Genomic DNA, 55,234 nt, shown 5'->3' on the forward strand with positions numbered 1-55,234 from the left:
GGTGATCCCCACGACGAGGTCACCGACGCCGCGGCCGACGTCACGGCGCGATGGTCGACGGACGGCCGCGTCCAGGGCTCGGCGCGCTGGACTCCCGGCCAGACACCCCGTACCGGACACACGCTGGTGAAGGCCGGCCTGGAAGCCGGCTCCCGGGTGACGGTCTGCCGGGACGACCGGGGTCGGCTCACGCGCGCACGGCCGGCCGGTCCCGCCGAGGGGCACGTCGAGGCCGCCCTCTTCGGCTCCGCCGCCGCCCTCGCCGTCGTGGCCCCGGTGCCCGGAGCGGGTGCCGTCGCACGAGCGCGGATCGACCGGCGTCGCATGGCCCGGTGGGACCGGGAGTGGCCGCGGTGGGGCCCGACGACCGGCTGAACCGCGCGGGCCCGTCCGCACGAACCGGTCAGCTGTACGGTTGCCGTGTCCGGACGGCCACGTCGTTCTCCGGCCTACAGGACCAGCTCCTGCCGCACTTCCTCGGCCCGCAACCGTCATCAGTGGGCGGCGCGACCGCCGTTCCCCTGCGACCGGGCCGTCCCGCACGCCGGACGTGCGCGTGCGGAGCCCCACGCCAACCAGCCGGTCGGCCTCGCGGGACACGGCGAGCAAGGCGGCCCGTGCGGAGCCCTCGGTCGTGCGGCGTCGGGTCCGCAAGGTCGCACGGAACGGCCAACATCGCCTCCTCCTGCGCTTCCGCGGCTTGCCGATCCGGGCCGTGGGCGGGGCTCCCTGGTGAACAGTGGACGGGCCCGGTCTGACGCACCGGCCGGCGCCAGGCTCGTACCGCCTCCGGGGACAACCCGCGCAGCAGGGGCTTCTTGACCGCCAGCGCGCGACTGCCGTGTCCGCCGGCCTCTCCCCCACGCCCGGGGCGACGCGGCCGAGGGCCCCGGCGAACGCCTGATTGTCTGGCTTCCGCGTGACACGGTCACCGGACAGTGGGCGTGCCCCGCCACCCGGAGGTCACCGAGTCGACCAGGACACGTGCGCCGAGACGGCGGGGGCACAAGGGGCGGACATGTCCGAGTGGGGGGCCGCGGCCACGCGCCGGGGCAGACCGCCTCCCCTCACCCCCTGATCACCCCGGTGGCGGCCCTCCCTCCGACCTGGCCACATGGTGACGTGCGACGGCCAGCGCCGCTTCCACCTCATCGGTGCCGGTGGACACGCACAGCATGTAGGCGATGTCTTCCATCCGCTGCCGCGCCTGCCCGCTGTCGGACTCCTGGGCGTGCAGTGCTGCCAGAGCGTCGTACTGCTCGATGAGATCCCGCAGTACCGCCGGGTGGGCCATCAGCATCGAAAGCCCCTTTCCGCGCCGGATCCGCGCAGCCGTCCTGCACTTCCCCCTGCCGCCTCATTGTCCCTCCGGCTGCCGTCGGCCGCTCCCCACTGCCCCTGCGGCCTGCGTCGAGCCCACGCCTTTCAGGGGCCTCCCGTGCTCCGAGCGGAGCTGCGGGCGATGTCACGCGGGCCCGGCGGCGGCTCAGACCGACCGGGTCTCTCCGCTCCGGTCGAGGTAGGCCTCCATGACCCGGCCGTCCAGCGCTTCCAGGACCCGCTGGTGAAGGTCCCACCTGATCGGCGTCGTCGGGTGTCAGGTCGGGCGACATCGCGCCGACGACCCGGTCTGCCGCTCGGCGCACCTCGGTGGCGTGCTGCTGGTCCTGGACGACGGCCGCCAGGTCCCTGAGCATGCGCAGCAACGCGCCGAGGACCGTGGGCTCGCCGGCGGCGTAGCTCCGTAGCTGCCCGCAGGCCAGGTCGAGGTAGTAGCGCATGTCCCGGTCCGGGACGAGGGCGCGCGCCACGCCGTGTTCGTCATCGTGCACGGTGGGTCCGAGACGGCGTGCGGAGAGCTTCACCAGCAAGTCGGCCATGTGCCCGACGGATGTGATGGCGGTGACCGGGTCGTTGATCGCCGGTGACATCACTTTGACGGCGATGTCCTCCAGCTGCCGGAATCCGAAGGCCACGTCCTGTTCCAGCGTCCGCTCGTAGCCGATGGTCAGGGCGGCGTTGACGGCCGTCCCGGGGTCGGCGTCCTGCGGACGGCTCTCCTCGGCAGCACCGGAACGCCGCCACCAGGCGGCGATGGGTGTACCTGCGGCGATCAGGTCGCCGCAGCGCACGTCGAGCCTGAGGACGACATCGTGGGTGACCGCGCAGTCGACCAGCGCTCTGACCTCGATCAGCCGCAGGAAGCCGCTGCGCTGCGCGCACACCGTGACGCCGTCGTCACCTACCTGTTCGACCTGGCCAGAGCCGCCCAGCCCGGCCCCGCCACCCGGCACCGGCGAAAGGCCGCCGCGATCCCACCCCACGTCCAGTGGCTGCTCGACTCCATGACCCTCTCCGCGGCGTACGTGAACAACGGCCGCCTGGACGTCGTCGCCACCGATGCCCTCGCCCGCGCCCTGGTCGCCCCGATGTTCAGCAGCCACACCGTCGACGAGCACGGCCGGCCAAACTTCGCCCGCCACTACTTCCTCGACGACGCCTCCCGCGACTTCGTCGACGACTGGGACGGCGCCGCGAACACCACGGCTGCCCTGCTGCGCGCGGAGGCCGGCCGCTACCCGTGGGACAAGGCGCTACGCGAACTCGTCGGCGAACTGTCCACGGTCAGTGCCGGATTCCGCACCCGTTGGGCCGCCCACCAGGTGCGCATCCACCACGGCGGCGTCAAACGTCTCCACCAGCCCGACGCCGGCCCCACTCGAGCTGACCTACCAGCCGCTGGGCCTGCCGATGTCCGCCCGCGAGGCGCACTTCCCTGACCATCTACACCGCCGAACCGGGCACCCTCGACGAAGACCGGCTCAAACTGCTCGCCAGCTGGGCGGCCACCTCCACCGGCAACCAACCACCTGTCGTCCGCACCGGGCGGCAGCACCCGAACGCCGACACCCACGGCCCACCTCGGTGACGCCACCCCACGGTCCGGCGCGCCGTGGGGGTGCGGGAGCGGCCACGATGTCCCCGACGGCGCTCCGAGTCGCTGATCATTCGGGCCGTGATCACGCTCGTGACCACACGGATCACCCGTCGACAGTCCCGCCGCAGCGGACACCCGGCTTCCCCCACGGGATCGGTCGGGACTGACGTACACCCGGACCACTGCCGGCCTGGTCTCACTCGACGTCGATGGCTTCCGGCCTTCGGGAGGGAGGCCAGGGGACGGCTACGAGGGCGACGGGGCAGGACGAGTGGCGTAGTGCGGCGTGGTGAGTGGGTCTGAGTTCGCGGTGGACCGTGCCGTGCCGGTGTCGGACTCCGAGCACGAGGAGCTCGGCGTGTCGCGCGACCTGGGGCAGCACATGGTGCGCGGGGCCGTCGACGACTTGTCTGTGCACGACGACGCCGCTCTCGAGGGCTGCCCCGGCCGGGACCGCCGCGCTGAGGAGAGCGTCGGCCGTCGGTGAGCTGCCGGGACCAGGTGGCTCGTGCCGCGTTCCCTGCCGGCTCCGGGCGTGAACCGCGACCAGGTCGCAACCACGTGCCTGTGCTTCGTGGAGCGCGAAGGCGACATGGGCGGCGCCGGGGTCGGTTCCTTCCCCGACACCGAGGACGACCTCCCGGTCTCCTGATGGGCGCCCTGGGGCCCAGTCGCCGACGACCACGGTCGGGCACCACGCGCGTTCCGCCACACAAGGCCCGACGGAACCGATGGACAGGTGGCGCGCGAGTGCACCGCGGCCGCGGTGGCCGACGACCAGCGCGAAGGCGTCTCCTCCCGCGTGGACCAGGACGTCGACGGGTTCCCCGGGCAGCAGTTCGGCATGGACCCTCAGCTCGGGGCGGCGCCGGCGGGCCCGGGCTTCGGCGTCGGTGACGATCTCCTCCAGTGCGGCGGCTTCGGCTCGGCCTTCGGGGAGATCGTCGGCGGGGGTGGCGCCTTCGAAGCGTTCCCATACGGACGCGTGCACGATACGAAGGGGCCTGCCGTGCAGGGCGGCCTCGTCGGCGGCCCAGTCGAGCGCCCTCATGCTGGAGCGGGAGCCGTCCACGCCCACGGTCACTGGTTCGTCCACCGGCCACGCTCCCCTCGTCACCAGTGAAACGAGGGTCTGCGGTGCCCGCAAGCCGCACGGCCCCCAAGGCGTCCGGATGGCTCGCGGTCAGCGCGGCGGTTCGCCGCGGCGGACGGAGCCCGGGGCACGCGCAGCGTGGTGGTCGGCCCGTGCGGAGGAGATGAGCTGCCAGGGCACGCTGACCACCATGACACCGGGGGTGAAGCGCAGGCGTGCCTTGATCCGGAGGGCGGACTGGTTGTGCAGCAGATTCTCCCACCAGCGGCCGACGACGTACTCGGGGATGTAGACGCCGACCATGTCGCGGGGGCCTTCACGGCTGAGGGAGCGTACGTAGTCGACGACGGGCCTGGTGACCTCACGGTAGGGAGAGTCCAGGACCTTGAGGGGGACATCGATGCCCAGTTGCTGCCATTGGTCCTCCAGCGCCAGTGCCTCGTCGTGGTCGACGGCGACGGTCAGTGCCTCGAGCCGGTCGGGCTTGAAAGCGCGGGCATAGGCCAGGGCACGCAGTGTCGGCTTGTGGACGTTGGAGACCAGCACGAGCGCGAGGACTCGGGAGGGGGAGGTGAGGTCGGCGTGCGGATCGGTGCTGGTCAGCTCCGCGGTGGTGCGGTCGTAGTGCCTCCGGATTCCGCGCATCAGCAGCCACAGCACCCCCGCGGCGAGCACGGCCAGCCAGGCACCTTCGAGGAACTTCGTGAACAGGACCACCACCAGGACCATGCCGGTGGTCACCGCACCGACCGCGTTGATGCCCCTGGCGATGTGCCGGCGACGGCGCAGCGCGGGGCTGCTCGCCGTGGCAAGGGCCCGGTTCCAGTGCCGGACCATGCCGGTCTGGGAGAGCGTGAAGGAGGTGAAGACGCCCAGGATGTACAGGTGGATCAGGGCTGTGACGCTGGCTTTGAACCCCCACAGCAGCAGGCCGGCGGTGACGGCCAGCGCCACAATGCCGTTGGAGAAGGCGAGCCTGTCGCCGCGGCTGTGCAACTGGCGCGGCAGGTAGCGGCGCTGCGCGAGGACCGACGAGAGCAGCGGGAAACCGTTGAACGCGGTGTTCGCGGCGAGGACCAGGACCAACGCGGTCACGGCCTGCACGTAGTAGAAGCCGACACTTCTCTCCCCGCCGAAGACCGCGGCGGCGATCTGCGCGATGACCGTGCGCTGCTGGTAGGAGGAACAGTTCGCGGCCAGTCCGGTGAGCCGGCACGAGTCGTCGGCGATGTGAACCTTTGAGACGATCGCGAGGGCGGTGACACCGACGAACATGGTGACCGCGATGAGTCCCATCACGGCCAAGGTGGTCGCCGCGTTGCGCGACTTCGGCCTGCGGAAGGCGGGAACGCCATTCGAGATCGCCTCCACGCCGGTCAACGCGGTGCAGCCGTTGGAGAACGCGCGCAGGACCAGCAGCACCAGCGCCGCACCTGCCAGGTGCGCGTCGCCCTGCTGCGGCCGGATGCCGTACGAGGCGCTCTCGGCGACCGGCGCGTCCCCGGCCAGGTACCGGAAGACACCGGTCGCGATCATGATCAGCACACCGATGACGAAGAGGTAGGTCGGGGCGGCGAAGGCCCGCCCGGACTCGCGCACGCCCCGCAGGTTCACCACCGCGAGCAGCGCGACGAAGCCCAGGGCCATCGGCACCCGTTGCGCGTGCAACTGGGGGACGGCGGAGATGATGTTGTCCACGCCGGAAGCCACCGACACCGCCACGGTCATCACGTAGTCGACCAGCAGGGCAGCCCCGACCACCAGGCCGGCGTTCTCGCCGAGGTTTTCGGACACGACCTCGTACGAGCCTCCGCCGCTCGGGTAGGCGCGCACGACCTGCTGGTACGACAGCACCACCACCGCCATCAGCGCGACGACCGCCGCCGCGATCATCGGCGTGAAATGCACGTACGTCAGCCCACCCAGCGTGAGCACCAGCAGGATCTCCTGCGTCGCGTAGGCAACCGACGACAGGGGGTCCGAGGCGAAGATCGGCAGGGCCAGACGCTTGGGGAGCAACGCCTCCCCCAGCTCACTGCTGCGCAGAGCACGGCCGACCATGAGCCGCTTCGCCACCTCGGAGATTCTGATCACAGTAGCGAAGGTAGAGGGGCAGCCCGCCGATCAGAAGGACATCGCGCCGACGCACGGCACCTTGTCCGCGGCCTTTGTCAGCGGTTGCCTTCGCGGTTCGTCAGGTGAGGATCGAGATGCCGTCTCCGAGGAGCTTCAGCCCGATCACGAAGAGCAGGACGGCCATGACGGCGATGTTGTGCTGGGCTGCCCAGTCCTTCCAATCGGCGAGCGTCGTCTTCGCACGTTCTCCCCCGAGCAGGAAGACCCCCAGCGGGACGAGGAGGCCGAGGGTGGCGATCAGGACGAAGATCGCCAGGGACGCGACCTGCTGTCCGACCGGCAGTCCGGCTGAGCCGATGGTGGCGCCGGCGGCGATGGTCAGCGGGGCGTTCTTGGCGTTGAGTGCGGACAGGGCCAGTCCGAGTCCGAGGATCTTGAGCGGCGTCAGGTGGTCGATCGCGGCCATCCATTTCGGCAGCTGGGCCTGCGCGGGGTCCTTCGGGCGCCGGTGCCACAGCCGGGCGCCGAAGAGGACGAGGAACACGCCCAGCGCGAGCTTGAGAGCTCCCACCCACGTGGCCGGGTGACTGTGGGAGGAGGCACCCGCGGGGGAGGCGATCGCGAGCATCACCGCGCCCAGTGCCGACAGCCCCAGAACCCAACCGACGGTGAACAGCGTCCCGTTGAGACGTCCCCGGGGCGTGGCGAGTATGAGGATGAGGGCGATGATCGGCAGCGGGCTGATCGCGACGGCTGCCGCGAGACCCAGTACATCACCGAGAACTTTGCCCATGCTTGCCTCCGGGGGCCTTCAGGGCTGGGAGCGAGTTGAGTAAGGCCTGGGGAGAGCGGCCCGGTCCGACTGCTCGGCGAGCCGGGGGGCGGCTACGTGCCCTGGGTCGGCGGACGGCCCCCGGACCGTGGGCCGTCCGCCGACCCGGAGCGGTTGCTCGACTCCTCGGCGGTCAGTGTCCGTCCCGAAGCCTTGCCGGACGGTGTTCGAGGCTTGCCTGTCAGCTCTGCTCGACAGGCAGATGGATGGGGCCGCGCAGGATGGGGCTGGGCCGGTAGGGCGGTGGGTCGGCGACCAGCCTGGGCCGGTCCAGGCGGCGCGCCAGCTGGTTCAGGGCGATCTGGGTCTCCAGCCGGGCGAGCGGGCCGCCGAAGCACAGGTGGATGCCGCTGCCGAATCCCAGGTGCTGGTTGTCCTTCCGATCGGGGTCGAAGCGTTCCGGTTCGGCGAAGTGGTCCGGGTCCCGGCTGCCCGAGGCGAGCATGAGCATGATCTGGGAGCCCTTGGGGATGACGGTGTCGGCCACGGTGATGTCGCTGTACGCCGCACGCCAGGGAATGATGTGAACCGGGGGCTCGTAGCGCAGCAGTTCCTCGACCAGCGGCACGATCAGGTCCGGTTCCTCGCGCAGTCGTTGCAACGTCTCCGGGTGGCGCAGCAACGTCAGCATGCCGTTGGTGATGAGGTTGACGGTGGTCTCGTGGCCGGCGACGAGCAGTAGGTTCGCGGTGCTGATGATCTCCTCGTCGGTCATCCGCCCGTCGGGCCCGTCGTCGTTGGCCAGCCGTGCCAGCAGGTCGTCGCCCGGCCGACCGTGGCGTTGCTCCAGCAGTCCGCGGAGGTAGTCGCGCAGGTCCTGGGTGGCCTGCCTGCCGTGGGTCAGTTTCTCCTCGGGGTCGGTCCTGGGGTTGTAGTTGATCGAGTCGATGATGGCGTTCACCCAGCCGTGGAACCGTGGTTCGTCCTCGCGCGGCACGCCGAGCAGGTGGCAGATCACGGTGACGGGGAACGGGTAGGCGAAGTCGTCGACGATGTCGATGCGCTCTTTGTCCTCGAACTCGTCGATCAGACCGTTGACGGTGGCGGTGAGATCGCCTTCCATGCCGATCACGAGACCTGGGGTGTGCGGGGGGCCGAAGTGGCGCATGGCCAGACGCCGCAGGCGGTCGTGCTCGGGCGGGTCGAGGTTGAGGAACGCCGGCGTGGCACGTTCCGCGACTCCGGGCATCGGCCGGGACAGGTTGCGGACGTCGGAGCTCAGGTGCGGGTTGTGCAGGATGTCCGTGAGTTCACGGTAGGTGCTGATGACGTAGCTGCCGTCCTCCTGCAAGGCCACCGGCGTCCTGCGCAACTCGGCGTAGAGCGGATACGGATCGGCCCGGGAGGAGTAGTCGAGGATCCGGGGCAAGATGTCGGGTGTCTCGGTGATGGTCATCTTGCTCGCCTCCTACCGGTGGTGCTGCTGAACGGCTGTGACGCGCCGCTCACTCGGATCATGGCCGGTGACGACCACCGTGGCGCCCTGGCTGAGCAGGACGGGGCCGGGGAAGTCGACGGGCACCGGCTTCGCGTCGGCGGGCCGATCAGGTGTGGGGCAGGGGGGCGGGAACGGTGCGGCCGTCTCGATCAACTTCCGGTAGTGGTCGAGCCACTTCGCGTTGTTGAAGCTGACCGCCGCGGTGACGCGCCCCCGGTAGCCGTATGCGGCGACGAAGCGGCGCTCGGGTACCGATCCCTGGGCGACGACGACCTCGTCGGCGAAGGTCGGCACGCCGACGGTCTTGATGTTGACGCCGAACTGGATCGACCAGAAGGTCGGGATGGACAGGTGCGGCCAGCGGTCAGCCTGTGTGCTGACCATGTTGTGCGCCGCGACCTCGGCCTGCTCCACGGCGTTGGCCCAGTGTTCCAGCGAGATGAGCCGGTACTCGTAGATCGGGTTCGGGCAGCGTGCCACGTCTCCGGCGACGAAGATGTCGTCGGTGACCAGGCCGTTGAGGTCGAGGGCGCGGCAGCCCGTGTCGCAGGCGATTCCCCACGGCCCCGCGGCCAGTCCGGAGCCGTGCAGCCAGTCGGTGTTGCGAATGCCCCCCAGCGCCACCACCGCCACGTCGGCGTCGATCGTACTGCCGTCGTCGAAGTGGGCGCGGCGGAAACGCCCCTGCGCGTCGCCCTCCAGCCGGGTGACCTTGACACCGCAGCGCAGGTCGACGCCGTGGGCGCGCTGCATGTCCGCCGCGACCTCACCGATCATGGCGCCGAGCGCCCCGACCAGCGGGGTCGGCGCGAGTTCGGCGACGGTCACCGGGATGTCCCGCTCGCGGCAGATGGAGGCGATCTCGGAGCCGGTGAAGCCCGCGCCGATGACCAGTACGCGAGAGGGCCCCGCGGCGAGGGCCCGCCGCAGGCCGTCCGCGTGCTCACGCGTACGTACGACGAAGACTCCGTCCAGCCGCGCCTCGCTCTCGACGAACCAGGGGCGCGCCCGCACTCCGGTGCAGATCAGCACTCGGTCGAAGGGAACCTCGCGGCCGTCGGCGAGGTGCACCTGGTTGGTCGCCAGGTTCAGCCCGTCGGCGGGCACACCGAGCAGCCACTCCGCGTCGATGTCGCGACGTCGGGGCAGCGTGGTGCCGTCGGCCGGCACCCACCCGGTCAGCACCTGCTTGGACAGCGGGGGCCGGTCGTAGGGCTCCCCCAGTTCGTCACCGATCATGGTCAACGATCCGGTGAAGCCCTCGTTGCGCAGAGCCTCCGCGGCCCTGAGGCCCGCAAGCGACGCCCCGACGATCACGGCGCGGCCCTCACGCTTGAACCCCTTCACGGTGTCGGCGCTGGTCATGACCGCGACGTCCCCACCGGAGCGCCCTGCCCCTCCACCTGGTCGACCAGGATCGCCTGAAGCGGGCAGGCCGCCGCGGCGCGCAGCACCCGCTCACGCTGGGCATCGTCGGGATTCGGGTCGTACATCAGCGCTTCTTCGCCGTGCATCCGGAACGCGTCCGGAGCGAGGAACGCGCACTGCGCATACCCCTGACACCGAGAAAGATCAACAACAAGTTTCATCCCGAACTCCCTTGCAGGGGCGCAGAGCTGCGGACCCTGGAGCGGCGCTTGCGCGGCGCCCGGGGCGCCGAGGCACACCTTCGAAGAAGGGAATCGGCTGCTGCCCACCCAGCGCATGCGAAGGGGTGTGCCACGCACGTCAAAGGTCTCCGCAGGAAAAAAATTGATCCGCCGTGCGTCTGTGAACACCGCCCGGAGAACCTGACCTCGCCTTCAGAAGCCTATCCCGCACGCATGCCGCCCGCACCCGAGGACAGGTCCCGCGCACGGGGCTGTCCGGTGCCGTCCCTGGAGCGGTGTGGGTCGGCCGTGTGCGCCGGCCGGGCCGGGCGCCACTCTGAAGGCAGACGGCCGAGATCGGTCGGCCCAACGGCATCAGGACGGTGAGCCTGCCGCGCATCTCCTACAAGGCGCGTCGCGAACCGCAGGACGGCAGTGGAGGTGTATCAGTGTTCACCGTCATCTCGGAAGGCGCATCGGGCCGCGGTGATGGGCAGTCGATGGGTCGGCTCGTGACGGGGGTCCGGTTCCGGCCGGTCGGCCGGCAGCGCGGGACACGTCGAACTGCTCCGGGACCAGGTCTGATGCGACCGCACCGACTCCCGTCCTGAGGAGGCCTGGATGGATCTGATCCACTTCCGTATGGTCATGCCGACCGCGCTCACCCAGCCGGCCGTCGACCTGCTCTCCTCGCACGATCGAGTCCTCAACCTCGTCGTCGTGAAGGCGGTCCAGGTGCCGGGCGGTGACGCGGTGGAATGCGACGTGCTGCGCGGCGCCGCGAACGCCGTCCTGGGAGGCCTGCGTGAGCTGGGCGTCGACCGTGCCGGGGCGATCGCCATCGACGACGTCGACATGATGTTCTCGCGAAGCGCCGAACGGATCGAGGCGGCCCGGCCCAGCGCGCTCGTCCACGCTCCCCTGTGGGACGCTGTCGAGGCGCACATCCGAAAGGGCGGAACCTATCCGCCGTCCTTCTACCTGTTCCTGACCGTCGCGGGCCTCATCGGTTCGGTCGGCATCATGACCAATTCGCAGATCCTCATCGTGGCGGCCATGGTGGTCGGCCCGGAGTACAACGCGATCACCAGTATCGCCCTCGGTCTGGACCGCCACCACGGCCGCCGGGTGCGGGAGGGAGCGCGGGCGCTCACGGTCGGCTTCCTGTCGGCCATGGTGGTCACGCTGGCCTTCGCCGCGCTGGTGCGGGGTGCCGGCCTTCAGTCCACCGCCTTCGAACTGGGTCTGCGGCCCGTCTCCCACCTCATCGACACGCCGGACTTCTTCTCCGTCGCCGTCGCCGTCCTCGCGGGTGTCGTCGGCATCGTCTCGCTCACCGAGGCCCGCGGCAGCGCCCTGCTCGGGGTCTTCATCTCCGTGACCACCATCCCCGCCGCCTCGGACATCGCCGTCTCCCTCGCCTTCGCCGACTGGCACCAGGCATGGGGGTCGCTGATCCAGCTGCTGCTCAACGTGGTGGTGCTGGTACTCATCGGCGTCCTCACTCTGCGTCTTCAGCGCCGTCTGTGGCGCCGCGCGGCTCGTCGCGCCGCCGCGCAGACGCAGGCCTGATCCGGGACGCGTCCGCCCGCGAGAGGCGGGGTCCCGGGCGGTCGCGTCGCGTCCGGCCCGACGGCGATCCTGTTACCGGCCGACTTCCGCGGGTGGGATTCGGTGGGTGGGGCGGCCAGCGCGCAGGGATCACCCGGGTGGCCGATAGTGGGCGTAGGGGTTCTGCCGAGACTTCTGGAGCAGCCATGGACCGCTACCCTCCCATCGCCGAACACGGCCTGGTGGGCGACCTGAAGGCCGCCGCGCCGGTCTCGTCGCGGGGTGTCGTGGACCGGTACGCCGCTCCGCGGTTCCACTCCCCCGGCGTCTTCGCGGCCCTGCTCGGCCACGAGGGCGGCGGTCACCTGCGGCCGGCCCCGCAACGCCGCGGGATGACGCGCAAGCAGCTCCGCTACCCGACACCGCGACCCCGATGACCCGGTTCATGTCGCCGGACGGGGTGGGCGAGGGGGTCGGCCTCATGTCGCCGGAGCCGACCGGCACCGCCAACGGCCGCCCCGCTCCGCGGGCCCTGGGCGCCCAGCAGGGACACCGATCATGACCACCCACTCCCCTTGGGCCGAACGGCCACGGCTCACCGAGGACGAGTTCGGGGCGCTGTACCGGCGTCTTGGCTCGCGTGCCGCTTGGGCCTCGGGCCCCCGGGGTGCCCTGGAAGCCCTGACTCCTGCCCGGGTGGCGGCCGCCGCCCGGGAGGTACGGACCGGGCGGACGGTGACGCTCGCCGCGCCGGTGGAAACACTGCCCGGCCCGGACAATCCCGAGCCCGCACGACACCGGATGGGTGAGCGGCCGGACGAACACGCCGACGGCGGGCTCCAGTTCGCCACAGACAGTTTCGCGATGAACGTGCACGGAGATGTGGACAGCCACATAGACGCCCTGTGCCATGTGGTCTACGACGGCACATTGCACGGCGGGAAGAGCGCGAGAAGCGTCAGGAAGGACGGGGCGACCGCGCTCTCCATCGAGACGGCGCACGACGGGATCGTGGGCCGGGGCGTGCTGCTGGACATCCCACGGCTGCGCGGAGTGCCCTGGCTGGAACCCGGTGATCACGTCAGCGCCGACGACCTCGCCGCGGCCGAGGACGCCCAGCGTCTGCGGGTGGCGGAGGGCGATCTCCTGTTCGTACGCGTCGGTCACCGTCGGCGCCGCGCCGAGCTGGGGCCGTGGCATGCGGCACGGGAGCGGGCCGGGCTGCACCCGTCCGCGCTGGAGCTCCTCGCCGACCGGCGGATCGCCGTGCTCGGTGGTGACGGGAACAACGACACAGCCCCCAGCTGCACCGAGGGCGTCGACTTCCCCGTGCATGTGCTGGCGATCCACGCCATGGGTCTCCACCTGCTCGACTACCTCCAGTTCGAGGATCTGGCACCGGTCTGCGAGGCGGTGGGACGCTGGTCGTTCCTGTGCGTGATCGCCCCGCTGAGGCTGCCGGAGGCCACCGGCTCGCCGGTCAACCCGATCGCGGTCCTGTGACTTCCGCGCTCCCGGCCGTGGTCGTCACGGGGGCCGCGGGCGTTTCGCCGCCGCCCAGGCAGGCGCTACGGCGAGAACAGTCGACGACTCTCAGAACGGAGCCCTTCTCATGGCCGCCGAGCAGCACTACGACGTCATCGTCATCGGTACGGGAGCGGGCGGCGGTACGCTCGCCCACCGGCTGGCACCCACGGGCAAACGGATCCTGATCCTGGAGCGCGGCGGGTACCTGCCCCGGGAACGGGACAACTGGGACTCCACCGCCGTCTTCGTCACGGGCAAGTACCGTGCCCCGGAGTTCTGGTTCGACAAGCACGGCAACCGCTTCCCCCCGGAGGTCAATTACTACGTCGGGGGCAACACCAAGTTCTACGGTGCCGCGCTGTTCCGGCTGCGGCCCGAGGACTTCGGCGAACTGCGCCACCACGACGGTGTCTCTCCGGCGTGGCCGATCCGCTACGAGGACCTCGAGCCCTACTACACCGAGGCGGAGCACCTCTACCTGGTGCACGGCCGGCACGGCGAGGACCCGACCGAAGGGCCGGCCGGCGCGCAGTACGCCTACCCGCCGGTCGAACACGAGGCGCGCATCCAGCAGCTCAGCGACGACCTGGAGAAGACGGGCCTGCACCCCTTCCACCTGCCGATCGGCGTCAACCTCGCCCAGGACGAGAACGGCCGGGCCACTCACGACAGCGTCTGCATCCGCTGCGACCGGGTCGACGGCTTCCCCTGCCTGGTCGGCGCCAAGTCGGACGCGCAGGTGATCTGCGTCGACCCGGCGCTCCGACATGACAACGTCACGATGGTCACCGACGCTCAGGTGCGGCGGCTGGAGACCGACCCGACCGGACGCACCGTCACCGGAGTGGTCACCGAGTTCCCGGACGGAGCGACCGAAGCGTTCAGCGCGGACATCGTGGTGGTTGCCGCCGGGGCGGTCAACTCCGCTGTACTGCTGCTTCGTTCGGCCACCGACAAGCACCCCGACGGCCTGGCCAACAGCTCGGACGTGGTAGGACGCCATTACATGCGTCACAACAACCTGGCGCTGATGGCCGTCTCGAAGGAACCCAACCCCACGAAGTTCCAGAAGACCTTGGCGCTGAACGACTGGTACCTGGGTGCGGACGACTGGGAGTTCCCGCTCGGCGGCATCCAGATGCTCGGCAAGTCGGACGCCGACCAGATACACGGTGAGGCGCCACGCTGGGCCGGCGCGGTCACTCCCGAGATGCCCTTCGAGGTCCTGGCGCACCACGCCGTCGACTTCTGGCTGTGCGGCGAGGACCTTCCGCTGCCCGGGAGCCGTGTGACTCTCGACGAGGACGACGCCATCCACCTGACTCTCGACGAGAAGAACAACACCGCCGGACTGAAGCGCCTCCAGCACAAGCTGCGGGGCATGCTGGGACAGTTGGGCATGCACGAGCACCACCTGCTGGACCACAGCATCTACCTGCACAAGGGCATGCCGATCGGTGCCACCGCGCACCAGGCCGGCACCGTGCGCTTCGGCGACGACCCCCGCAGTTCTGCCCTCGACGTCAACTGCAAGGCGCACGACCTGGACAACCTCTACGTCGTGGACACGTCCTTCTTCCCGAGCATCGGCGCGGTGAACCCGTCCCTGACCGCCATCGCCAACGCCCTGCGCGTCGGCGACCACATCGCCGCCCGGCTGAGCTGACGCGTCAGGACGTCGGCGTCCGCCCCCTGCACACGCCGGGGGCCAGCTTCACGGTCACCCTGCCCGCTGGATGACCGGGTTCTGTCCCTCCGTCCGGCGTTCCCCCATGTGGGCGTAGACCATCAGCCCGAACAGGACGGCGAGGAGGACGGCGGACGAGCCGGCGGTACCCAGATCCAGGCCGCCCTTGGCGACGGGCTTGGTGAGGAAGTCACCCGCGGTGGCGCCCAGCGGCCGGGTCAGGACGAAGGCGATCCAGAACAGCAGCACGTTCGGCACCACGGGCACCTTCATGAGCACCACCAGCACGGCCAGCACTCCGGTCACGAGGAGCGCGCCGCCCAGGTAGCCGAGGCCGGAGCTGTCGGAGAGGAAGTCACCCATCGAGGTGCCGAGGGTGTTCGACACGAGGATCGCCGCCCAGAACAGAGCCTCTCCCCGGAAGGTGACGATGTCACGGATCTCGAACGTCATCCCGCTCAGCTTCCAGGCGAGGAAGATCGCCAGCAGGAGCGAGATCAGGATCGCCGCTCCCTGCGGATAGCCGAGGCCCACGCCCTGCGGACCCCAGCCCAGCTTGGTCGCGCCGTTCGAGAGGTACTTGGCGCTGGCGTCGCGGTTCATGAAGTCGGACATGGTCGTGCCGGCCATGGAGGTCGACAGGATCACGGTCCAGTAGAAGAACGGGTTGTACCGGCTGGAGCGCAGCTGGACGACCAACGTGACCACGAAGACCAGGAACAGCGCGATCGTCGTCAGGAAGTAGCCCAGCTTCAGGGTCTGCGCGAAGAGGTCGCCCGCCGTCTCACCCAGGGTCGTCGCGGCGATCTTCATGATCCAGAACGCCAGGGTGACCTCGGGCAGCTTCTTCATCACCGACTTGGTCGTCGTAGACGTGGCCGCCACGTCGAGGTCGCTGAGGACCTCTGGATTCTCCATCCGATGTCTCCTGTCCGGTCGAACGACAGGGCACCCGCCGTGTGACGGGTCGAGCGCCCTGTTGGACGCGCCGGCCGCCGACGCGGCCGTGATCTTCGACCGTGGCACAGGGTGCCTGAACGCATCCTGAACGTGACCGTGTCGCAGGTCGGGCCGCGTGTCGGGCGGCAGGCTGGGACTCCCGATCGTGCTCACGCTGGTCCGCGGTGTCCTCACCTTCACTCCATGGGCCAGCGCCGGGTGCGTAGTACCCCGGTACCACCTGTCCGGCGCTGTTCAGCCCCCTGGTACCACCGGATCGCGCAGGTCGCGGACTTAGCGTGGGGCAGGAGGCGTCGGCGTTGTGGGCGCCGGAGTCCGAGAGGGAGAACGTCGATGATCGAGGCACAGCAGCTCACCAAGAGGTACGGGGAGAAGACAGCCGTCGACGGTCTGGACTTCACCGTGAAGCCGGGTACGGTGACCGGATTCCTGGGCCCCAATGGTGCGGGCAAGTCCACGACGATGCGCATGATCGTCGGGCTGGACGCGCCGACCGGGGGGTCCGTCACGGTGAACGGCCGGCGTTACGCCCGTCACGAGGCGCCGCTCCAGGAGGTGGGGGCGCTGCTGGAGGCGAAGTCGATCCACCCGGGCCGTTCGGCGCACAACCATCTGCGTGCGCTCGCGCTCACCCATGGCATTCCGCGGCACCGGGTCGACGAGGTCGTCGAGCTCGCCGGTCTGACCAGCGTCGCCAAGAAGCGGGCCGGTGCCTTCTCGCTCGGTATGGGCCAGCGGCTCGGCATCGCGGCCGCCCTGCTCGGCGACCCGCAGACGGTGATGCTGGATGAGCCCGTCAACGGCCTGGACCCGGAGGGCGTCCTGTGGATCCGCAACCTGCTCACCTCGCTGGCGGCCGAGGGGCGCACGGTGTTCGTCTCCTCGCACCTGATGAGCGAGGTGGCGCTGGTGGCGAATCATCTGATCATCGTCGGGCGGGGCCGGCTGCTGGCCGACACGACCGTACAGGACCTGGTCCGCGAGGCCGGTGGTGACACCGTAAGGGTCGCGACGGACGACCCGGCGCGGCTGCGGGACGCGCTGGCCGGGCCGGGCGTGGAGATCACCGGCCGGATCGGCTCGGAGGAGCTACAGGTGACCGGGGTCTCCGCCCGCGAGATCGGCCTGAAGGCCGCCGAGCACGCCATCCCCCTGTTCGAGCTGACCACCAAGGCGGTGTCGCTGGAGGAAGCGTTCATGGAACTGACCCGGGACGCCGTGGAGTACCACGGTTCCACGACCGGCATCGAGACCTCCGGGAGCGCGGCATGAGCACCCTCACGGCAACCCCCGAAACCCCCCGGACCGACCCGGTCGCTCCCTCCCGCCCGGTCTACCGGGTGACCGGACGGCGCGTGCTGTCCTCGGAGTGGGCGAAGCTCTGGTCCCTGCGCTCGACCTGGATCACCCTCGGTCTGGGCCTGCTGTTCCTCGTCGCCTTCGGCGTCATCGCCGCCGGCCACTACAAGTCCGACCTCGGCTCCGGCCGGCACCTGGACCGTGACTTCGCCTCCGCCACGTCCGTCAGCCTGTCCCTCTTCGGCACGAACTTCGCCCAGCTCGCCCTCGGTGTGCTCGGCGTACTGGTCACGGCGGGCGAGTACTCCACCGGCATGATCCGCTCCACTCTGGCCGCGGTGCCGCGCCGGCTGCCCGTGCTCTGGTCCAAGGCGGCGGTGTACGGCGCGGTCGCTCTGGTCGTCGGGACCGTCGGCGCGTTCGTCGCCTTCCTGGTCGGCAGCCGGATCGTCTCGGGTACGCCCGCCGCCATGGGCCTCGGCCACGCCGGCGTCGTCCGCAGTCTGCTGGGCGCCGGGCTCTACCTCAGCCTGGTCGGCGTGATCGGCACGGCCCTGGGCGCGCTGCTGCGGTCCGTGGCCGGCGGCATCTCCGTCCTCGTCGCCGCGCTCATGCTCGTACCCGGGCTGGTCTCCCTGCTGCCCAGCTCCTGGCAGGGCGAGATCGACCTCTACCTGCCCAGTCACGCGGGTGAGTCGCTGTTCGCCCTCACCCACGACTCCACCGCCCTCTCGCCGGGCGCGGGACTGCTGGTACTGCTCGGCTGGACGGCGCTGGCGCTGGCCGGCGCGGCCTACCGGCTGCTGCGCAGCGACGTCTGAGCGGCGGCGAGCCGCATCATGGTCCGGTGACCACCATGAGCACCGAGGACCTCAGCGGGATGGGACCGCTGGTCGCCCGATTCGGCCGGGCCGGCCAGCGGCTCCGGCGCGCCGATCGAGCCCGTCCCTGGGTCCTCGACACCGCCGTGGTGGCTGTCGTCTTCCTGCTGTTCTGCCTGCCTGACCTGCTGCACGCGCTCGGCGGCGACGGCGACGGCGACGGCCCGCGCCACTTCCGTCTGGTGTTCACCCGTCTGCCCGTGCCGGGCATCCTGGCCCTACAGACCGGGTTGCTGCTGCCGCTGCTGTGGCGGCGTCGCGCGCCCGCCGCCGCCTTCGGCGCCGTCACGGCCGTCTTCGTCCTCCAGTGGTCCCTCGGCGCGGCACTGCGCGCGGACGTCGCCCTCTTCGTCGCCCTGTACAGCCTGGCCCTGCACGGGCGGTTGCGGCAGCTCCCCTGGGCCTGTGCTGCCGCGGCGGCCGCGCTGAGCCTGGTCGCGGTGCGGGTGTCGACGGCGGTGTCGGTCTGGGACGCGCTGTTCTTCCTGCTGAGTACGGTGACCGCGGCGCTCGCGCTCGGTCTGGTGATCCGTATCCGGCGGGCTCAGCTGGCCGGTCTGCGTGACCGTGCCGCGCGGTTGGAGATCGAACGCGACCAGCGTGACAGGCTCGCCGTCGCGGCCGAACGGGCCCGAGTGGCCCGGGAGATGCACGACATCATCGGTCACAACCTGTCCGTCGTCATCACCCTCGCCGACGCGGGAGCCTATGCCGCCGGCGCCGCTCCGGAACGGGGCGAAGAGGCCCTGCGCCTCATCGCGGACACCGGCCGTCAGGCGCTGGGCGAACTGCGCCGGGCGCTCGGCGTACTGCGCGAGGCGGACGGTTCGGCGGCCGGGCCCGAGCTGAGTCCGCAGCCCGGCCTCACGGACATCGACGAACTGTGCGAGGCGGTGCGCACGGCCGGCCTGGAGGTCGTCTACCGTACGGGCGGAGACATCGACGCCCTCGACAGCGGGGTGCAGCTGACGGTCTACCGCATCGTGCAGGAGGCACTGACGAACACCCTGAAACACGCCGGCGCGGGCGCGTGTGCGAACCTGGCGGTCATCGTGGAGGACACGCGGCTGACCGTCACCGTCCAGGACTCCGGTCCGGCCGCCCCGGCCGGCCCTCCCCGCACGGTGAACGAGGAAGGACACGGCCTGGTGGGCATGCGAGAACGAGCGGCGCTCTACGGAGGACACATCAGCGCCGGCCCGACGGGCGCCGGCTGGACGGTACGGGCCGACCTCGACCTCGCTCCGCAGGACGGCGCCCCGTGACCACCGTCCTCGTCGTGGACGACCAGCCGATGCAGCGGTACGGCTTCCGCATGCTCCTCGACTCCGTGCCCGAGACCGAGGTGGTCGGCGAGGCCGCGCACGGAGCCGAAGCGGTGCGCATGGCCGCCGCGCTGCGCCCCGACGTCGTTCTCATGGACGTACGCATGCCCGGCATGGACGGCATCGAGGCCACCCGCCGGATCGCCGCCGCCGGCGATCGCTCCCGGGTCCTCGTCCTGACCACCTTCGACATCGACGAGTACGTGTACGCGGCCCTGCGCGCCGGAGCCAGCGGCTTCCTCCTCAAGGACGCCCGCCCCGAGGAACTCCTGGCCGGAATCCGAGCCGTGGCCGTGGGTGACGCGGTGATCGCTCCCGCCCTCACCCGCCGCCTGCTGCACGAGTTCGCCCGACTCGTGCCGCCCGGGGGCAACGGCTCGGCCGGGGATCCGCGGCTGAGTACCCTGACCGACCGCGAACGCGAGATCCTCGTCGCCATCGGCAAGGGCTGGTCCAACGGTGAGATCGCCACACACTTCGTGCTGTCGGAGTCCACGGTGAAGACCCATGTCGGCCGCGTCCTGTCCAAGATCGGCGCCCGTGACCGCATTCAGGCAGTGATCTTCGCCTACGACCACGGTCTGGCCCGACCTCATGCCGGCTGACCCGCGACACTGGCGACGCGGTCGAGTTCCCTGGGTCGCCGAGCCGGGTGTCGGCCTGTGGCAAGGTTCCAGCGGGTGAAGCCCGCCCAGCCTCCCATGCCGAGGCCGAGTGCCCTCCTAGGCGTCGAACTCGAAGTCACGGGACGCTTTCCTGTACTTGTGCCGGTTGACGAGGAGCAGGGCGGAGCAGACGGCGAGGCAGGCCACCCCCGCATAGAGCAGCGGCGGCGCCCAGAAGGACACTTCTTCGGTGCTGTGCCCGCTGCTCCAGTGGCAGGTGATGGACGGGGGGAAGCCGGCTCCGTCGCGTGCGTTCACGGCACGGGGACAGCGCGGTGTTCGGCGGCTCCCATGGCTGGGCGAGTGCCTGGTTCAGGGGCGCCGATGTCGACGGCGACGGGTTCATCACCCAGCGGGACGTTCGGATGATGAGCGAGCGTTACATCGCCGCCCGCGGCACCGCACCGGACTCCGCGACCGCCCGCCTGCTCACCGAGGGGATGGACGGGTTCTGGACGAACGTGATCGCCCCGATGGATCAGGACGGTGACGGCGAGGTCGACCAAACGGAGTTCCAGCAGATGTTCGACTCGGTCGCCGGCGTTCCCGGCGGGGACTGCGCCGCGGTGTTCGCCGCTCTGGACCGGGACGGTTCGGGTGCGCTGGACCGCGCCGAATTCCACCAGGCGGTCACGGAGTTCTTCTACGGCGAAAACCCGAACGCTCCTGCCAACCACCTCTTCGGCAGGGTCGCCGGCTGACCGCCCCCGATGCGGCGTGAACTCCTCGGGCCAGGCAGACCCTGACGACACTTCTTCAGTCGGTGTTTTCGGTCCAGTTCCCGGCACGGGATGCTCAGATCCTCGAAGCCGCCCAGATCGAGAGACCAAGTCGGCCTCAGTGGGGCGCCGCGACCGCGGTGCCCCAGGCCCTCGCAGCCTCGGCGGCCGGAAACGGCGTCCGCTTGCTCTCGGTGAGCAGACGACGGGCGAATTCACCGAAGACCACGGCAGCTCGGGAATGCCGGTCGATGATCGCGGCGATCTCACGTGGAACGGCATCGGACCGGTGACCGGCGATCCACTCACTCAGGAACGCATCGTGTTCCAGATCGCCGCGCAGACCGTCGGGCAGATGGTGGCGAAGCAAGTGGCTCGCGGTGTGGCAGCGGTCGTAGGCGAGATGGTCGGAGAGGAACTCCGCCTCGGACGTGGACAGTTCGAAGCCGGAGCTCACGGCGAGTCCGAAGTCCGTGAAGTACAGCAGCCGACCGTCGGTCAGGACATTGGCGAAGTGAGCGTCGAAGTGAACGAGTCCGTGCGAGCTCATGAAGGCGGTCCCCCGGGAAAGGGCCTCCTCCACCCACGGGTACGGCGAGCCCTCCCGGCCCTCCGGCGCGGAGGTCCGGTAGTCGTGCAGCCAGTCGCCGAGTGTCTGCGGGACGTGTTCCAGGAAGAGCACCAGGCTCGACGAGGAGCGGCCGATGGCCTCCAGCCGCTCACGCACGGCCGATGAGCCGTCCCAGTGCGCGACCGCCCCGTCGATGCCCCCGAACTCGTCGGCGAACCCTTCGGGAGGGGAGTCGGGCAGGACGCGCCAGTGGTACATCAGGGGAAAGCCCTCGTACTCGCCGGTGAGGACCCAATTCGTGGTCATGACGTGCACGGCCAGCTCTCGCCAGGCACCGAACCCTGTTGAGCCCACCCCGTACTGGTAGAACATGGGCAGTCCGAAGAGGTTCGCCGTCGACCGCGCGTTCTCTGGCCGCAACTCGGTGTCCGTCAGGGGTACCCGCTTCACGAACACCCGCGCGCCGTCGATGTCCAGCTCCGCGGACCTGCCGCCGACGCCGGACCCGAGCGAGGCTCCGGCGGCCACGATCTCGCCGAGCCGACGGTCGCTCAGCAACGAAAGGTGCGTCGCCACGGTCCCATAGGTGGCGAGCCGCGCGGCACACCGCGGGTCCAGGTGGTGCATCGACGACTCCTCGGTGCCCGGAACCGGGGCTTTGATGATCTCGCGCACGCTGCCGAGCCTAGCCGCCCACGCCCGGAGCTGAAGGTCCTCGCCAGTCCCGCGGGCGAGGGGCATCACGGTCAAGAGGTGGTGCAGCGGGCCGCGCATGGCGTCGGGGGCGACGGTTCGGTGGAACGGTCCGGCTCGGGCGACCCCGCACCCGCGAGCCCGTCCCTCATCTGCGGTCGGCCGAACGGCCAATGCCCATCCGTCACACTCTTCGTGGCCGGATCGGTGGCCTTTCGGCGTCAGGGCATGGCCGGGTACGCCTGACTCATGTGGTGGTCCCGCCCGGACTCCCGTCGATCGCCATGGAGGCGCGCAAAGATGGCCCCGGCCGGCATGACCAGCTTCGAGGACGTCTACGCCCTCCCCGACCCCCGCGGGTACTTCGCCGCCCTCGGGCCGTACGCGTACCAGACCCCCGGCCACGCCCAGCCGGTCTTCCGGGCGCTCGCCGCGGAACTCGGGCCGGGGAGGCGCACGGTCCTCGACATCTGCTGCTCCTACGGCATCAACTCCGCCCTGCTCAACCACGACGTCACCCTCGACGAACTGTTCGCGCACTACACCTCCGCGGCGGTGGCCGGACTCACCACCGCCGCGCTCACCGACCTCGACCGTGACTTCTACGCGGCTCGCCGCCGCTCCGACGCCGTACGGGCCATCGGCATCGACGTGTCTCAGCCGGCCCTGGACTACGCGGTGGCCGTCGGACTTCTCGACGACGGGTACTGCTTGAACCTGGAGCGCACCGAGCCGACGGAGCGGCTGCGCGACTCGCTCGCCGGGACGGGCCTGATCACCATCACCGGCGGCACGAGCTTCCTGACCGGGCGCACCTTTGCCCGGCTGTTCACCGCCATCGGCCACCCCGTGCCGGTGGCGGCCTTCGTCCTGCGTACCCACGACTACGGGCCGATCTCCGCCTGTCTGCACTCGTACGGTCTCACCGTGGAACGGGACGCCGACACGCACCGGCAGCGGCGCTTCACCGACCCCCGGGAACAGCAGCGCGCGGTCGCCACCGTCACCGCCCTCGACGAGGACCCGGCGGGGAAGGAGTCAACGGGATACTTCCACACCCGACTGCACCTGGCCCGCTGAAAGCCGTGCCGGGAACGCAGCGGGGACGGGGAGGGCCGAGCCGGACCTGTACCGGGCAAGAGTGTCCCTGGTGCGTTCTCATGAGGCGGGGGAAACCGCCCAGGTCCTGGCCACCTCTCCCCTGAACGAGCGAATACCAGTGTGCCGGTCAGGGTGGTCGTCGGCGGCGACCGGGCGGGGTGAGGACCTCCTCGGGGAGCCCGAAGGCATCGATCAGGTCCTGACATGGATCTCAGGCCGAACAGCATCTCCTCGATCGCCTGGAGCAGGTGCCGGACGTAGTCCGCGGCGAGGGGTCCGCGGCGCTCGGCCGGGCACCCTCACAGCACGATGGAAGAAGCCGGCACCACTGCCGGGGAGCCGCTGCTGGCTCGCCCTGAAACAGTGGCGAGGCATCGCCACCCGCTACGAGAAGACCGCCACCATCTACCTGGCCGGACTCCACATCGCGGGCATCTTCTTCTGGTCCGCCCGATGATCCGAACGAAACTCAACCGACCCCAGCCCACACACCCCGGCCTCGGTACACCGACGATCGCCGATCGCCCCCCGAGCGTTACCTGCTGTTCCGCCCACCCGTCCACTTCTGCTGCGCCGGCCAGGTGAGCGGTCACCGTAACGGCGTAGCCGGGCGGGCCGCCGGGGAGCCGGCCGCGGTACACGAGAGTCATGAGACACCCTCGAATAGCGGCAGGCGCGTGCTCCCTGCTCCTCGCCGCCGCCTGCGCGTTCGCCAATCCCGCGACGGCGCAGGTGGCACCCAGTACCGTGGCCGGCGGCTACGTGGCCCTCGGCGACTCCTACTCCTCCGGCGCCGGAGCCGGCGACTACCTGGCCGCCTCCGGCAAGGAGTGCAAGCGCAGCAGCCGGGCCTTCCCCGTGCTGTGGGCCGAGGCCCACACACCGGCGTCCTTCACGTTCGCCGCCTGCAACGGCGCCGACGCCGACGAGGTGCTGACCGAGCAGCTCGGCCACCTCAGCTCGCACACCGGACTGGTCACGCTCACCGTCGGCGGCAGCGACACGGGCTTCGTCGGTGTCATCGCGGCCTGCTCGCTGGGCGGCGCCAAAGGATGCCTGTCCGCCGTCTCGCGCGCCCGCACCATCATGGACGGGTCCCTCTCCGGCAGCCTCGACCGGCTCTACACGGCCATCCGGAACCGGGCCCCCACCGCCCGTGTCGTGGTGCTCGGCTACCCGCACCTGTATCACCTCCAGGGCGCCTGCGCGCTGGGCCTCCCGGACGGTGAACGGGCTACCCTGAACGACGCCGTGGATCACCTCAACACTGTGATCGTCCGGCGCGCCCGTGCCCACGGATTCACCTTTGCCGACGTCACCGCCGCCTTCGCCGGCCACGAGATCTGTTCGTCCCGGCCCTGGCTGCGCGGCGTCGACGTACTGGCGATCACCGAGTCGTACCATCCGACGGCACCAGGCCAGTCCCTCGGCTACCTCCCGGTGCTCACCCGGCTGTCGTGACCGCCCGGCGACGCGGGCAGGGTGATGACTGCCGCCGACACCGACGCGGTCGATCAGGCCGGGCAGGCGCCGGCGGCCGAGCCCGGCGGTGCAGGCAGGGCCGACGGAGCCGACAGGAGCTGTGAGGGTGGCGGGGCCGGCAGGCGTATCGGGTTCCTCGCCGCCCTGGCGGCGATGGTCATGCTGTGCGAGGGAGCGGCCAACGACTGGAGCATCCTGCGCTTGAAGGACGTCCTCGGCGCGTCCGCCAGCACTGTCGCCTTCGCGTACGGCACCTTCGCGGCGACCATGGCCCGCGGCCGGCTGCTCACCGACCGCCTCGCCGCCCGTTGGGGGCCATGGCGATCCTGAGCCACGGCGCGGCGGTGGCTGCTGCCGGGATCACGATCGCGGCCTGTGCCCGTGGGTGGGAGCCGCGCTCGCCGGCTGGGCGCTGTTCGGGCTCGGCCTGTCCAAGCTGCGTCCCGCAGTTGTTCAGCGCGTCCGGGCGTGCCGGCCGTCCGCCGCAGAAACGGGGGCGTCGCCTCCGGAGGGGTGCACACCAACGCTTCGCGGTCCGGGGGGGTCGAACCCCTGTCCCTGGTGCCCCCGGTGCCCCAAGGGCCAGCTCCGGTAGCTGCGGACCTGCCGTACAGCACCCTCGGCCAGCGATCGCGCGGCGACCAGGCCGATCCCGGCGGCGGTGGGCAGCGGGCCGGCCTGCGCGGCGGCGATCTCGACCCGGTAGGCGGGTGCGTTCCCGGCCACCGGACGGGAGGCGACGGAGAAGACCTCCGCCGTCCTGCCGGTGTCCGTGATGACTGGGGTTCTGTCACATCCGGCCATCGCCATCGCTCATGGCCGCAGCGACCGAGGTGCTGGACGGCAGGGGCTCTCGCGCCTCCTGTGCGGACCGGGCAGCAGGCCCGTGCCGCTGCATCGCCGGTCGGCCGTCGGACCTGTGCCTACCCGGAGCGCGTCGACGTGGACGAGGGCGCTGTCCGGGGCGCGGCGTCCAGGGAGGCGGCTGCGCCGGGGGCCCGGGACGCCCGCAGTCCCCCGACCAACCCCCCGGTCACCACCGCGATCCCCAGCCACACCGAGGGTCCCGGCAGCCCCGTGCCCGTCACCGTGCCGACCGCTGCCGCCGCGAGTGGGGCGATGCCCGTGAGGAGGCCGGCGCGGCCGGTGCCGACGGTGCGTACGGTGGAGTACCAGAGCACGAAGGCCACCGCCGTGACCAGCAGCGCGAGGTAACCGACGGCCGCCCACTGCGCCCCCGTCAACTCCGCCGCCGCCGTGGGGCCTTCGCGTGTCACGCCGAGGACGGCGAACAGCACCGCGCCCAGCCACGACGCGTGCACCGACACCCCCCACGGCGTGTGCCGGCCGAGCACCGGTACCGCCAGCAGCGTGAACGCCGCCTCGCAGCCCAGGGCCAGGGCCGCCCAGGCCACCCCGGCCGCATCCGTACGACCCGTGCCCTCCACCAGGGCGGCGCCCGTCACCACCACGGGCGCCGCCAGCAGCACCTGCCGACTCGGAGCGCGCCGTTCCAGCAGCGGCCCCAGGATCCCGAGAACCACCGGTACCGATGCCACCGCGACGGCGATCACCGCGGGCTCCGCGTGCGCGACCCCTCGCACCACAGCCACGTTGAACAGCACCAGCCCCGTCATCGCGAGCCCCGCCAGCCACAGCCACTCCCGGCCGCGCGGCCGGACCGGGCGGGTACCGGCGAGCCGGGCGAGGAGCAGCAGGATGGCGGTCGCGGCCGCGTAGCGCACGGCTTGGGCGGTGAACAGCGGCGTGTCGACGAGCGTCTGCGACACGCCGACGCTGCTGCCGACCAGCGCCATCCCGATCATGCCGGGGACCAGGGGCGCGAAGGATGCGGAAGGGGTGTTCATGGGTCCACTCTGGCCGCACAATGGACGCCATGGGCAGGTCCAGAACCCCATCGATCGAGGGGTCCAAAACCGCCGCAGCGGACACGGCGGTGAGATCGGCCGGTGCGGCTTCCGGGGGCGGTGGCACGACCGGCGGCTGTCCGTCTCGGCCCGACGCCCCCCTCGGCTCCGACTTCCTCCAGCTCGACATCGCCGACGCGCCCCCGGGTGGGCGGACCGCCTGGCTCGCCGACCGACTGCGGTCGGCCATCGCCGACGGCCGGCTGCCGGTCGGGACGCGGCTCCCCGCCAGCCGCGTGCTCGCCGAGGAACTCCGCGTCACCCGGGGCGTGGTCACCGAGGCCTACCGTCGGCTGTCCGAGTCGGGCCAGATCGCCGGCCGGGGCAGAGGCGGCACGGTGGTCGTCGCCGCCCCGGCGCCCCCGGTGTCTGCCTCAGCACCGCCCGCAGGCTCCTCGGCATCCGGCCGCCCCTCGTCCACATCACCCGGCGCCGCCGAGCATGGGGCCTCCCACCCTCGCATCCCCGCCCCCGCCCCCGGCGCCTTCTTCACCTCCCCGCACCGCGACGGCCTCGTCGACGCCCTGCGCAGCCTGCCCTGCCGGATCGACCTCTCCCCGGGCGTGCCCGACCTCGCCGCCTTCCCCCGGACCGCCTGGCTGCGCGCCGAACGCGCCGTCCTCGCCGCCGTCACCCCCGCCGACTTCGGCTACGGCAGCCCCCAGGGCGCGCCCGCGCTGCGGCGGGCCGTCGTCGGCTGGCTGGCCCGCAACCGCGGTATCCGCGCCGACCCGGACGAGGTCGTGGTGGTCGCCGGTGTGGCGCAGGCCCTGGGGCTGCTCGGGCAACTGCTGCGTGCCGAGGGGGTCGACCGCGTCGCCGTCGAGGACCCCGGCTCGCTCGGCGCACGCCAGCAACTGGAGTACGGCGGCCTCACGACCGTCCCCGTCCCCGTGGACGCCGGCGGTCTGGACGTCCACGCGCTGCGGGCCTGCGGGGCGCCGGCCGTGCTGCTGACCCCGGCGCACCAGTTCCCCAGCGGTGTGGTCCTCGACGGGGAACGCCGGCGCGAGCTGCTGCGCTGGGCGGCCGAGGGCGGCGTCGTGATCGAGGACGACTACGACGCCGAGCACCGCTACGACCGGCCCCCCGTACCGGCACTGCGCTCGCTCCTGCCCGACGGGGTCTGCTACGCGGGCAGCGTCTCCAAGCTGCTCGCACCCGCACTGCGGGTCGGCTGGCTCCTGGTCCCGCCGCGCCTGTGCGACGCCCTGATCACCGCCAAGCGGTACGCCGACCTCGGCAACGGCATCCTCACCCAACTGGTCCTGGCCCGGCTCATGGACTCGGGCGAGCTCGAACGGCACCTGCGCCACGTCCGGCACCGCCACCGCAGGCGCCGGAACGTGATGCTGCGGGCCGTCGAGGCGCACCTGCCCGGTGCCCGCGTCCACGGGGCGGCCGCCGGACTGCACCTCATGGTCACGTTCACCGACGGGCCCGGCAGCCGCGTCCGCGACACCGACCTCGCCGCGGCCACGCTCGCCCGGGGGGTGAAGGCCCACCCCCTGTCCTGGCACCGCCTCACCCCTGGCCCGCCCGGCCTGGTCCTCGGCTACGCGGCGGCCGCCGCCCACGAGATCGAGGAGGGCATCGCCCTCGTCGGGGAGGCGCTGCGGGCCCTGCCCGCTGCCGCTTGACCCCACCCGTCGCCCGGGTCACCCCCGGTGCCTTCGCCCGGCCCGTCCCGGTGATCGGGGTACCGTCGCTCTTGTGATCGTCACCGCGGACAGCACGGTGGCCCGGACCGCGCGCGAGCCGAGCGCCGACGCGGACGAACCGGGGCGGTGACGGCCGTCAGGTCGTCGTCATCCTGGTCCACGTCGTCACCGCGCCGCGCACCAGCCGGCACATCATGCGCGCCTCGGGCCAACGCGACCCGGACCTCGGGCAGCGCGCGGGTCCGTACGGTGACGGAGGTGATGACACCGAGAACGCCCTCCGAGCGGGACGTCAGCCGACGCAGATCGCCTGCCCATCCCGTTCGCGGCGGGGCAGGGGGCGCGCGGACCGAGTGGACGCACCCGCGCGTACCCCGGGTGCCGTTGCGCGCTGCGGGCACCTTCCCGCGATCCGGTACGCGCCGCCGCGTGGCCGGGGGGCCGACGCTTCGGGCTTGGTGCACCTTCGTCCCACGCGGTGACGGACTCCCCGTACATGACGCCGGCCCCATCGGTGCTGAGGCGGTCAGTACAGCTTGTTCACCGCCGTGACGGTCGTGGCCTTGAAGTCCGCCACCTGCGCGTCCTTGAAGGTGCCCATCCTGGCCCAGCGGACGATCGTGACGGTGGCCCCGTCGCGGCCGACCGAGAACAGGGCGATGTCGGAGGAACCCCCGGCGGAGGCGGTGTGGATGCCGTAGACGTCGGCGCCCTCCTCGACGTTCAGGTGACCGTAGGACTTCTGCGTGGCCGTGATGTCGGGGTACTGCCGCATCAGTGTCTTCGCGCAGCCGGCGAGGTCCTTGCGCAGCAGGGCGGCGAAGTCCTTCGACCACTGCTCGCTGCGCCCCTCGACCGTGAGCTGCTGGGCGTTCGTGTCGTAGTCCGTCCCGTACTCACGGTGCGAGGTGATGGACGGCAGCGCCTCACCCACGCACATCGGCAGCGGGTCCGGCTGCCCGGCGGTGACCGGGCCCGCGTACCAGGGCGAGGACGGGTACGGCGGCAGCTCGGCCGGCTCCAGGAACCGGGGGGTGTCGGCGGCCGGCCGGTCGGCCGCGGCGGCCGGGACGACTGCTGCGACGACACCGGCCACGGCCGCCGACGCGGCCACCACGGCCAGGGTGGTACGGGTGCCTCGGGCGCGGATCTTCATGGTCTCCCCCATCGGTGGTGCCCGGTTCCCCGGGCGGATACGCGGGCTTGTGCCCTCGCCCCCGGTACGACCCGTCGGCGGCCGTAAGAGTTGCCCGCGGGCTTGCTACGGATCCGTCCCGAATGTCACGGGTCGGTCCGCCACCGCAGGCACGGCCCTCCTCACCCTGTCGGCCGTACCCGTGCGCGTGTGCGCCACACTGGTGTCCGCCCCCACCCCGCAGGAGCAGCACGATGGCCCGTCCCCGCCGCCTGACACTCGTCCTGGCATTGAGCGGACTGCTGGGTGGATGCGGCACGGCCGCGGACACCCCGTCCCCTCGCGCCACCGAAAGACCCTTCTGGAGCGCCGAGTTCGCGGGAGCGGCCGGCACTCGTCCGTCGGGCGAGTCCTGGAACACCGAGACCGGCAACCGGGAAGCCGAGGGGTGGGGCAACAACGAGCTTCAGTACTACACGGACGATGCGGCCAACTCCGCTCTCGACGGCGCGGGACACCTCCTGATCGCGGCACGGCGCGCCCCCGCCGGAGCGCGACTTCCTTGCTACAGCCGGCAGTTCTGTCCATGGACATCCGCCCGCCTCACCACGGCGGGGAAGGCCGCGCTCCGCCGCGGACGGGCGGAGATCCGCGCGAAGCTGCCCACCGGCACAGGCCTGCTGCCCGCGATATGGATGCTCGGCGACAACGGCGTCCAATGGCCCGGGCAGGGGGAGATCGACATCTGCGAAGTGGTCGGCGGGGAGCCCCGCACGGTGTACGCAACCGCGCACGGACCGACCTACTTCAACGAGAACGGGATCGGCGGCTCCACCACCCTGCCGGGCGACGCGTCGCAGGACTTCCACGTCTACGCCGTCGACAAGCAGCCGCACCGCATCACCTGGTCCGTCGACGGGAAGCCGTACGCCACGCTGACCCCGTCGAAGCTGCCCCGGCCGGACGACTGGGTCTTCGAACAGGACCTGCATCTCCTGCTCGACGTCGCCGTCGGAGGCGACTGGCCCGGCCCTCCCGACCACTCCACGCCCTCCCCCGCGACGATGACCGTGGACTACGTCCGCCTGTACGGCGAGGGCCGCGGCTGACGGTCCGGGGCGCCGCACCCGGCAGCCCCGGAAGATCCCGTGGCGGGTCGGTGCAGGATGCTGACGGCCCGGGCGATCACCAGGAGCGAGGTCCCGGCGTACACCAGCTCGTGGACCAGGATGACCAGCGCCATCAGGTTGCCGACGGCGATGACCGCCACGAGCGTGAGGGACCGCACCCCTCGCCGCCGCTGACAGCGCCTACGTCCGTCACCCGGCGCAGGTCATCTGGCAGCTCCAGCATCTACCCCGAGTACGGCGTCCCCCCGCCACCGCGTCCGGCGGCCGGCTCGGCGGCGGGTCAGGCGGCGGTCGCCGTGAAGCTCTGTGCGGCTGAGCCGTCGCACGTGCGCTGGGTGAGTTGCGCACTGTTCGTGGCGGTGGCCGCCGCGGTCAGGCACTTGCCGCTGTGGCGGACGGTGAAGTGGTAGCGGCCGGCGGCCTCCTTCACGGGGAGCCACTGCTGGTTCCGGCCGCCTGTGTACGACCACAGTTGCAGCGGCGCGTTGTCGGCGCCGGACACGTCGGTCACGTCGATGACCTGTTGCGGGTCGGAGCGTACGCCGATGCGCCGGTATCCGCTGTCGGTCGCGGCGAGCCGGAACTGCTGGGCCTGGGTGCCGTTGCAGGTGTACTGCTGGATCGCGGTGCCGTTGGCGGTGTCGGCGGCGCGGGCGTCGACGCAGGCGCCGTTGCCGACGTTCTTCAGGGAGTACAGGGACGTCTCGGAGAGCGTGTCGTCCGGCGGGGTGGTGCCGCCGACGCCGCCGAGCCATCTCAGCCCGTCCAGCAGGAAGCGGTTCTGCGTCGCGCTGGCGAACGTCGACGACGTGCGGGTGTTGGTGTCGTAGTTCATCGCGTTGTGGGCGAAGTTCGCGTACAGCATCCGGTACTTCGTGTTGGTCCACAGGATCGGGTAGTAGCCGCTGTACTAGGACTGGTCGGGGTCGGTGCCCAGCGGGAAGCTGCTGGGGTCGACCGAGGCGAGGACCTTGATGTCCGGGTTCTGCCGTCACGGACCCGTCACCCCGGCCCGTGTCGCGGTGGTACTTCACCGCGCAGACGGCGTCGGACGGGGTGGCCCGTGATGAACGTCAGCGGATCGGACGGCGCGCTGAGCCGGCCCGAGGCGTCCGAGACCAGCACGTCGGTGGTGTGCGTGCTGCCCGCGGGCAGGTTCCTCGGCGTCGCCGAGGTACCGGCGCTCTCGCCGACCACCCACGTGTGCGCGCCGTCGCGCTCCTGGACCAGGTGACGGGTGGTCCGTACACACCCACCCGGGACAGACGCGCCATGGTGTCGGTGACCCCCGCCCGCGCGGCGGCGGAGGCGACACCGGCGGCGCCGAGGGTGCACAGCAGGGCGAGCGCGGCAGCCGAGGAGGCGGCGGTGCGCACGAGACGACGGGGAGGGGGCGGGAGCGGCCGGATCTGCGCCGTGAGGGCATGGGTGTCCGCCTCAGGGGCCGGCGGCAAGGACGGTGATCCGCGGGAGCCCTCCCACGACGGGAGGGGAATGATGCCCTGTCAACGGGCGGGACTGCCGGGGAGCAGGGTGGGGCGGAGTGGGGTGGGTCCGCTCGGCGCACCGAGAGGCGGCGGCGTGGAGGAGGGCCTCGCCCTCACTCCCCCGGCGCCCGCAGCCGCCGTACGCGCGCCGGGGCGGGGCCGGTCGACTCGCGCGGGACGTAGGTGGTGCGCAGGGTGTGGCGGCGGGGGCGGGCCGTGGAGCCGTCGATGCGGCGGATCAGGATGTCCGCCGCGAGCCGGCCCAGCTCCTGCACCGGCTGGCTGACCACGCTCAGGCGCGGCCGGACGAGGGTGGCCCACTCGGCGTCGTCGAAGCCGATGACCGAGACGTCGTCGGGGACGCGGGCGTCGAGGTCGAGCAGGGCGTCGAGGGTCCCGAGGGTGGCCACGTTGTCGGTGGTGAACAGGGCGGTGGGCCGGTCCTCGGCGCACATCAGCTTCAGGACGGCCGAGCGTGCCCAGGTCCGGTCGTATCGGGTGTGCCGGATCAGTTCGGCCCCGCGCGGGATGCCGGCGGCGCGCAGGGCCTGCCGGTAGCCGGTGAGACGTTCGGTGGTGGTCCAGATGTCCGCGCCCGGCGCGAGGCGCGCGGTGTTCTCGTCGGGGGACGCGGAGGTGATCACCGCGATGCGGGTGTGGCCCGCGTCGGTGAACCGGGCGACCGCGGCCTGGGCGGCGCCGCGGTTGTCCACCACGACCGTGTCCAGGCCGGCGCCGCTGACCACGCGGTCCAGGAGGACCACCGGGACGCCCGAGGCGACGGCCTTGTCGAGGTGTTCGTGGTCGGCCGCCGCGGGCGCCACGACCAGGCCGTCCACGCGCCGTTCGATGAACATCTGCACCGCGGACCTCTCGGTCTCGCCGTTCTCGTCGCTGTTGGCGAGGACGACCTGGAGGCCGGCCTTGGCGGCGACGTCGGTGACGCCGCGCACGGCGCGGGCGAAGTAGGCGTTCTCGATGTCGGCGACGACCACGCCCAGTGTGTGGGTGCGTCCGCTGATCATGCTGCGCGCCACCGCGTTGGTGCTGTAGCCCAGTTCGGCGGCGGCGGCCAGCACCCGTTCCCGGGTGGCCGGGCTCGACGAGCCGTAGCCGCCCAGGACCCGGGCGGCGGTGGCCTGTCCCACGCCGGCGTGCCGGGCGACGTCGGGGATGGTGACGCGTCGCGGCGGACGTGGGGCGTTCGGCATGGGGTCTCTTCGTGAGTGACGGCTCGGCGAGTGCCGAGGAAGGGGCCGGTGAAATCCGACGCCATTCAACCATTGACGGGCGGCGCCTGCGGGTGGGTAAGGTACGAGCCCGTTGGTAACGTTATCAAATTCACCGGCGCGGCACCCGACTGCCTTTCCCGGAGCGCCCCGGCACGCCCGTGCCCACGGCCGTTCCCTGTCCCACGCCCCGAACACCGGAGGTTTCACGGATGGCAACCGACACCCTCTCGCCGCCGCCGGCCGCAGGCCCGGCCATCGCCCTCGTCGACGTGGTCAAGGACTTCGGCGGTGCCCGGGACGCGGCGGCCGTGCGAGGCGTCAGCCTCTCCATCGGTGAGGGCGAGTTCTTCTCCCTCCTCGGCCCCTCCGGCTGCGGCAAGACCACCACGCTGCGGATGATCGCCGGGTTCGAGGAACCGACCCGCGGGCAGATCCTGCTGCACGGCAGCGACATGGTCGGCGTGCCGGCCAACAAGCGCGACATCAACATGGTCTTCCAGTCCTACGCCCTCTTCCCGCACCTGAGCGTCGCCGACAACGTGGCGTTCGGGCTGTCCCGCAAGCGGGTGCCCAAGGACGAGATCCGCGACCGGGTCGAGAAGATGCTCGCCACCGTGGAGCTCGCCGACAAGGCCGACCGCCGACCCCGCCAGCTCTCCGGTGGCCAGCAGCAGCGCGTCGCGCTGGCCCGCGCCCTGGTCAACCGTCCCCGCGCGCTGCTGCTCGACGAGCCGCTCGGCGCCCTGGACCTGAAGCTGCGCCAGTCGATGCAGCTGGAGCTCAAGCGGATCCAGCGCGAGGTCGGCATCACCTTCATCTACGTCACCCACGACCAGGCCGAGGCCCTGACCATGTCCGACCGGATCGCGGTGATGAACGACGGCTTGGTCGAGCAGGTCGCCTCGCCCCAGGAGGTCTACGAACGGCCCGCCACCGCGTTCGTCGCCGGGTTCATCGGCACCTCCAACCTGATCGGCGGGCGGCTGACCCGGGTGGAGGGGGAGACCGGGGTGCTCGACCTCGGTGACGGCCAGCGTGTCACGGTCGCGCTGCGCGGCAGCGCCCGTGGCGCCGGAGCGGCCGTCGAACTGACCGTGCGGCCGGAGAAGGTCACGCTGAGCGCCGGCCCGGTCGGCACGGCCAGCCGGATCCGCGGCATCGTCCGCGAGGTGGTCTACCTCGGCACCTCGACCAGCTACGCCGTGGACACCGCCGTCGGCGCGGAGATGACGGTCTTCCAGCCCAACGACGGCACCGCCACCGTCAACCCGGCCCGTGGCGAGGCCGTGTGGCTCTCCTGGTCCACCGGCCACTCCTACCTGCTCTCCACCGCACCCGCCCCCGCGGCGGCCGCCGCCGATCCGGCGGGCTCCCCGACCTCGCGCTGACGACAGGCGGATTTCCCATGCCCGAGCACTCCACCCCCTCCGCGTCCCGGCCGCGCGCCCTCCCCCCGGGCGGCCTGTCCCGGCGCGGCCTGCTGCGCGCCGCGTTCGGCGCCGCCGCGCTGGCTCCGCTCGCCGCGTGCAGCGTCCCCGGCGCCCGCGTGCACGTCCCCACCGGCGAGGCCGAGATCGCCCAGGCGGTCAGCGGCTTCTGGGCCGGCCGCAAGAGGTCCGGGAAGCTGGACTTCGTCAACTACACGCAGTACATCGACATCGACCCCGCCGACCAGAGCAGGCACCCCACACTCACCGCCTTCACCCGAGAGAGCGGCATCAAGGTCACCTACAGCGAGCTGATCGACGACAGCGCCTCCTGGTTCGGCAAGATCCAGCCCGAGTTCGCCTCCGGCCAGGGCATCGGCTACGACCTGATGGTCGTCGGCGGCGACAGCTACCTCACCAAGTACATCCGGCTGGGCCACCTCGCCCCACTGGACCACAGCAGGCTGCCCCACTTCGCCCGGTACGGCGGGGCGGCGTTCAAGAACTCCTCCTTCGACCCCGGCAACGTGTACACCGTGCCCTGGCAGTCCGGCATGACCGGCATCGGCTACGACCCGGCCCAGGTCGGCCGGAAGATCACCAGCTGGCAGGACCTGCTCGACCCCGAGCTGCGCGGCAGGGTCGGCATGTGGAACGACGCGGTGCAGATGGGCAACGTCGCCCTGCTGGCCGTCGGCGTGGACCCGGAGACCTCCACCCCCGCCGACTGGCGCAAGGCGGCGGCCTGGCTGCGCAGGCAGCGCGACGCCGGCATGGTCCGCTCCTACTCCACGGCGACCTACCAGTCCTCGCTCCAGCGCGGTGACCTGGCCGCCTCGCTCGTGTACTCGGGCGACGTCTTCCAGGCCAACCAGAGCGGATCGAACCTGGAGTTCGTCATCCCCGACGAGGGCGGTCTGCTGTGGACCGACAACCTGTGCATCCCCTCGAGCGCCGCCCACCCCGTCGACGCCCTGACCTACATGGACTACGTCTACCGGCCCGAGGTCGCCGCGAGGATCAGCGAGACCGTGCAGTTCGTGTGCCCCGTCCCCGACGCGCAGCGGGTCGTCGCGCGCGACGCGGCCGCCGCCACCGGCAAGCGGCACACCGTGCTCGACGCGCTGAGCACCAGCCCCCTGGTCTTCCCGACCAAGAGCGACGAAGCGAAGCTGCGCCACCTGCGGGTGCTCGACGAGGAGGAGGAGAAGCAGTGGAACGCACTGTTCGAACCGATCTACCAGGCCTGACCCGGCGGCGCCGCCGTTCCGGGGCCGCGCTCGCCCCCTACTGGATGATCCTGCCGGGCTGGCTGTGGCTGGCCGCCTTCTTCATCACCCCCGTGATCGTGATGGTGTCGCTGTCACTACAGACCGGCGACTTCATCGACGGCTTCCGCCAGACCTGGCACTTCGGCACCTACGCGGACGTGGTGCGGACCTACCACGTGCAGCTGGTGCGTTCCCTGCTCTACGGCGCCGCGGCCACCGTGTGCTGCGCCCTCGTCGGCTACCCGGTCGCCTACTGGATCGCCTTCCGGGCCGGCCGGCACAAGTCGATGTTCCTCTTCCTGCTCCTGCTGCCGTTCTTCGTCTCCTTCGTCATCCGCACCCAGTCCTGGAACGTGGTGCTCGCCGACCACGGCGTCCTGCTCGGGCCGCTGAAGGACATGGGCCTGCTCTCCGAGTCCTTCCACCTGCTGGCCACGCCGTACGCGGTGATCGGAGGGCTGACGTACAACTTCCTGCCGTTCATGGTGCTGCCCGTCTACGTGGCGCTGGAGCGGGTGGACCCCAAGGTGATCGAGGCCTCCACCGACCTGTACGCCTCGCGGACGGCGACCTTCGGGCGCGTCGTGCTGCCGCTTTCACTACCCGGTGTCTTCGCCGGGGTGCTGCTGACCTTCGTGCCCGCCTCCGCCGACTACGTCAACGCCGGCATCCTCGGCGGCCCTTCCACCACGATGATCGGCAACATCATCCAGACCGAGTACTTCACCAACCTCGACTACCCCGGCGCCGCCGCCCTGTCCTTCGTCCTCATGGGCGCGCTGCTGCTGGCCGTGTTCACCTACGCCCGGACCCTGGGCACCGACGAGGTCCTCGAGGCGGCCGCGCGATGACCCCCCAGACCCTCTCCCCCGCCACCGGCCGGTCCCGTCCCGCCCGGCGGGCGCGCCGCCGCCCCTTCCTGTCCCTGTACACGCTGCTGGTGCTGGCCTGGCTGCTGCTGCCGATCGCCGTCATGATCCTGTTCGGTTTCAACGACACCGCCAGCAAGGTCAACTTCACCTGGCAGGGCTTCACCGTCACCTGGTACCGGCACCTGTTCGCCATTCCCAACCTGACCTCGGCCCTGGTCAACAGCCTCACCATCGCCACGGTCGTCGCCGTGGTCGCCACCTTGCTGGGGACCCCGATCGGGCTGGCCCTCGGCCGCTACCGCTTCCGCGGCCGGGGCTCGGTGGACCTGCTGATGTTCGCCGCCATCGCGGCACCGGAGATCGCCCTGGGCGCCGCCCTGCTGTCGCTGTTCATCGTCCTGGGCGTGCCCCGAGGCTACTGGACGGTCGTTCTCGCGCACGTGGCTTTCTGCATCCCCTACGTCGCCATCACCGTGCGGGCGCGGATGACGGGGCACGACCCGACGCTGGAGGAGGCCGCCCGTGACCTGGGGGCGGGCCCGTGGACTGCGTTCCGGCTGGTCACCCTGCCGATGCTGCTGCCCGGTGTGGCCTCCGGCGCCCTGCTGTGCTTCGCCCTGTCGATCGACGACTACGTCATCACCAGCTTCAACGCCGGCCGTACGGTCACCTTCCCGCTGTGGGTGTACAGCGCCAGCCGTACCGGCGTGCCCCCGCAGGTCAACGTCATGGGGACGCTGATCTTCGTCGGCGGCCTGATCATCGCCGGCGCGAACGTCCTGTTCTCGCGGCGCCGCGCGGTCTGACCCACTGCGGTCCCCCGCGCCCCTGGACACCGGCTTTCCGGCACCCGCCGGCCGGTGCGCGACAACCTCCGAAGGAAATATCACCGTGCTCAAGTTCAACGAAGCCGAGTTCGTCGGTCAGACGGAAAGCCTCGTGACGCTGCGCCCCCAGATCGAGAAGCTCGTCGACCGCCTCGTCGACGAGGGCTACGACAACGTCCTCCTCGTGGGCGCCGGCGGCACGTACGCGCAGATGTGGCCCTACGAACACCTCGCCCGGCGTTCCTCACTCCTGCCGGTGCGGGCCGCCGTCGCCGCCGAGCTGGTCGTCTCCGGCGACGCCCGCCTCGGCGAGCGCACCGCCGCCGTGTTCACCTCCGTCTCCGGCACCACCGAGGACAGCCTGCGCGCCATCGACTACTGCAAGTCCCGCGGCGCCCACACCATCGGCTTCACCGGCATCCCCGACTCCCCCGTCGCGCGGAGCGTCGACACCGCGCTGATCTCCGCGCCCAAGGCCTGGCCGTTCGACATCCAGTTGCTGCTGTTCATGGGCCGGCTGCTGTCCCTCCGGGGCGAGTTCGAGGGCTACGAGCGCCTGGCCGACGAACTCGCCGCTCTGCCGCGGGTGCTGGTGGACGTCGCCCGGCAGGCCGAGCCGGTGGCGGCGGCCTTCGCCGAGGCCCACAAGGACGACGACTACCACTTCCTCATCGGCGGCGGGAACCTGTGGGGGTTCACCTACCTGTACTCCATGTGCATCCTCGAGGAGATGCAGTGGCTGCGCACCACCCGGGTGCACAGCGCGGAGTTCTTCCACGGCTCGCTGGAACTGCTGGAGGAGGACACCAGCGTGATCGTCTTCCAGGGGGAGGACGAGACACGGGCCCTGACGGACCGGGCCGAGGCGTTCGCCCGGCGCGTCTCCAAGGACGTCACCGTCTTCGACACCCGCGACTACCCCCTGGAGGGCATCAGCCCGCAGTTCCGCGGACTGCTCGCCCCCCTGGTGCTCGACACCGTGATGGACCGGGTCAGCAAGCACCTGGAGCGGGTCCGCGACCACTCCCTCGACCTGCGCCGCTACTACCGCGTCATGGACTACTGACCCGCCGGACCGTTCCCCCCTCGTCCGTCCGCCCCGCGCGCCGGTGCCCCGGCACCGGCGCGCCCACGGCGGGCGCCGCGTGCTTCCCACGCCGCGTCCGCGCCTCGGGAGACCCTGATGAACGTCCTCGGCTTCGGCGACAACACCATCGACCGCTTCGTGGACCGCGCCACCGACTACCCCGGCGGCAACTGCGTCAACGTCGCCGTCTACGCCCGCCGGCTCGGCCTGGAGGCCGCCTACCTGGGGGTGTTCGGCGACGACGACCTCGGCGTCTTCCTGCGCACGGCCGTGGCGGCACAAGGCGTCGCCGTGGAGCACAGCGTCGTGCGCCACGGCGCGACCTCGGTCTCCACCCTGCACGTACAAGGCGGCGACCGGGTCTTCCTCGGCTACGACCCCGGCGGCGTCCTGGTGCGCGAACCGCTGGTCCTGGACGCCGCTCTGACGGCCTACGCCGCGTCGTTCACGCTCGTGCACTCCAGCGTCTACTCCGCCACCGAGGCCCAACTCCCCCGGCTCGCCGCGGCCGGCCCACTGATCAGCTTCGACTTCTCCGACGAGGACGAGTACCGCACCCCCGACTACCTCGACCGCGTCTGCCCCCACGTCGACCTGGCCCTGCTGTCCTGCTCGCACCTGGACGAGGCGGCCACGGTGGCGCTGCTCACCGAGGTGACCCGGCGGGGCGCGGGCCTGGCGCTGGCCACCCGTGGCCTGGACGGGGCGGTCGTGCACGACGGCCGCGCCACGCTCACCGCGCCGACCCTCGCGGCCGACCCCGGCGCCCTGTCCGACACGATGGGCTGTGGGGACGCCTTCCTCGCCGGGTTCGCCGTGTCGCTCCTGCGCGAGGGATGGTCCCGGCGGACCCGACCGGCCCCCGAAGCCCTGGAACGGGCGCTGCACCAGGGGGCGCAGGCCGCGTACCACCAGTGTTCCGTGGAGTCCGCCTTCGGCTGCGGCCGCCCGACGCCGACGGGACCGGCCGGTGCACCGAGCACGGGCCGAGCCGTGTCGCGCTGACGGGACGGCGCGGGCGGCGGCACGGTCCCGTCGGGCAGGACTGCCGGCCTCGTTGAAGTGGCACAGGACCCGACGCGCCCCGTCGGACGGCTGGGCGTCGGAGCCGGACCAGCCGGCGCCGGTCCCGGCCCGCGCGACGCGGGGCCGCCTCGCCGAGCGGTCCGCCGGCGCCCCGGTCACGGGCCGCCGGTGTTGCCGAGGTTGAAAGCGGCCGTGGTGGTGGCTCCGGCCAGGGTCGGGGCGGCGCCAGCCACGTTGAACATGCGGGTGTTGAGGGCCGGGGCGGTGAAAAAGGCCGAGACGCCGAGAAGGAAGGCCAGGGCGATGGCTAGGACCGCCACCCCGGCCAGCAGGGCGAGGGCGGCCAGGAAGACCGTCGAGGCGGTGATGCCCCACATCATCACGCCGAACAGATGCGCGTCGGCGACCCGGCCGCCGATGGTGGTACCGACGAGCGCGCCCACGCCGAACAGGCCGAGGATCCACGGGACCCACTTCGGGTCCAGTCCGGCCACGTCCGTGAGCAGCGGCGACAGGTAGCTGAAGGCGCAGAAGACGCCGCCGGCACCCAGCGCCGTGATGCCGATGGCGAGCCACACCTGACGGTCGCGGTAGATGCGCAGCTCGCGGCGGAGCGTCGGCCGCTCGGTGGGCAGCGGGATTCGAGGGATCAGCGCCAGGATGCCCACGAGAGCGACAGCGGAGGCCGCGCCGACGCACCAGAATGCGGAACGCCAACCCAGGTGCTCACCGAGGAACGCCCCCGCCGGGACGCCGAGGACGTTGGCGATGGACAGGCCGCCGATCATGACTGCCATTGCGCGGGCCCGGTGGTTGTTGTCCACCATGGCGGGATGGGTACGGCCCAAGGTCGCCGCCGCGGACCGCGGGATCCGGTTCGTCATCGCCGTCGCCCCGGCCGTCAACTGGCTCCGGCAGGGCCGCTACGACCTCCTCACCCAGCTCCGGCGGGACGACACCGACCCCCGGGCGACCGCGCGGGCGCTGCGGCGCAGTGAGAGGACCCTCGCCCTGTTGCGCCGGCACGCGTCGTACGACGAGTACCGCGCCGCGCTCGGGCGCGGCGCCGACATGACCCGCAGACGGTGGCGTTTCGTGACCCGGAACCACCTCGCCGACGCGGTCGCCGATCTGCGCGCCATGCGGGGCACTCCCGTCCTGCTGGTCCTGGCCGGACACGACGTGCATGTGGACGCCGCCGAGACGGAGAACGTCTACCGCGGCGTCCTCCCCTCCGCCACGGTGGAGATCGCGCACTACCCCGGCGCCACACACTCGCTCGTCGACCACGACCTCGAGAGCCGCGAGTCGCTGCTCACGGCCACCGCGACCCTCCTGCCCAGAAGGCTGCACACGGACGGCTTCCTCGCCGACCAAGCCCGTTACGTCAGGCGGTTCGACCGAGCGTCGGCGAGTCCGCTATGAAGCGACCTGCGGACGTCATCGTGGACCACCCGTGCCGGGGTGTGGCAACGGCCTCACCGGTACCCCGGAGGTTCCTGGTGTTCAGGTTCGGGCTGTCAGCCGTGCGAGTGCCGCGTCGTGCCGTGCTTGGACTTCTGCGTCCGGTGTTGCCCTCAGCAGGGCGCCAAGTGCCCTTACCGCGCCGTCCTCGTAGCCGCAGGACTCCGCCTCCCGGGCCGCCAGGTCGAGCTGCTTGATGCCCTCGGCTTGGTCCCCGAGCCCCAGCAGGGCCTCTCCCTTCACCATGAGCAGCAGGACGTGGGGGATGTCGGCGATGTCTGAGCGGTCGTCGAAGGCCAAGGCCTGGGTCGCGGTGGCGAGGGCCTGGTGCCAGTTCCCGGCGTCGGCCTGGTGCCGGGCGAGGTGCTGCATGGCCAGTCGCTCCATGGTCCGGTCGCCGGCCGTGCGCGCCAGCTCCACCGCGCGCTCGCAGCTCTCGGCGGCCGTGTCCAGGCCGCCGAGGGAGGCTTGAGCCATGGCCAGCACGATCAGGGCGTTGGCCTCGGCCATCGCGTCGCCGGCCCGAGCGGCGAGCGCGGAGGCGGCTCCCAGAGGCGGTGACTTTCGACGTCGACAACCTCCCCGACTACGCGGGGAAGGTCTTCGACCACCTGGTCGCCCGACCCGAACTGGTGCGGCTCCTGACCTGGAAGCAACTGGAGCGCCCGGGCGCCACCGACCTGGAGGCCTCGGCCTATCGCGTGAAGACCGAGGCTGTCGCGTCGGCCCAGCGGCAGGCGTTGATCGACGCGAACCTCGAGCCGGCCGACCTCCTGGCTCTCGTACTGGCACTGACTCAGGCGTGGTTCACCGTCGCAGGCGGCATGAATCCGTCCGGCGGAAGCGGCCTGTGGTCGGAAGAGCAGTTGGCCCAGCACCGCGCTGCCGTCGTCCACGCCGTGCGACGGATCACCGCACCGCGCGGGTAGCACCTGGTGGTCTCGCTCCCTGGCACACGGCCCCGTGTCGACCACGGCCCAGGCCGCCGCTGCGACAGCCTGGCCGTCCCTGCGGTCCGCCGGCTCCTTCAAGAGGCGGAGCGGGAAGAGGACGGGATGGGGATGTCCTCGTACGGGGTAGGCGAGCGGGACGACGCGGGGCGGTCCGGCGCGCTGCTCGAGGGAGGGTTCACGTATGCAATTCGACGACGACGCTGCTCTGGACACGTCCGAAGTCGCGGACGGGCGGGGAAGTGCGCTGGGCGGGATCCCGGGCGGCGGGAAGACCATCGGCGGCGGACTGGTCGGGCTCGTGGTGCTGGTCGCGTCCGTGCTCTTGGGTGTCGATCCCGGCATGTTCGGCTCGGGCAGCAGCGACACGTCCTCGTCCGGCAAGTCAGCCGCGGATCTCGCGGCGGACTGCCGGACCGGTGCCGACGCCAACCGCAAGGAGGAATGCCGGATCGTCGCCGTGGTCGACAGCGTGCAGGCATTCTGGAAGCAGACGGAGACAGCCGCCGGCAAGTCCTACCAGCAGGCCCCGACGTTCCTGTTCACCGGCAGTGTGAACACCGGCTGCGGAGACGCGACGTCCGATGTCGGCCCCTTCTACTGCTCAGCCGATGACAAGGTCTATCTCGACCTCGGCTTCTTCAACGACCTGGGCAGCAAGTTCGGCGCCAGGGGCGGCCCGTTCGCCGAGGCCTACGTCATCGCGCACGAATACGGCCACCACTTCCAGGACCTCAGTGGAACGATCTTCCGCGGCAGCGGAAAGGGCCAGAACAGCGGCTCGGTGAAACTCGAGTTGCAGGCAGACTGCTACGCCGGAGTGTGGGCCCACCACGCCACCACCACCCCCGACCCCAAGAGCGGTAGGCCACTGATCACCGACTTGACGAAGGACGACATCAACCGCGGGCTGGACGCGGCCGCCGCCGTCGGAGACGACCGTATCCAGCAGCGCTACCAGGGCAAGGTCACACCCGACACCTGGACCCACGGCTCCGCTAGCCAGCGCCAGCAATGGTTCTCCACCGGCTACCGCTCCGGCCGCGTCGCCAGCTGCGACACGTTCAGCTGACCACGCTGACAGCCACCGCGCGACGGCCCGGCCGCCTGTGCCGGGTGGCTCTGGATGCCGCGCACGTTGGGGGTGCAGCGGTAGTCGTAATTGATGATTTCGATGCCGCAGGGGACGCCCTTGCCGTTGTGGTATGACCGGGCGCCGCCTGGCAGACCGTCTGCTCTCCGTCGGCGCTGACGACCGACGGGCCCGGCCGCTACACCTTCCCGGCAGTGCCATACCGGTGCCGGTGGGCACCGGTCCTCGGTTTCCTCGGGACCAGCGTAGCCCTAGTTTTTGAACGCGTTTAATCGAGGGTCGCCCACAGGCCGGACAGGCCGTCTGCCTGAACGTGGTCCGATCCGAAGTCGCGCCACGGAGGCGACTTCACGTTCCCTGTTGTGCTCAACAGACGTCAGCTCTGCCATCAGGCTGAAGCTGCTCACGGTGGAGGGGGTACCGGTCTTCGTCAAGCGAGTCCCGCCGACGAATATCGAGGTGCAGTCGAAGTACGAGCGGACGTCGACGTGCCGTTCGACCTCGGCGTCGAGGCGCTCACCTTCTACGTCGGGGCCTTCGACGGACTCGGTGACCTGTACGCGCCGATACTGTCGCTGATGGCCGGCGACGTCGAACGGCCCAGCCTGCTCTCCTGGGTCAAGGGGCTTCGGTTCAATCGGACCGAGGCGTTCGACATCGACGCCGCGGTCACCGCCACCGAGCCGCCACGCTTCGGGCGCTCTCCCGCAGTCCACTCCGTCCACGCCAGTTCGGCTCCGCCGGTGGCGGCACGTCACACGGTCGCACGAGCGCGATCCCCTCCCTCTCTCACGCGCTTCTTCACACTGGTTGTCACGAGGGGTCGGGACCTTGTCAGTGACGGCCGGTACGTTGCGCTCATGGGTGTCTATCTGGTGAGTGTCGACGCGCAGGACTGGTCGCGGCCGGGGGAGGACGGGTACGGGGACGTCGCCGCCGCGCTGAACACCGAGCTGGAGCGGCGCGGGCTGCTCCCTTACGAGTTGCGGCGGGCCGCACGGGAGACGCCGGGCTGGTTCGAGGAGAAGGTCAGCCCGTCCATGGACGGCTTCGAGGCGCTGTGCAGGACGCGGCTGACCGACGCGGAGCTGTCCACCCTCCTCGACTGGAGCGTGCTGGTGCCGTTGGCGCTGGATGAGGAGATCGTGCTCCCCGTCGGCACCGCGTACTCCGGCGAGGAGGCGGTTGTCGCCGGGGCCCCGCGGGTGCTCGCCCTGGCCGAGCGGCTCGCCGGTGCCGTCGCACTGCCCGTGGACGCGATCCCGGCGGGCGAGAACCTCGCACTGAGCCTGTGGTTCCTTCAGGGTGGGGCGGAGCGAACCGCCCGGGTGCGGCCGGGACCGTGGACCGAGGACCGGGACGCGGCCTTCTACGTGGCGCTCTACCTGCGCGCCGCGCAGTACTCCCTGCGGTACGGCTGCCCGATGATCTACTCCTGAGCCACGGCGGCGGCCGACCGGCCGGAGAGGCCGTACACGGGTCGGGTCCGGGACGGGGGCCGTGTCCGCCCCGCGCCCGCGTTCGTGTCCTGCCTGCCGGGTCACGGTGAGTGGCAGGTGGCCGTGCCCGGGGTGAAGCTGGAGGTGACCGCCGGGCACCGGGAGAAGCCCGTGACCGGCGCCCCTTTCGTGCCTCCGGCCCGGCGCCCTTCTCGCGATGGGGCCCGCACCCAGGACGCCGACGCGGTCGAGTGACTCGAAACCCGGGATCGGGGAACCGGAAGTGATGCCCTCACCCACGAGGGGAGGCCGGGTGCCCGGACACGCCCGGCTCTCTCACCGGAAGAAGGACCATGATGGCGCACGAAGAGGACGACGGGCGCACCGACGGCGACGGCGTCACACGCCGCCGTCCGCTGCGCGAGCGGCACGTCGAGGAGACGGTCGAGGTCGCGGTGCCGGTCCGCACGGCCTACAACCAGTGGACGCAGTTCAAGACGTTCCCGCGCTTCTCGACCGTGGTGCGCGACGTCGAGCAGATCAGGCCCACCGTCACCGCGTGGACCATCGGCTACGGCCCCCTGCGCCACCGTTTCTCGGTCGAGACCGTGGAACAGGACCCCGACGCCTACCTGGCCTGGCGCGGCCTGGAACAGCATCCCACCCACGAGGGCGAGGTCGAATTCAGGCCGACGGAGTCCGGCGGTACCGCGATCACGGTCCGGATGCTCCTCCAACCGCACGGGGCCGCGAAGGTCCTCACCCGGTCCTCCAGGGTCACGGAACTGACCGCCCGACTGGTGCGCGGGGAACTGGTGAACTTCAAGCACTTCATCGAAGGGCTCGGCCAGGAGGGCGGCGCCTGGCGCGGCACCATCCGCAACGGCCGTGTCCAGCACGACACCGCGGAACCGCCCAGGAGCCGTGTCGCCCAGTGGCCCGTCGGCTGACCCGCATACCTCACACGGCAAGAGAAAGGCCAAGCGATGCAGAACCCGCCCGGTGAGGAGCGGGAGTCCTCCCTCTCCGTGACACCGCCGAAGAAGTGGGCGGCCGGGGTCCCCGCCGTCGTGCACGCGCTGGAGTACTCCCTGGAGCAGACCTCCCCGCGCAAGACCGGGGTCGATCTGCTCACCATGAACCAGGTCGGCGGGATCGACTGCCCCGGCTGCGCGTGGGCGGACCCCGCCCCGGGTCGGCGCCATCGCAACGAGTACTGCGAGAACGGTGCCAAACACATCAATGACGAGGCCACGACGCGCCGGATCACCGCCGACTTCTTCCGCGAGCACAGCGTGTCCGAGCTGGCCGCCCGTTCCGACATGTGGCTCAACCAGCAGGGCCGGCTCACCGAGCCGATGATCAAACGGCCCGGATCGGACCACTACGAGCCCATCGGCTGGAACGACGCACTGGGCGTCCTCGCGCAGGAACTCCGCAGACTGGACTCGCCCGACGAGGCCGTCTTCTACACCTCCGGCCGGGCCAGCAACGAAGCCGCCTTCGTCTTCCAGCTCTTCGCCCGCGCCTTCGGCACCAACAACCTGCCCGACTGTAGCAACATGTGCCACGAATCCAGCGGCTTCGCCCTCAACGAGACGCTCGGCGTCGGCAAGGGCACCGTGAGTCTCGACGACCTCCACCACGCGGACCTGATCTTCCTGGTGGGGCAGAACCCGGGCAGCAATCACCCGCGGCAGCTCTCGGCCCTGGAGGAGGCCAAGCGCAACGGCGGCCGCATCGTGGCGGTGAACCCGTTGCCGGAAGCGGGATTGCGACGCTTCAAGAACCCGCAGAAGCCGCGCGGGGTCGTGGGGCGGGGCACCCAGATCGCCGACCGCTTCCTGCACATCAAGCCGGGCGGGGACCTCGCCCTGTTCCAGGCACTGAACCGGCTGCTGCTGGAGGCGGAGGACGCGCGTCCCGGGACCGTCCTGGACCACGACTTCATCAACGCCCACACCTCCGGTTTCGAGGAGTTCGCCCGGCACGCCCGCACCACCGACTGGGACGACGTGCGCGCGGCGACGGGACTGACCCGTGAGGAGATCGAGAAGGTCCGCGACGAGGTCCTGCGCAGCGAACGCGTCATCGTGTGCTGGGCGATGGGCATCACTCAGCACAAGCACGGCGTGCCCACCATCCGGGAGATCGTCAACTTCCTGATGCTACGCGGCAATCTGGGGCGTGCCGGCACGGGCGCCTGCCCGGTGCGCGGCCACAGCAACGTCCAGGGCGACCGCACCATGGGCATCTGGGAGCAGATGCCGGACACCTTCCTGGACGCCCTGGGGAAGGAGTTCGGCTTCGACCCGCCGCGCCCGCACGGCCTGGACTCGGTGAACTCGATCAAGGCGATGCTGGAGGGCCGCGTCAAGGTATTCCTCGCCCTGGCCGGGAACTTCGTGCGCGCAGCGCCCGACAGCGACGTCACCGAGAAGGCGATGCGTTCGTGCCGGCTGACCGCCCACATCTCCACCAAGCTCAACCGCTCGCACACCGTCTGCGGCGACACCGCCCTGATCCTGCCGACGCTGGGGCGCACCGAGCGAGATGTCCAGGCCGACGGCGAGCAGTTCGTCACCGTCGAGAACTCCATGAGCGAGGTGCACACCTCCCAGGGCCGGCTCGAACCGGCCTCGCGCATGCTGCTGAGCGAGGTCGCCATCCTCTGCCGGCTCGCCCGGCTGAGCGTCGACGGCGAGAAGGACATCCCCTGGCCCGAGTTCGAGGGCGACTACAACACCATCCGCGACAGCATCTCCCGGATAGTGCCGGGTTTCCACGACTTCAACGCCCGGGTGACCCGTCCAGGAGGCTTCCAGCTGCCCAACCCGGTCAACGAGGGCGTGTTCAGGACCGAGACCGGCAAGGCCCGGTTCACCTGCAACGAGCGGGTGGTCCCCCTGGCCCCCGAGGGACACCTGCTGCTCCAGACCCTACGCTCGCACGACCAGTGGAACACCGTTCCGTACACCAACAACGATCGCTACCGCGGCATCCACGGCAGCCGCCACGTCGTCCTCGTCAACCCCGCCGATCTGTCCGAACTCGGCCTCGCGCAGGGCGACCGGGTGGACCTGGTGAGCGTCTGGGAGGACGGCACCGAGCGCCGGGCCGAGAACTTCGAGGTCGTGTCCTACCCGGCGGCCAAGGGTTCGGCCGCCGCCTACTATCCGGAGACGAACGTCCTGGTGCCGCTCGACAGCGTCGCCGACATGAGCAACCAGCCCACGTCGAAGGGCATCGTCGTCCGTCTGGAACCCACGGGCGACCGATCCCGGCCGACACCCGTCTGACCGAGACCGACAACGCCGCACCCCGAAGGGGCCTACGGACGGCAGCGAACTGGGGAAGTCCTCCCCCAGCCGTGCTACCGGGCCCCGGGGTCGCCCATCCGGCCGCCCGGGGTCGTGGTGGCTGTGCACCCGCAGTCGGACGCGGCGCTCGGCAGTTCGGGGCTGAGGGGAACCGCGCCCTGGGCAGCAGGAACCGCAGCGGTCAGGGTGATCGTCGCCGAAGGCCGAGCAGGGGCACCAGGTGGGGGTCTTTCTGCCTGCCTCATGCGTCGACACTCCTGCGAAGACGCACGCCGTGATGACGGTCCCCACTTCCAAGGGGCCAAGCCCTGGTTCGCGGGCGGCACCGCCCTTTCTGGACGCCGAGTCGCTCGTCCGGTCGGCGGGCCGTGGTTGCCGCCAACCGAGTAACAGGGCGACGTTCGCAGGCGGCGCGCGACCGGACCGCAGGTCCGCCTGCTCTGTGCAGCGCGGCACCGGGCGGTGAGCCTGTCGCCTGGGCGCGCCTCCGCGGTCGAGTAACCGGAGCGCGAGCTGCCCCGCTGTCATCGGGTGAGGGGAGGACAGGCAGGGTGCCACCGTCCGAGGCGTACATTGCGATGAGCTCTTGCGCGCTGGTCGGCGGAAAATGTCGGCAAGGTGGAGGCCGCCCGCTGGTACTACTGGGCCGACAAGCTCGGCCCGATGGTCTGGCAGGACATGCCGAGCCGCAGCACCGACCACGCCAGCGCCGCGAGCGACGAGGAGTTCGCCAAGGAGGTCCAGGAGATCGTGGACCAGCACATCAGCAGCCCGTCCGTCGTCATGTGGACCATGAAGAACGAGGGCTGGGGCGAGCAGAGCAAGCGGTCCACCGGTGAGCTCGCCGACGCCGTCAAGCAGCAGGACTTCTCGCGCCTGGCCGACGCCCACTCGGGAGTCAACCGCTGCGCGTCCAAGGGTGATTCCGGCGACATCATCGACCACCACCTCAACCACGGGGCGGCCAACCCCGCCCCGGACGCCACCCGAGCGGCCGTGGAGGCGAGCACCGAACTCAACTACCCACTGGGCCCCGGAGGGCTGCGGGCTGCCCCGGAACGGTCCGGGCCGAGATCCCGGCGAGTGGCCGAATCGACCCCTGGATCAACAAAAGACAACAGGTCCAAAGGCTTTGTCGGCGGTCAGGGAAAGTGAAGCAACAATTATTGACGTGCTCGAGCGGTGCGCGTACCTTTCCGGCGAAGGTGCCGAGCGGCGTGAACTCTGCCGTCGGATCGGCAGGTTGAGCTCCATTCCACTCCCCCCAGCCACGGAGCACACCATGCGCAGAGCACTGACCACCGCCACGCGAAGCACCCGGCGTCTCGTCGCGAGATCAGCGGGCCTCCGCCCCCTGCGGCACATGCTGTCCGCCATGGCCGCCCTCAGCCTCGCCCTCGGCGCTCTGATCGCCTCACCCGCCGTCTCCCAGGCGGCCGGCTCTCTGCCGTGCGACATCTACGGCTCGGCCGGCACCCCCTGCGTCGCCGCGCACAGCACCACGCGTGCCCTGCTGTCGTCGTACGACGGCCCCCTCTACCAGGTCACACGTGCCTCCGATGGGGCCCGCGCCGACGTCGGACCGCTGGCCCCCGGCGGCTACGCCGACGCCGCCCGGCAGGACGTGTTCTGCCAGAACACCACGTGCCGCATCACCAAGATCTACGACCAGACCTCCCGCCACAACGACCTCTCCCCCGGCCCGGCCGGGACCGCCGGTATGGGCGCCGACCGCGGCGCCGACGCCAGTGAGATCGCCGTGACCGCGGGCGGCCACAAGGTCTACGGCATTTGGATCTCGCCGGGCGTCGGCTACCGCTACACCGGCGTGGCCTCCGGCGTCGCCGTCAACGGCCAGCCTGAGGGCGCCTACATGGTGGCTTCAGGCACCCACGTCGGCTCCGACTGCTGCTTCGACTACGGCAACGCCGAAAGCACCCCCGCCGACACCGGCAACGGTCACATGGACGCCGTCTCCATCGCCACCACCTGCTACTTCGCGCCGTGCACCGGCTCGGGACCGTGGGTCGAGGCCGACCTGGAGAACGGCATGTTCCAGGGCGACAACGGCTCCAACACCGCCAACCGCGGCAACAACAGCCCCTACGTCACCGCCGTACTGAAGAACGACGGGCAGACCAAGTACGCCCTCAAGGGCGGTAACTCGCAGACCGGCACCCTGACCACCTGGTGGGACGGTGGGCTGCCCACCCGAGGCGGCTACAAGCCCATGCACCAGGAGGGCGGCATCATCCTGGGCACCGGCGGCGACAACAGCAACTGGAACCGGGGCACCTTCTTCGAGGGTGTCATGGTCGCCGGCTACCCGAGTGACGCCGCCGAGAACGCCGTCCAGGCCAATATCGTCTCCGTCGGTTACGCGGGCCGGACAGACGTGCCCAACGGCCCGCAGGGCACCGTCATCGGCCCCGGCGGCAAGTGCATGGACGTCGCCGCCGACGACACCGGCATCAACGGCACCGCCGTACAGCTGTGGGACTGCCAGACCTGGGCCGAGGACCAGCATTGGCAGCACAACGCCGACCGCTCCCTGAGCACCATCGGCCGCTGCCTGGACATCGAGGGCAACGGCACCGCCAACGGCGCCAAGGTCGAGCTGTGGGACTGCAACGGCGTCGGCGGCCAGAAGTGGGTGCAGCAGGCCGACGGCTCCCTGCGCAACCCGCAGTCCGACCGCTGCCTGGACTCGCCGAGCGGCGCCACGGCCAACGGCACCAGGCTACAGATCTGGGACTGCAACGGCTCGGCGGCGCAGCAGTTCCCCGTCATCGGCGGCGCCCCGGTCGCCGCACCCGGCGGCAAGTGCCTCGACGTGGCGGCCGACGACAGCGGCGGCAACGGATCGGCTGTTCAGTTGTGGGACTGCCAGTCCTACGCCGTCGACCAGCACTGGTACCACAACACGAACGGCTCGTTGCGCTCGCTCGGCCGCTGCCTGGACATCGAGGGCAACGGCACCGCCGGCGGCACCGAGGTCGAGCTGTGGGACTGCAATGGGATCGGCGGCCAGAACTGGCAGCAGCGCTCGGACGGTTCCCTGTTCAACCCCCAGTCGGGCCGCTGCCTGGACTCGCCGAACGGCACCACAGCCAACGGCACCAGGCTGCGCATCTGGGACTGCAACGGCTCGGCGGCACAGAGGTTCACGTTGAACTGACGCAACGACAGCGCATGGAGAGGGCGTACGGGGGCCCATCTCCGGTCCCCGTACTCCTGCTGAGTGCCGAGTCGACGTACACCTCCGCGCGATCGACGCCGACATCAACGCCTCTGACTGCGCGTCGTGCTCGCCCGTCACCCGCACCCGCTGCGTGTGCTGCCCGTAGGGCAGGCGCGGTGGTGCGGTCGCTGTAGATATAAGCCGAGGTGATCTTGGCGTGGTGGACGATCTAGCCCTGGGTGCCGTCGGCAGTCTCGGGCGACGCCGTCGCGATCAACGCGGCCGGCGGCTGTCCCGAGGTGCGGAAGTGTACGAGCCCGACAGGGATTCGGACAAGCGATGGTCGATGTTCCTCGGAAGACCACTGCGCGGGCGCGTGGTGAGCACACCATCACCGCGTGCGGGTGAACGCCCTGCGGGGGTCATGCGGCGTGGTCATCCGACCGGGTGACTCCCGTACAGGGCATATTCCTTCGCCACGAGAAAGCCGAATCCTGACCGTGCCGTGGTTTTCCGAGACGGACAGGGTGGGCCGTATTCGCGGTGTTCCAAAATGTGATCTCTCCTGCACGACCCGGCCCCGCCGCCAGACGCAGCAGTGGTCCGTCCCCCTCCTCCGGCAGACGCTCTCTCTTGGGTACGCCGCCCCGCTGAGGAAACCGGTCGTGGTGAGTGGCGTCCGAAAGCCATCAACGCAGGCGGTAAGGGTAAAGGGTAGTGACCACGATCGCTCGCGAGGAAGATAGGTGCCCCGCCATGTCCCAGGCACAGGACGTCGTCGAACTCATCCTTCAGGACCACCGGCGCATGGAGGACCTGTTCCGCCTGATGCGCAGCATCGAAGCCGACCGCGCCGCCGCACTCGAGGAGTTCGCCGACCTGCTGATCGCTCATGCGCTGGCCGAGGAGGCCAAGGTCTACCCCGCCCTGAAGAGGTACAAGAACATCGACAACGAAGAGGTCGAGCACGGCGAGCACGAGCACGACGAGGGCAACGAGGCCCTTCTGGCCCTCCTGGAGGTGGAGGAAGTCGGATCCGACGAGTGGGACTCCAAGCTGGAGGAACTGGTGGAGGCCGTCACCCATCACGCCGACGAGGAGGAACGCACCATCCTCAACGGTGCGCGCGAGAGCGTGGCCATGGAGCGGCGTGAGGAACTGGGAGCGGCATTCTTGGAGGAGCGCGAGCGTCAACTGAAGGCCGGCTGCGGCTCAGTCGACAACGTGCGCCGCCTCGTCAAGTCCTGACCGCGTCCCGACAGGGCCTGGAAACCGGCGTCCCGGCGACCACCGCGCAGACCTGGGTCCAGGCGTGGCGCATGGTGGGGCACCGGCCCCCATCGTCGCGGTGTGCTCGTTGGAGAACGACCCGGTGCTGAACGAGTGGGCACACACATCACCACCAACCCGACCCGGCTCGCGCTCCTACGGCGCCGCTTCATCGAGCGGGACGGATCATGGGAGGCGCGCCGTCCCCTCAGGAAGCGGGGTGGCCGGGAGGCACCTCACGGGGCACCGGCGCCCGGGCCCGGGTCAGTGGCGACGCCCGCCGGTACGGCTTCCCTCTTCCTCACCGGCCGGCCGATATCGCTCCGCGCCGACGTCGCCGTAGTTGCGGATTCCAGGAGCGGGCGGCGGCCTGTGTGGTACCTGATCAGCCACGGCCCAGGCCTCCGTGTCAGGTACGGCCCGGTTGAGAGATCCTGGACGGCGCGCAGGACTTGTCCCGTGTGGGTGCCCGACTCGGCCCCGCACACCAGGGTCCCGGCGAGCCGCGCTCCCTCCGGGGCGCCACGGTGGAAGCGGAGTGATCAGGCTCCGGAGCGACCCACCGCACCAGGGCCGCGGTGAGGTGATCGCGGTGGCGTCCAGCGGTGGCGTCCAGCGGCGACGCGTCAGGCAGTCGCCGAGCGGTAGGCGCCTGCCGTACGAGGGCGGAGCGTGCCGTACGGCGGTCAGTGCAGGATGCTCACCGCTCGGGCGATGACCAGGAGTGAGGTGAGGAGGGCCGAGACGCTCTCGATGCTCATCAGGAACTTGGCCCGGGTGGAGAGGGGCATGGTGTCGGTCGGGCTGAAGGCCGTGGAGTTGGTGACGGACACGTAGAGGTAGTCCATCAGGGTGGGCACCCAGTCCGAGGAACGACTGGCGCCATCGGCGACCTCCTCGACGGCGTCGTCGTTCTCGTCCTGCGAGAAGCGGAAGTCGGCCAGGGGAAGTTCGTCGCGGGGCAGCTGGGTGCGGCTGACGGGTCCACCCCGGTCCAGCTCCCAGTAGGCGAGCCCGAAGACGATGACGTTCGTGAGCCAGACCTGAAGCGCGGCGACAAGCAGGCCCCGGCCGTCCTTCACCCCCGCGTAGACGAGTTCGTGGATCAGCAGCCCGAGCGCGACGAGGTTGCTCATCGCGATGACGCCGACCAGGGTCAGGGACAGCGCGCGGAACGTCCTCGTCTGGCGGGTCAGACGCTTGGGATTGATCGCCACGAGCGGGACGAGGAGCAGGAACTCCAGCGCCGGCAGCACGTATCGGGGGGCGATCAGGAGCCGCTGCGGCAGCGCGAGGTAGAGGACGACGGCCGCGAGCGTGGCGATCACCGCGGGCAGCCTGGGTTCCCCCCTGCGCTCGTGCCGGGGATGCCGGATGCGGGCGTCCGCTCGTGTGCGGGTCATGTTCCCTCTCCTCCTGCTTCGCCTCTGCCGACCATCCTGCACCGCCACGCCCTGTCACTGCCCGGCGCGGTCCTGCTCGCCCTGCTGACCCCCGCGCCGCTGCTGTCGGCCTGGAACGCGCGTGCCCCGTACATCCAGCCCCGCCGGATCCTCTTCCAGCGGCTACGCAGCGGACTCGGCCGGCACCGGATCGCTTCGGGCACCACGCTGGGCGACGTCCTCACGCTGCCGCTGACGCCCCTGTTCGGTCCGGGTTTCGCGCTGGCCGACGGCTCCGGGTTCGCAGCCGTCTTCGGTCTCGGCCTGGCGCTGTCGGTGCGGTTGTCGATGCGGCTGTCGGGAGCCAGGTCGGCAGCCCGCTGCTGCCCGCGGCGGAGGCTCCTGGGAGAACCGCCCCCCTCCCCAGCCCGACGGGCGCCGCAAAAGGGTTCCGGCTCGGTGACCCCGGCGCGTTAGGGTCGGGACATGGCTTCCGGAGTTGAGGACGAGAAGGTGGGCCGTGGCACGGGCGGGGGGCGAGCCGGTGAGCCGGCCAGAACGGGCCCGGCCCGCGCGGCGCAGCCGCCGGAGAGCGAGATCGCCGCAGCCGCAGCCGCAGCCGCCGCCAAGGCCGCCGGGGCCACCGCCGGTGAGCCCGTCCGCGTCGACAGCTGGATCTGGGCCGTCCGCCTCGTCAAGACCCGGTCCCTCGGCGCCGCCGCCTGCCGGGGCGGGCACGTGCACGTGAACGGAGAGCGGGTGAAGCCCGCCCGCTACCTGCGGGTGGGTGACAAGGTACGGCTGCGGCACGAGGGCCGGGAACGCGTCGTGATCGTCAAGCACCTGATCCGCAAGCGGGTCGGAGCGACCGTGGCCGCCCAGTGCTACATCGACAAGTCCCCACCGCCTCCGCCCCCGGAGGCCGTCGCCCCCGCCGGTGTGCGTGACCGGGGCACCGGCCGCCCCACCAAACGGGACCGGCGCGAGCTGGACCGCCTCCGTGGTCTCGCTGCGGCCACCCCCACGTTCTTCGCCTCCTTCACCGGACCGGGCGGCCCCGACGGAGCCGGGGGCGGGAAGGGTTCCGACGGGCGCCGTGGCACCAGTGACCCGGGCGGGCGTCGACGGTGACGGACAGGTAGGTCTCCTGTGGATGCCCGTCCGTGTCGTTGACGGTGTTCACCTGGGTGTACCCGTTGCGGTGGACGGCGACTGGGGAGCACCGCCCCCGATCAGCCTCACGGCGTCCGGGGCCGCCGCGCGCCGGCACTTCACCGACAGCAGCCACTCCATCCACGCTTCCGGGGAGCAGTACCGCGCGGCAGCGGCTCGGTTCGCCCGCCGACCGAACCGATGCCCCGGCCTGCCGTCGCCCCCGTTCCCGTCCAGGGCGACCGCGGGCCGCCCGACGTCCTGCCGCGTCCTGATGCGCTGCGGCCGCCGGGGCCCCGACACCTGTCGAGTCCTTACGCTCCGCTCTCTCCGCTCTCTCCGCTCTTGCGGCGGCGGCGAGGCGCGGCCGAGCGGGGTGGCGCCGAGCGCATGTGGTCGCGCACCGGCGCCAGCAGATCGGCGAGAGCCTGGACGTCATCGGGCGAGAGCGGTGCGAACAAGAGGCCGTTGACC

At 71.1% G+C, this 55,234-nt stretch carries 53 protein-coding genes and 3 pseudogenes (2 of these 56 running past the window's edge); 34 read left to right on the forward strand and 22 right to left on the reverse strand.

Features of this window, described 5'->3' with window-relative positions:
- Window positions 1-375, forward strand: partial view of a hypothetical protein gene (locus ACIQVT_RS01725; protein WP_403745858.1) — the 3' portion only. It extends 24 nt beyond the left edge of the window; only the last 375 of its 399 coding nucleotides appear in the window; its start codon lies off the left edge, out of view; the stop codon is at window positions 373-375.
- 703 nt (window positions 376-1,078) lie between these two features.
- Here ACIQVT_RS01725 and ACIQVT_RS01730 read toward each other — a convergent pair.
- Window positions 1,079-1,300 (reverse strand): DUF5133 domain-containing protein, encoded by a 222-nt coding sequence (locus ACIQVT_RS01730; protein ID WP_403745859.1) that lies wholly within the window; start codon window positions 1,298-1,300, stop codon window positions 1,079-1,081.
- A gap of 448 nt (window positions 1,301-1,748) precedes the next feature.
- Window positions 1,749-2,225: pseudogene (locus ACIQVT_RS01735) on the reverse strand (DUF2254 family protein); the annotation flags it as partial.
- On the opposite strand from ACIQVT_RS01735, the gene ACIQVT_RS01740 reads away from it, so the two are divergent.
- Window positions 2,154-2,780, forward strand: coding sequence for a hypothetical protein (locus tag ACIQVT_RS01740; protein ID WP_403745860.1), 627 nt, complete (start codon window positions 2,154-2,156; stop codon window positions 2,778-2,780). The pseudogene ACIQVT_RS01735 and the gene ACIQVT_RS01740 overlap by 72 nt on opposite strands.
- Before the next feature lie 354 nt (window positions 2,781-3,134).
- Here ACIQVT_RS01740 and ACIQVT_RS01745 read toward each other — a convergent pair whose 3' ends face one another.
- The 6 genes from ACIQVT_RS01745 to ACIQVT_RS01770 form a co-directional block, all read right to left on the reverse strand.
- A complete protein-coding gene (locus tag ACIQVT_RS01745; protein WP_403745861.1) occupies window positions 3,135-4,034 on the reverse strand; it encodes a universal stress protein in 900 nt (299 codons plus the stop codon).
- A gap of 87 nt (window positions 4,035-4,121) precedes the next feature.
- The gene (locus ACIQVT_RS01750; RefSeq protein WP_403747843.1) at window positions 4,122-6,092 is read right to left on the reverse strand and encodes an APC family permease; all 1,971 of its coding nucleotides are present in this window, start codon (window positions 6,090-6,092) and stop codon (window positions 4,122-4,124) included.
- Window positions 6,093-6,225: 133 nt separating this feature from the next.
- On the reverse strand, window positions 6,226-6,900 hold the full coding sequence (locus ACIQVT_RS01755) for a GAP family protein (RefSeq protein WP_403745863.1): 675 nt from the start codon (window positions 6,898-6,900) through the stop codon (window positions 6,226-6,228).
- Between the two features lie 220 nt (window positions 6,901-7,120).
- Complete coding sequence (locus ACIQVT_RS01760) at window positions 7,121-8,335, reverse strand: cytochrome P450 (protein ID WP_403745864.1); 1,215 nt, start codon at window positions 8,333-8,335, stop codon at window positions 7,121-7,123.
- Window positions 8,336-8,347: 12 nt separating this feature from the next.
- Complete coding sequence (locus tag ACIQVT_RS01765) at window positions 8,348-9,742, reverse strand: NAD(P)/FAD-dependent oxidoreductase (RefSeq protein ID WP_403745866.1); 1,395 nt, start codon at window positions 9,740-9,742, stop codon at window positions 8,348-8,350.
- Window positions 9,739-9,966 carry a ferredoxin gene (locus tag ACIQVT_RS01770; RefSeq protein WP_403745867.1) on the reverse strand — a complete coding sequence of 76 codons (228 nt, stop codon included), beginning with the start codon at window positions 9,964-9,966 and terminating at the stop codon, window positions 9,739-9,741. Before ACIQVT_RS01770 ends, ACIQVT_RS01765 begins: the two co-directional genes overlap by 4 nt.
- 621 nt (window positions 9,967-10,587) lie before the next feature.
- On the opposite strand from ACIQVT_RS01770, the gene ACIQVT_RS01775 reads away from it, so the two are divergent.
- The 4 genes from ACIQVT_RS01775 (at window position 10,588) to ACIQVT_RS01790 (ending at window position 14,710) form a co-directional block, all read left to right on the forward strand.
- A complete protein-coding gene (locus ACIQVT_RS01775; protein WP_403745868.1) occupies window positions 10,588-11,538 on the forward strand; it encodes a DUF389 domain-containing protein in 951 nt (316 codons plus the stop codon).
- A gap of 185 nt (window positions 11,539-11,723) precedes the next feature.
- Entirely contained in the window at window positions 11,724-11,954 is a 231-nt protein-coding gene (locus tag ACIQVT_RS01780; protein WP_403745869.1) for a trehalase-like domain-containing protein, read from the forward strand.
- A 121-nt stretch (window positions 11,955-12,075) separates the two neighbouring features.
- Window positions 12,076-13,020 (forward strand): cyclase family protein, encoded by a 945-nt coding sequence (locus ACIQVT_RS01785; protein WP_403745871.1) that lies wholly within the window; start codon window positions 12,076-12,078, stop codon window positions 13,018-13,020.
- 109 nt (window positions 13,021-13,129) lie between these two features.
- A complete protein-coding gene (locus tag ACIQVT_RS01790; RefSeq protein WP_403745872.1) occupies window positions 13,130-14,710 on the forward strand; it encodes a GMC oxidoreductase in 1,581 nt (526 codons plus the stop codon).
- A 54-nt stretch (window positions 14,711-14,764) separates the two neighbouring features.
- Here ACIQVT_RS01790 and ACIQVT_RS01795 read toward each other — a convergent pair whose 3' ends face one another.
- On the reverse strand, window positions 14,765-15,649 hold the full coding sequence (locus ACIQVT_RS01795) for a hypothetical protein (RefSeq protein WP_403745873.1): 885 nt from the start codon (window positions 15,647-15,649) through the stop codon (window positions 14,765-14,767).
- 375 nt (window positions 15,650-16,024) lie between these two features.
- Here ACIQVT_RS01795 and ACIQVT_RS01800 point away from each other — a divergent pair, with 375 nt between their 5' ends.
- Genes ACIQVT_RS01800 through ACIQVT_RS01815 form a run of 4 tightly spaced genes read left to right on the forward strand, consistent with a single transcriptional unit; the run spans window position 16,025 to window position 19,801 of the window.
- Window positions 16,025-16,963 (forward strand): ATP-binding cassette domain-containing protein, encoded by a 939-nt coding sequence (locus tag ACIQVT_RS01800; RefSeq protein ID WP_403745874.1) that lies wholly within the window; start codon window positions 16,025-16,027, stop codon window positions 16,961-16,963.
- Window positions 16,960-17,811, forward strand: a complete 852-nt coding sequence (locus tag ACIQVT_RS01805; protein ID WP_403745875.1) for an ABC transporter permease — start codon at window positions 16,960-16,962, stop codon at window positions 17,809-17,811. Before ACIQVT_RS01800 ends, ACIQVT_RS01805 begins: the two co-directional genes overlap by 4 nt.
- Window positions 17,812-17,846: 35 nt before the next feature.
- Complete coding sequence (locus tag ACIQVT_RS01810) at window positions 17,847-19,136, forward strand: sensor histidine kinase (protein ID WP_403747846.1); 1,290 nt, start codon at window positions 17,847-17,849, stop codon at window positions 19,134-19,136.
- The gene (locus ACIQVT_RS01815; protein WP_403745877.1) at window positions 19,133-19,801 is read left to right on the forward strand and encodes a response regulator; all 669 of its coding nucleotides are present in this window, start codon (window positions 19,133-19,135) and stop codon (window positions 19,799-19,801) included. The genes ACIQVT_RS01810 and ACIQVT_RS01815 overlap by 4 nt, the downstream gene beginning before the upstream one ends.
- A 117-nt stretch (window positions 19,802-19,918) precedes the next feature.
- On the opposite strand, the gene ACIQVT_RS01820 is transcribed toward ACIQVT_RS01815, so the two are convergent.
- On the reverse strand, window positions 19,919-20,119 hold the full coding sequence (locus ACIQVT_RS01820) for a hypothetical protein (RefSeq protein ID WP_403745878.1): 201 nt from the start codon (window positions 20,117-20,119) through the stop codon (window positions 19,919-19,921).
- Here ACIQVT_RS01820 and ACIQVT_RS01825 point away from each other — a divergent pair.
- The gene (locus ACIQVT_RS01825; RefSeq protein WP_403745880.1) at window positions 20,110-20,562 is read left to right on the forward strand and encodes an EF-hand domain-containing protein; all 453 of its coding nucleotides are present in this window, start codon (window positions 20,110-20,112) and stop codon (window positions 20,560-20,562) included. The two genes, ACIQVT_RS01820 and ACIQVT_RS01825, sit on opposite strands and share 10 nt — an antisense overlap.
- A gap of 136 nt (window positions 20,563-20,698) precedes the next feature.
- Here the strand turns inward: ACIQVT_RS01825 and ACIQVT_RS01830 are convergent, their stop codons facing one another.
- Entirely contained in the window at window positions 20,699-21,778 is a 1,080-nt protein-coding gene (locus ACIQVT_RS01830) for a protein kinase family protein (protein ID WP_403747849.1), read from the reverse strand.
- Window positions 21,779-22,159: 381 nt separating this feature from the next.
- Between ACIQVT_RS01830 and ACIQVT_RS01835 the strand changes: the two genes are divergently transcribed.
- The 3 genes from ACIQVT_RS01835 to ACIQVT_RS01845 all read left to right on the forward strand — a co-directional run bounded on the left by ACIQVT_RS01835 (window position 22,160) and on the right by ACIQVT_RS01845 (window position 24,757).
- Entirely contained in the window at window positions 22,160-22,924 is a 765-nt protein-coding gene (locus ACIQVT_RS01835; RefSeq protein ID WP_403745882.1) for a hypothetical protein, read from the forward strand.
- Window positions 22,925-23,593: 669 nt separating this feature from the next.
- Window positions 23,594-24,406 (forward strand): SGNH/GDSL hydrolase family protein, encoded by an 813-nt coding sequence (locus ACIQVT_RS01840; protein WP_403745884.1) that lies wholly within the window; start codon window positions 23,594-23,596, stop codon window positions 24,404-24,406.
- Between the two features lie 24 nt (window positions 24,407-24,430).
- Complete coding sequence (locus ACIQVT_RS01845) at window positions 24,431-24,757, forward strand: hypothetical protein (protein ID WP_403745886.1); 327 nt, start codon at window positions 24,431-24,433, stop codon at window positions 24,755-24,757.
- Between the two features lie 123 nt (window positions 24,758-24,880).
- Here ACIQVT_RS01845 and ACIQVT_RS01850 read toward each other — a convergent pair whose 3' ends face one another.
- Window positions 24,881-25,231, reverse strand: a complete 351-nt coding sequence (locus tag ACIQVT_RS01850) for a hypothetical protein (protein ID WP_403745888.1) — start codon at window positions 25,229-25,231, stop codon at window positions 24,881-24,883.
- Between the two features lie 119 nt (window positions 25,232-25,350).
- The gene (locus tag ACIQVT_RS01855; protein WP_403745889.1) at window positions 25,351-26,295 is read right to left on the reverse strand and encodes a DMT family transporter; all 945 of its coding nucleotides are present in this window, start codon (window positions 26,293-26,295) and stop codon (window positions 25,351-25,353) included.
- Between the two features lie 29 nt (window positions 26,296-26,324).
- Here ACIQVT_RS01855 and ACIQVT_RS01860 point away from each other — a divergent pair, with 29 nt between their 5' ends.
- Window positions 26,325-27,995, forward strand: coding sequence for a PLP-dependent aminotransferase family protein (locus ACIQVT_RS01860; RefSeq protein ID WP_403745891.1), 1,671 nt, complete (start codon window positions 26,325-26,327; stop codon window positions 27,993-27,995).
- Window positions 27,996-28,542: 547 nt separating this feature from the next.
- Here the strand turns inward: ACIQVT_RS01860 and ACIQVT_RS01865 are convergent.
- Window positions 28,543-29,184, reverse strand: a complete 642-nt coding sequence (locus ACIQVT_RS01865; protein ID WP_403745893.1) for a hypothetical protein — start codon at window positions 29,182-29,184, stop codon at window positions 28,543-28,545.
- Between the two features lie 221 nt (window positions 29,185-29,405).
- On the opposite strand from ACIQVT_RS01865, the gene ACIQVT_RS01870 reads away from it, so the two are divergent.
- On the forward strand, window positions 29,406-30,260 hold the full coding sequence (locus ACIQVT_RS01870; RefSeq protein WP_403745896.1) for a family 16 glycosylhydrolase: 855 nt from the start codon (window positions 29,406-29,408) through the stop codon (window positions 30,258-30,260).
- On the opposite strand, the gene ACIQVT_RS01875 is transcribed toward ACIQVT_RS01870, so the two are convergent.
- Both ACIQVT_RS01875 and ACIQVT_RS01880 read right to left on the reverse strand, forming a co-directional pair.
- Window positions 30,227-30,421 carry a hypothetical protein gene (locus ACIQVT_RS01875; protein ID WP_403745899.1) on the reverse strand — a complete coding sequence of 65 codons (195 nt, stop codon included), beginning with the start codon at window positions 30,419-30,421 and terminating at the stop codon, window positions 30,227-30,229. The genes ACIQVT_RS01870 and ACIQVT_RS01875 overlap by 34 nt on opposite strands.
- A gap of 140 nt (window positions 30,422-30,561) precedes the next feature.
- Window positions 30,562-31,272 (reverse strand): annotated as a pseudogene (locus tag ACIQVT_RS01880) (RICIN domain-containing protein); the annotation flags it as partial.
- A gap of 75 nt (window positions 31,273-31,347) precedes the next feature.
- Here ACIQVT_RS01880 and ACIQVT_RS01885 point away from each other — a divergent pair.
- Window positions 31,348-31,515, forward strand: coding sequence for a hypothetical protein (locus ACIQVT_RS01885; RefSeq protein ID WP_403745901.1), 168 nt, complete (start codon window positions 31,348-31,350; stop codon window positions 31,513-31,515).
- A 366-nt stretch (window positions 31,516-31,881) separates the two neighbouring features.
- On the opposite strand, the gene ACIQVT_RS01890 is transcribed toward ACIQVT_RS01885, so the two are convergent.
- Window positions 31,882-32,979 (reverse strand): LacI family DNA-binding transcriptional regulator, encoded by a 1,098-nt coding sequence (locus tag ACIQVT_RS01890; RefSeq protein WP_403745904.1) that lies wholly within the window; start codon window positions 32,977-32,979, stop codon window positions 31,882-31,884.
- A gap of 230 nt (window positions 32,980-33,209) precedes the next feature.
- Between ACIQVT_RS01890 and ACIQVT_RS01895 the strand changes: the two genes are divergently transcribed.
- From ACIQVT_RS01895 to ACIQVT_RS01920, 6 genes are all read left to right on the forward strand, one after another.
- Window positions 33,210-34,388 (forward strand): ABC transporter ATP-binding protein, encoded by a 1,179-nt coding sequence (locus ACIQVT_RS01895; protein WP_403745906.1) that lies wholly within the window; start codon window positions 33,210-33,212, stop codon window positions 34,386-34,388.
- Between the two features lie 17 nt (window positions 34,389-34,405).
- Window positions 34,406-35,677 carry a spermidine/putrescine ABC transporter substrate-binding protein gene (locus tag ACIQVT_RS01900; protein ID WP_403745907.1) on the forward strand — a complete coding sequence of 424 codons (1,272 nt, stop codon included), beginning with the start codon at window positions 34,406-34,408 and terminating at the stop codon, window positions 35,675-35,677.
- The gene (locus tag ACIQVT_RS01905) at window positions 35,641-36,549 is read left to right on the forward strand and encodes an ABC transporter permease (RefSeq protein WP_403745909.1); all 909 of its coding nucleotides are present in this window, start codon (window positions 35,641-35,643) and stop codon (window positions 36,547-36,549) included. The genes ACIQVT_RS01900 and ACIQVT_RS01905 overlap by 37 nt, the downstream gene beginning before the upstream one ends.
- Window positions 36,546-37,376 (forward strand): ABC transporter permease, encoded by an 831-nt coding sequence (locus ACIQVT_RS01910; protein WP_403745910.1) that lies wholly within the window; start codon window positions 36,546-36,548, stop codon window positions 37,374-37,376. Before ACIQVT_RS01905 ends, ACIQVT_RS01910 begins: the two co-directional genes overlap by 4 nt.
- Before the next feature lie 85 nt (window positions 37,377-37,461).
- Window positions 37,462-38,463 carry an SIS domain-containing protein gene (locus ACIQVT_RS01915; protein WP_403745912.1) on the forward strand — a complete coding sequence of 334 codons (1,002 nt, stop codon included), beginning with the start codon at window positions 37,462-37,464 and terminating at the stop codon, window positions 38,461-38,463.
- A gap of 117 nt (window positions 38,464-38,580) precedes the next feature.
- A complete protein-coding gene (locus ACIQVT_RS01920) occupies window positions 38,581-39,489 on the forward strand; it encodes a PfkB family carbohydrate kinase (RefSeq protein ID WP_403745913.1) in 909 nt (302 codons plus the stop codon).
- Between the two features lie 179 nt (window positions 39,490-39,668).
- Here the strand turns inward: ACIQVT_RS01920 and ACIQVT_RS01925 are convergent.
- Window positions 39,669-40,340, reverse strand: a pseudogene (locus ACIQVT_RS01925) (MFS transporter); the annotation flags it as partial.
- Between ACIQVT_RS01925 and ACIQVT_RS01930 the strand changes: the two are divergent.
- On the forward strand, window positions 40,336-40,935 hold the full coding sequence (locus ACIQVT_RS01930; RefSeq protein WP_403745916.1) for a hypothetical protein: 600 nt from the start codon (window positions 40,336-40,338) through the stop codon (window positions 40,933-40,935). The pseudogene ACIQVT_RS01925 and the gene ACIQVT_RS01930 sit on opposite strands and share 5 nt — an antisense overlap.
- A gap of 81 nt (window positions 40,936-41,016) precedes the next feature.
- On the opposite strand, the gene ACIQVT_RS01935 is transcribed toward ACIQVT_RS01930, so the two are convergent.
- The gene (locus ACIQVT_RS01935) at window positions 41,017-41,484 is read right to left on the reverse strand and encodes a hypothetical protein (RefSeq protein ID WP_403745918.1); all 468 of its coding nucleotides are present in this window, start codon (window positions 41,482-41,484) and stop codon (window positions 41,017-41,019) included.
- A 47-nt stretch (window positions 41,485-41,531) separates the two neighbouring features.
- On the opposite strand from ACIQVT_RS01935, the gene ACIQVT_RS01940 reads away from it, so the two are divergent.
- Window positions 41,532-41,903, forward strand: coding sequence for a hypothetical protein (locus ACIQVT_RS01940; protein ID WP_403745921.1), 372 nt, complete (start codon window positions 41,532-41,534; stop codon window positions 41,901-41,903).
- Between the two features lie 205 nt (window positions 41,904-42,108).
- Window positions 42,109-42,996 carry a neutral zinc metallopeptidase gene (locus tag ACIQVT_RS01945; protein WP_403745923.1) on the forward strand — a complete coding sequence of 296 codons (888 nt, stop codon included), beginning with the start codon at window positions 42,109-42,111 and terminating at the stop codon, window positions 42,994-42,996.
- Window positions 42,997-43,268: 272 nt separating this feature from the next.
- Here the strand turns inward: ACIQVT_RS01945 and ACIQVT_RS01950 are convergent, their stop codons facing one another.
- Window positions 43,269-43,742 carry a hypothetical protein gene (locus ACIQVT_RS01950; RefSeq protein ID WP_403745928.1) on the reverse strand — a complete coding sequence of 158 codons (474 nt, stop codon included), beginning with the start codon at window positions 43,740-43,742 and terminating at the stop codon, window positions 43,269-43,271.
- Between the two features lie 135 nt (window positions 43,743-43,877).
- Between ACIQVT_RS01950 and ACIQVT_RS01955 the strand changes: the two genes are divergently transcribed.
- From ACIQVT_RS01955 to ACIQVT_RS01980, 6 genes are all read left to right on the forward strand, one after another.
- The gene (locus ACIQVT_RS01955; protein ID WP_403745930.1) at window positions 43,878-44,456 is read left to right on the forward strand and encodes a hypothetical protein; all 579 of its coding nucleotides are present in this window, start codon (window positions 43,878-43,880) and stop codon (window positions 44,454-44,456) included.
- 353 nt (window positions 44,457-44,809) lie between these two features.
- A complete protein-coding gene (locus ACIQVT_RS01960) occupies window positions 44,810-45,406 on the forward strand; it encodes an SRPBCC family protein (RefSeq protein WP_403745933.1) in 597 nt (198 codons plus the stop codon).
- Between the two features lie 36 nt (window positions 45,407-45,442).
- Entirely contained in the window at window positions 45,443-47,755 is a 2,313-nt protein-coding gene (locus tag ACIQVT_RS01965; RefSeq protein WP_403745936.1) for an FdhF/YdeP family oxidoreductase, read from the forward strand.
- Window positions 47,756-48,394: 639 nt separating this feature from the next.
- The gene (locus ACIQVT_RS01970; RefSeq protein ID WP_403745938.1) at window positions 48,395-48,931 is read left to right on the forward strand and encodes a hypothetical protein; all 537 of its coding nucleotides are present in this window, start codon (window positions 48,395-48,397) and stop codon (window positions 48,929-48,931) included.
- A gap of 208 nt (window positions 48,932-49,139) precedes the next feature.
- The gene (locus ACIQVT_RS01975) at window positions 49,140-50,954 is read left to right on the forward strand and encodes an arabinofuranosidase catalytic domain-containing protein (RefSeq protein WP_403747852.1); all 1,815 of its coding nucleotides are present in this window, start codon (window positions 49,140-49,142) and stop codon (window positions 50,952-50,954) included.
- Between the two features lie 759 nt (window positions 50,955-51,713).
- On the forward strand, window positions 51,714-52,205 hold the full coding sequence (locus ACIQVT_RS01980) for a hemerythrin domain-containing protein (protein ID WP_403745940.1): 492 nt from the start codon (window positions 51,714-51,716) through the stop codon (window positions 52,203-52,205).
- 707 nt (window positions 52,206-52,912) lie between these two features.
- Here ACIQVT_RS01980 and ACIQVT_RS01985 read toward each other — a convergent pair.
- Window positions 52,913-53,629 (reverse strand): hypothetical protein, encoded by a 717-nt coding sequence (locus ACIQVT_RS01985; RefSeq protein ID WP_403745943.1) that lies wholly within the window; start codon window positions 53,627-53,629, stop codon window positions 52,913-52,915.
- Between ACIQVT_RS01985 and ACIQVT_RS01990 the strand changes: the two genes are divergently transcribed.
- Both ACIQVT_RS01990 and ACIQVT_RS01995 read left to right on the forward strand, forming a co-directional pair.
- The gene (locus tag ACIQVT_RS01990; protein WP_403745945.1) at window positions 53,594-54,085 is read left to right on the forward strand and encodes a hypothetical protein; all 492 of its coding nucleotides are present in this window, start codon (window positions 53,594-53,596) and stop codon (window positions 54,083-54,085) included. The two genes, ACIQVT_RS01985 and ACIQVT_RS01990, sit on opposite strands and share 36 nt — an antisense overlap.
- A gap of 9 nt (window positions 54,086-54,094) precedes the next feature.
- A complete protein-coding gene (locus ACIQVT_RS01995) occupies window positions 54,095-54,739 on the forward strand; it encodes an RNA-binding S4 domain-containing protein (protein ID WP_403745947.1) in 645 nt (214 codons plus the stop codon).
- Window positions 54,740-55,074: 335 nt separating this feature from the next.
- Here the strand turns inward: ACIQVT_RS01995 and ACIQVT_RS02000 are convergent, their stop codons facing one another.
- Window positions 55,075-55,234, reverse strand: partial view of a MarR family winged helix-turn-helix transcriptional regulator gene (locus ACIQVT_RS02000; protein ID WP_403745950.1) — the 3' portion only. The gene runs 365 nt beyond the window's last position; the window shows 160 of its 525 coding nt (coding positions 366-525); its start codon lies beyond the right edge, outside the window; its stop codon occupies window positions 55,075-55,077.

Origin of the sequence: Streptomyces sp. NPDC100445, assembly GCF_044759735.1 — a bacterium.
Lineage (GTDB): Bacteria > Actinomycetota > Actinomycetes > Streptomycetales > Streptomycetaceae > Streptomyces.

Bases quoted from the DNA above. Each gene is read 5' to 3' on its own strand.
- ACIQVT_RS01810 (WP_403747846.1), top strand. From the start codon at position 17,847: ATGAGCACCGAGGACCTCAGCGGGATGGGACCGCTGGTCGCCCGATTC.
- ACIQVT_RS01935 (WP_403745918.1), bottom strand. From the start codon at position 41,484: ATGGCCGAGGCCAACGCCCTGATCGTGCTGGCCATGGCTCAAGCCTCC.
- ACIQVT_RS01800 (WP_403745874.1), top strand. From the start codon at position 16,025: ATGATCGAGGCACAGCAGCTCACCAAGAGGTACGGGGAGAAGACAGCC.
- ACIQVT_RS01945 (WP_403745923.1), top strand. From the start codon at position 42,109: ATGCAATTCGACGACGACGCTGCTCTGGACACGTCCGAAGTCGCGGAC.
- ACIQVT_RS01790 (WP_403745872.1), top strand. From the start codon at position 13,130: ATGGCCGCCGAGCAGCACTACGACGTCATCGTCATCGGTACGGGAGCG.
- ACIQVT_RS01865 (WP_403745893.1), bottom strand. From the start codon at position 29,184: ATGGGGGAGACCATGAAGATCCGCGCCCGAGGCACCCGTACCACCCTG.
- ACIQVT_RS01785 (WP_403745871.1), top strand. From the start codon at position 12,076: ATGACCACCCACTCCCCTTGGGCCGAACGGCCACGGCTCACCGAGGAC.
- ACIQVT_RS01775 (WP_403745868.1), top strand. From the start codon at position 10,588: ATGGATCTGATCCACTTCCGTATGGTCATGCCGACCGCGCTCACCCAG.
- ACIQVT_RS01955 (WP_403745930.1), top strand. From the start codon at position 43,878: ATGGGTGTCTATCTGGTGAGTGTCGACGCGCAGGACTGGTCGCGGCCG.
- ACIQVT_RS01750 (WP_403747843.1), bottom strand. From the start codon at position 6,092: ATGGTCGGCCGTGCTCTGCGCAGCAGTGAGCTGGGGGAGGCGTTGCTC.
- ACIQVT_RS01760 (WP_403745864.1), bottom strand. From the start codon at position 8,335: ATGACCATCACCGAGACACCCGACATCTTGCCCCGGATCCTCGACTAC.
- ACIQVT_RS01980 (WP_403745940.1), top strand. From the start codon at position 51,714: ATGTCCCAGGCACAGGACGTCGTCGAACTCATCCTTCAGGACCACCGG.
- ACIQVT_RS01990 (WP_403745945.1), top strand. From the start codon at position 53,594: ATGCCGGATGCGGGCGTCCGCTCGTGTGCGGGTCATGTTCCCTCTCCT.
- ACIQVT_RS01770 (WP_403745867.1), bottom strand. From the start codon at position 9,966: ATGAAACTTGTTGTTGATCTTTCTCGGTGTCAGGGGTATGCGCAGTGC.
- ACIQVT_RS01860 (WP_403745891.1), top strand. From the start codon at position 26,325: ATGGGCAGGTCCAGAACCCCATCGATCGAGGGGTCCAAAACCGCCGCA.
- ACIQVT_RS01755 (WP_403745863.1), bottom strand. From the start codon at position 6,900: ATGGGCAAAGTTCTCGGTGATGTACTGGGTCTCGCGGCAGCCGTCGCG.
- ACIQVT_RS01920 (WP_403745913.1), top strand. From the start codon at position 38,581: ATGAACGTCCTCGGCTTCGGCGACAACACCATCGACCGCTTCGTGGAC.
- ACIQVT_RS01965 (WP_403745936.1), top strand. From the start codon at position 45,443: ATGCAGAACCCGCCCGGTGAGGAGCGGGAGTCCTCCCTCTCCGTGACA.
- ACIQVT_RS01995 (WP_403745947.1), top strand. From the start codon at position 54,095: ATGGCTTCCGGAGTTGAGGACGAGAAGGTGGGCCGTGGCACGGGCGGG.
- ACIQVT_RS01870 (WP_403745896.1), top strand. From the start codon at position 29,406: ATGGCCCGTCCCCGCCGCCTGACACTCGTCCTGGCATTGAGCGGACTG.
- ACIQVT_RS01850 (WP_403745888.1), bottom strand. From the start codon at position 25,231: ATGGCCGGATGTGACAGAACCCCAGTCATCACGGACACCGGCAGGACG.
- ACIQVT_RS01765 (WP_403745866.1), bottom strand. From the start codon at position 9,742: ATGACCAGCGCCGACACCGTGAAGGGGTTCAAGCGTGAGGGCCGCGCC.
- ACIQVT_RS01910 (WP_403745910.1), top strand. From the start codon at position 36,546: ATGACCCCCCAGACCCTCTCCCCCGCCACCGGCCGGTCCCGTCCCGCC.
- ACIQVT_RS01895 (WP_403745906.1), top strand. From the start codon at position 33,210: ATGGCAACCGACACCCTCTCGCCGCCGCCGGCCGCAGGCCCGGCCATC.
- ACIQVT_RS01840 (WP_403745884.1), top strand. From the start codon at position 23,594: ATGAGACACCCTCGAATAGCGGCAGGCGCGTGCTCCCTGCTCCTCGCC.
- ACIQVT_RS01805 (WP_403745875.1), top strand. From the start codon at position 16,960: ATGAGCACCCTCACGGCAACCCCCGAAACCCCCCGGACCGACCCGGTC.
- ACIQVT_RS01830 (WP_403747849.1), bottom strand. From the start codon at position 21,778: ATGCACCACCTGGACCCGCGGTGTGCCGCGCGGCTCGCCACCTATGGG.
- ACIQVT_RS01985 (WP_403745943.1), bottom strand. From the start codon at position 53,629: ATGACCCGCACACGAGCGGACGCCCGCATCCGGCATCCCCGGCACGAG.
- ACIQVT_RS01855 (WP_403745889.1), bottom strand. From the start codon at position 26,295: ATGAACACCCCTTCCGCATCCTTCGCGCCCCTGGTCCCCGGCATGATC.
- ACIQVT_RS01845 (WP_403745886.1), top strand. From the start codon at position 24,431: ATGACTGCCGCCGACACCGACGCGGTCGATCAGGCCGGGCAGGCGCCG.
- ACIQVT_RS01885 (WP_403745901.1), top strand. From the start codon at position 31,348: ATGAACGTCAGCGGATCGGACGGCGCGCTGAGCCGGCCCGAGGCGTCC.
- ACIQVT_RS01780 (WP_403745869.1), top strand. From the start codon at position 11,724: ATGGACCGCTACCCTCCCATCGCCGAACACGGCCTGGTGGGCGACCTG.
- ACIQVT_RS01890 (WP_403745904.1), bottom strand. From the start codon at position 32,979: ATGCCGAACGCCCCACGTCCGCCGCGACGCGTCACCATCCCCGACGTC.
- ACIQVT_RS01975 (WP_403747852.1), top strand. From the start codon at position 49,140: ATGCTGTCCGCCATGGCCGCCCTCAGCCTCGCCCTCGGCGCTCTGATC.
- ACIQVT_RS01900 (WP_403745907.1), top strand. From the start codon at position 34,406: ATGCCCGAGCACTCCACCCCCTCCGCGTCCCGGCCGCGCGCCCTCCCC.
- ACIQVT_RS01960 (WP_403745933.1), top strand. From the start codon at position 44,810: ATGATGGCGCACGAAGAGGACGACGGGCGCACCGACGGCGACGGCGTC.
- ACIQVT_RS01930 (WP_403745916.1), top strand. From the start codon at position 40,336: ATGGCGGGATGGGTACGGCCCAAGGTCGCCGCCGCGGACCGCGGGATC.
- ACIQVT_RS01795 (WP_403745873.1), bottom strand. From the start codon at position 15,649: ATGGAGAATCCAGAGGTCCTCAGCGACCTCGACGTGGCGGCCACGTCT.
- ACIQVT_RS01835 (WP_403745882.1), top strand. From the start codon at position 22,160: ATGACCAGCTTCGAGGACGTCTACGCCCTCCCCGACCCCCGCGGGTAC.
- ACIQVT_RS01730 (WP_403745859.1), bottom strand. From the start codon at position 1,300: ATGCTGATGGCCCACCCGGCGGTACTGCGGGATCTCATCGAGCAGTAC.